Here is a 55,747-nt window from a genome sequence, read left to right as displayed (position 1 = left end):
ACGGCATCAGCCGTTCACTCTCGTCCGCGGCGTGCGGGACCTCGTCGGGCTCTCGCATCTCGCGCTCCTCGTGCACCGCCCCGCTGGCGGGCAGCCTCGGCTGCTCCTCGGGTGTGGGTGGGCGCGACTCCAGGTTCCGGACCCTGATGCCCATCCGGACGGCCCAGACGAGGGCACCCGCGATGATGAGGCCGCCGATGAAGGCGGCGCCCGCGTTCAGCCCTGAGCTTGCTGTGATCAGATCTTGGCTCGCGGTGTACATGGTGTTCGCGTACCCCCAATACCAGGGGAAAAATGCGTACTGGCCCGTCAGCGACGGCCATTCCATTGTATTCCGGATCAATCCGGGCGCTACGCCGTGATTCCGGACCGGTCGCCGGGGGCCGTACTCCGTAGGTCCCGACCGGCCTCCGAGGACGGCGCGCCCCGAGCCGGGGCCCGGTCATGGGGGCCCGGTCACGGGCGGCCGGCCGTGGCCCCGGGCCCCGTCACTCAGGACGGTGCGCCACGGCCCCGAACATCGTCACCGACATGTGCAGGCCGCCCTGGCGCGCGGCTTCCGCGAGGTCCTCGTACAGACGGTCGCGCTTCGGCTCGTCGATGAGTCCCCGGTTCAGCGCCGAGTCGCCGAGCATGCGGATGAGCGGCCAGGCGACCGACTTGTGGTCCTGGAGCAGCGCCTGCGACCCGCGGTCGTCGACGACCAGGCCGGCGGCCGTCAGACGCCCCACCAGCTTGCGGCCGGAGTACGGGTCGGCGGCCGCGGACAGCGCGCCGGTGGTGAGCGCGGCGATCGTCTCCGGGTCACCGGGGTGCAGGATCGTGGTCGCCCAGTCGGTGTCCAGCAGGGCGACGCGTCCGCCGGGGCGCAGCACGCGCGCTATCTCGAAGACTGCCTTCTCCGGCTCCACGAGGTGCTGGAGCACGCGCTCGCACCACACGACGTCGACGGTGGCGTCGGGCAGCGGCAGGGAGAGGGCGTCGGCGTCGGCGAAGCGCGCGGCACTGCGCTCGGCGGTCCCGCGCTGTTCGGCGACGGCACGCAGTCCGGGGTTGGGTTCGATGCCGAGCACCCTGCCGCGGGGACCCACGGCCGCGGCGAGACGACGGGTCTGCGATCCGGTGCCCGCGCCGATGTCGAGCGCCCGCTCCCCGGGCCGCACGGCCAGTGCCGCGTGCGCCCAGGAACGCAGGCGCTGCACGCCGTCGTTGACGTCCTGGGCATCGAGGGCGCCCACCAGACGGGAGGTGCTGTCCGCGCTGACGTTCTGCGCGTGGAAGGCCGACGTAGGCCGCGTGTCCACCATGGCGGTCACTCTAGAACCACCATGGTCGTTTTTCAGATTCAGATTGTGTAACGCCTCAAGGCCGGTGTGACAAAAGCGAGCACAAGCACCGCGACGATCACCAGCAGGCCTCCGCCGGCGACGGCGGCGGGTGCTCCGAAGGCCGAACCGGCCGTTCCGTGCAGGACGTCGGCGACGCGCGGGCCGCCCACGACGACGACGGTGAAGACACCCTGGAGCCGTCCGCGCATCTCGTCGGTGGCGGCGGACAGCAGGATGGCGCCGCGGAAGACCATGGAGACCATGTCGGCGATCCCGGCCAGGGCCAGGAAGGCCACGGCGAACCACAGGCTGCCGCTGAGACCGAACCCGGCGATGGCCGCGCCCCAGGCCGCGACGGAGACGATGACCATGAGGCCGTGCCGGCGGGCGCGGGAGAAGGTGCCCGACAGCAGTCCGCCCACGACGGCGCCGATGGGGATCGCCGCGAACAGCAGGCCGAGCGCGAGTCCTTCGCCGTAGGGGGCGTACGTCTCGGCGGCGAGCTGCGGGAACAGGGCGCGCGGCATGCCGAGGACCATGGCGATGATGTCGGCGAGGAAGGACAGCAGCAGCACCTTGTGCAGGGCGATGTAGCGGAAACCGGCGACCACTTCGCGCAGGCCCGCGCGCCGCGAGGCCGCCTCGGTGAGGGGCGGCAGCGCGGGGAGACGCAGGACGGCCCACACGGTGACGGTCAGGGCGAGGGCGTCGATCAGGTAGAGCTCGGGCAGCCCGATGACGGGGATGAGCGCACCGGCGAGCATCGGTCCGGCGATCGAGCCGGTCTGCATGACCGTCGCGCCGAGCGCGTTGGCGGCGGGGAGTTCGTCCGCCGGGACGAGCCGGGCGATGGACGCGCTGCGCGCCGGGGAGTTGAGTCCGAAGAACGCCTGCTGGAGGGCGAGCAGGACCATCAGGACGGGCACCGAGTCCAGCCTGGTGACGGCCTGGACCCAGAAGAGCAGCGAGGTGACGGCGATGCCGGTGTTGGTGACGAGGAGCAGCTTGCGGCGGTCCATGCTGTCGGCGATCGCCCCGCCCCACAGGGCGAACACGACCAGCGGCACCAGACCGGCGAGGCTCGCGTAGCCGACCCAGGCCGAGGAGCCGGTGATGTCGTAGATCTGCTTGGGCACGGCGACGGCGGTGAGCTGACTGCCGACGGAGGTGACGGCTGTCGAGGTCCACAGCCGGCGGTAGGCGGGGCGGCGCAGCGGCCGCGTGTCCATGGCCCATCGGCGCCATCCGGAACGGTCACGCTGCTCGGTCTCCGCGGTCCCGCCGGTCTCCGCGGTCCCGCCGGTCTTCGCGGTCCCGTCGGCCTCCGCGCTCGCGCCGGTGTCCGCGGTCCCGGCCGTCTCCGCCCTCCCGTCGGGCTCCGCGGCGCCGCTGTCCGTACTGCTCTGGCTCGTGTCCACGCTCATCCTGGTTGCTCGATACATCTTTCGATTCGAGGATCACTATGGCCGAGCGTGGGCGGCTCGTGTCCCCCGGGGCACGGGATGGGCGCGCGAGGCACCCGCGGCGCGCGGTACGGCGGTTCAGGCGCCGGCGATGAGCGTGACCCCCATCGCGATCATGGTCGTGGCGACCAGCCCGTCCAGCACGCGCCAGGCCCCGGGCCGGGCGAGGAGGCGGCCGAGCAGCCGGGAGCCGAACCCGAGCGCCGCGAACCAGCACAGGCTGGCGATCGCCGCACCGAGGCCGAACGTCCAGCGCAGCGATCCGCGCCCGGCCGCCAGCGAGCCGAGCAGGAACACGGTGTCGAGGTACACGTGGGGGTTGAGCCACGTCAGGGCGAGGCAGGTGAGGACGGCCCGGCGCCAGGAGCCCGGGGATCCTCCGGCCGCCCGCAGCGCCGACGGCTTCAGCACCCGCCGGGCGGCGAGAACGCCGTAGACGACGAGGAAGCAGCCGCCGATCAGCCCGACGGCCGTGAGCGCCGCCGGCCACGCCACCACCACCGCGCCGACCCCGCCGACCCCCAGCGCGATGAGCAGCGCGTCGGACAGGGCGCAGATGGCCACCACGGCGAGCACCGCGTCCCTGCGGACGCCCTGGCGCAGGACGAAGGCGTTCTGCGCGCCGATGGCGACGATGAGGGAGAGTCCGGCGCCGAATCCGGCGGCCGCTGCGGCGAGGGCGTCTGTCATGCCGTCGACGCTAGAAAGCGGATCGTCAGGAGTACAGCTAAAGATTCTTACGTATCCTTAGCGATCGTGATGGCGGAGCTCCCCCTGGACCAGGTGCGCACCCTGCTCGCCGTGGTCGACGAGGGCACCTTCGACGCGGCGGCCTCGGTCCTCCACGTGACGCCCTCGGCGGTGAGCCAGCGGGTCAAGTCGCTCGAACAGCGCACCGGCAGGGTCCTGCTCACCCGGACGAAACCGGTGCGCCCGACGGAGTCCGGCGAGATCGTGGTGCGCTTCGCGCGCCGGCTCGCCCTGCTGGAGCGCGACGCCCACGCCGAGCTCGGCATGTCCGGCTCCGGTGAGCCCGCCCGGCTGTCGATCGCGGTGAACGCCGACTCGCTGGCGACCTGGTTCCTGCCGGCCCTCGCCCGCGTAACCGGACTCGGGCTGTCCTTCGAGTTGCGCCGCGAGGACGAGGACCACACGGCCGCCCTGCTGCGCGAGGGCACGGTGATGGCGGCGGTCACCTCGTCGCCCGACCCGGTGGCCGGCTGCTCCGTCCGCGCCCTCGGGATCATGCGCTATCTGCCGGTCGCCAGTCCCGGCTGCGCCGCACGATGGCTCGGCACCGAGGCCGGCACACCCCTGCGCGAGCTGATCGGCTCCGCCCCGGTGGTGGCCTTCGACCGCAACGACGACATCCAGGACGACTTCGTCCGCGCCCTCACCGGCGGTCCCGGAGCGAGCGCGCTGCGCCATTTCGTCCCCACGTCGGAGGGGTTCGTCGACGCGGTGGCGGCCGGAATGGGCTGGGGCATGGTGCCCGAGGTCCAGGCAGGCCCGCTGCTGCGCGCCGGGCGGCTGGTCCCTCTCGCGGCGGGCCCGGGCATCGACGTCCCGCTGTTCTGGCAGCAGTGGAAGCTCGACTTCCCCGCCCTCGGCGCGGTGGCCGAGGCCGTGGCGGCCGTCGCGGCGGAGACGCTGCGGCCCGGACCGGCCTCCTGAATCACTCGCTTCCCGACCGTCTCCGAACCGGGCCCGAGCCGGTATGTTCACGCTGGGCACATTCGGGCGCGGCCGGGAAGAATGGCCTCACCTCCCGGTGCCGCGGAGGACGTCGAGGTGCGGTGAGCGACCCGAGAGGCGCATTCTTGCTGTGTTACCCCCCTGGCGGCGGGCGGACGAGGGCAGATCGATGAGAGGGAGCGCCGAGCGTGAGGGCCGGGCGCTGGACAGCCTGACCTCCCTGCTCAGTGACGCGGTGACGGATGCGATCCGGGCCGCCCGCGGCTTCGCGGGGGGCGTGTATCTGCGCTCCGGCACGCCCGGACTGCTGCGTCTCGCCGTGCTGGCGGGGCTGCCGGGCCCCCTCTTCCGCCCCTGGTCGCGGATGCACGTGGACCGGCCGTTCCCGGTCGCGGACGCGCACCGGCTCGGTGTGGAGGTGCTGCTCGCCGACCCGACGGAGACGATGCGCCGCTATCCCCAGCTCGCGGCGGGACTGCCGTTCCAGTTCGGCTCGCTCTACGTGCCCGTCGTCGGCGACTCCACCTCGTACGGCGTCCTGATCGTGCTGCGCCCGCCGGCGACCGACGCCACCGAGGTCCTGCCGGACCGCGACCGGATGACGGCGGTGGCGGCGGAGCTCGGAACCCGCCTGGCCAAGCTGGACAAGGACGGGGCCTCGGTCCTGTGGGACGGCGAACCGCTCGGAACCCGGCCGCCGGTCGACGGTCCTTCCACCCGCTGCGTCGGGGGCTTCACCTGGGATCCGGACGACGGCACCCTGATCGCGGACGACGCCCTGTGGGCGCTGCTCGGGATCCCCCAGGAGGACTTCGCGGGGACCCCCGAGGCCTTCGCGGACGCCCTCGCCCACGACGAACCCCGGCTTCTGCTGGCCGCCCTGCGGGAGACCGCCGCCGGCCGGCCGCCGCCCCATCCGCTGCCGGTGCGCACCGGCGGCGGCGGACTGCGGCTCCTCGAACTGTGGACCGCGGGAGGCGCGGACGACCCGCCGTACCGGGTCAGCGGAGCCCTCGTCGATCCGGGTCCCGGACCGGCCGCGGACGGGGCGGCCGACCAGCTCCCGGAGGGCGTCTTCGCCATCGACCGGATCGGGCTGATCACGTACGCCAACCCGCGCGCCGCCGAACTGCTCGGCCGTCCGCGCACGGAGCTGCTGGGGCGGCTGCTGTGGGACGTGGTGCCCTGGATGGACCATCCCGCCTACGAGGACCATCTGCGCAGCGCGCTGCTCTCGCCGGACCCGGTGCACTTCCGGGGCCGCAGCCCGCTGGGGAGCGGCGACGCGACGGCTCCGGGCCATCCGGCGGGAACCTGGCTGAGCTTCTCCGTCTATCCGGGCCCGCGCGGGGTGACCTGCAAGATCACGCCCCTGGGGCGGGCCTCGGAGACCCCCGGGAACACCGCGTTCGACGTCGAGGCGACCCAGACCGTACGCGCCGAGGTCGAGGAGCCCGACCCCGGTTTCTCGGGCGCGGCACCGCAGTACCGGCCCATCGTCCTCGCGATCGCGCTGACCGAGGCGGTGACCGCGCGGCAGGTGTCCGAGGTGGTGATGCGCGAGCTGCTGCCCGCGTTCGGCAGCCGCCGCCTGGCCATCTACCTGCTGCAGGACCGCCGGCTCTATCTGGCCTGGGAGACCGGCTTCCCGCAGGGGTTCCTCGCCCCCTTCGACGGAGTGGGCCTGGACGCCAAACTGCCCGGGGTCGAGGCGCTCACCAGCGGCCGGTCGCTCTTCTTCGAGTCGATGGAGCAGGTGGCCGCCGCCTATCCGGGCATCTCCCTGGACGCCACCGTCGGGGCCCGTGCCTTCCTTCCGCTGATCGCCTCCGGACGCCCGGTCGGCTCGTGCATCCTCGGGTTCGACAAGCCCCGCGGCTTCAGCACCGAGGAGCGTACGGTCCTCACCGCGCTCGCCGGGCTGATCGCGCAGTCCCTGGAGCGGGCGAGGCGCTACGACAACGAGGCGGCGCTCGCCCGCGGGCTCCAGGAGGCACTGCTGCCGCACCGGCTGTCCGCGCACCCCCTAGTCCAGACGGCGGGGCGCTATCTGCCCGGCACCGTCGGCATGGACGTGGGCGGCGACTGGTACGACGTCGTCGAAGCCGGCGACGGGCTCGCCCTCGTCATCGGGGACGTACAGGGGCACGGTGTCCAGGCCGCCGCCACCATGGGCCAACTCCGCAGCGCGGTACGGGCGTTCGCCCTCGGGGACCACTCGCCCGACGAGGTGATGAGCGGCACGAACCGGCTGCTCATCGACCTCGACCCGGGCCAGTTCGCGAGCTGCTGCTACGTCCGGGTGGACCCGGTGACCGGTGTCGCGCAGGCGGCACGGGCCGGGCACCCGCAGCCCCTGCTGCGCCACCCCGACGGACGTACCGAGGTCCTGGATCTGCCGGGCGGTGTGGTCCTCGGCGTGGACCCGCACGCCGAGTACCCCGTGACGGACCTGGTGCTGGAGCCCGGGGCCGTCCTGGCCCTGTACACGGACGGACTGGTCGAGCGGCCCGGCAGGGACATCGACGAAGGGGTCGAGGACCTTCGTGCGACCCTGGCCGACGCGGGCCCGCCGAAGCACCGTGCGACGCGCGGCCCGTCCCTGTCCCGCGCCGCCGATCTGCTCACCGCTGAGGCCCGGCAGGCCGACGAGCGCCCCGACGACATCGCCCTGCTGCTCACCACCCGCCGACCGCCCGCGGGGCCGGACGCCCGTGGCGGACGCGTCCGGGACCGCAGGCCGTGACACGGACCAGGCGCCGGTGACACGGGCCCGGCGGTCCTGACACGGGCCCCCGGCGGCCGTTCAGTGGGCCGCGTCCAGCCGGGCCCGCTGCTCCGGGGTGAGTTCCAGGTCCAGCGCGGCCAGGTTCTCCTCCAGCTGGGCCACCGAGGAGGCGCCGGCCAGCGGGATCACCGGCACGTCGCCACCGATCTGCCAAGCGAGCACCACCTGGTTGAGGGTCGCCCCCGTCTCCTCGGCCACCTCACGCAGCACGCCGAGCCGGGCCGCGTTTCCCGGGTGGTCGTAGTCGGACGGCAGCGGCTTGTCCCGCCGTCCGTACGCGCCGCCCAGCAGCGGCGAGTAGGCGACCAGGCTCAGCCCGGGCTCCGCGCCCAGGTAGCTGAGAAGTTCACCCGTCGCGGCGCCCAGGCCGCCCTCGGGGAAGAGCCCGCTCGGTACGTCGGAGCGCGGGCGCAGCAGGCTCGCGTGGTACTGGAGGACCTCGTAGCCGGGCAGTCCGGCCGCGGCGGCGAGCGCGCGGGCCCGCTCCACGCGCCAGACGGCGTGGTTGCTCACGCCGAGGAGTCCGACGCCGCCCTCCTGGACGAGTTCCGCGAACGCCCGGACGGTTTCGCCCGGTTCGACGGTGCGGTCCTCTATGTGCGCGTACAGAAGGTCGATCTTCTCCACGCCGAGGCGTTCGCGGCTGCGTTCGGAGGCCTCGCGGATCACCTTGGCCGACAGGCCCTCGGGATTGTCGACGTAGCCGGTCCCCGGGGCCAGCGGACGGGCGCCGAGCTTGGTCGCGAGGACGATCTCGTCGCCGACGCCGCGGCTGCGGCGCCAGCGTCCGAGCAGTTCCTCGCTCTGGCCGCCCTGGCCGCCGTCGGTCCAGTAGGCGTAGTTGTCGGACGTGTCGATGAAGTTGCCGCCGGCCTCGGCATAACGGTCCAGGATCGCGAACGACGTCTTCTCGTCGGTCAGTGAGCCGAAGAGCATCGCGCCGAGCGCGAGCACACTCACCTCGCGGCGGGTCTTCGGATCCGTGCCGATCGTGCGGTATCGCATGGGGTTTCCTCCCGTTCGTGCCCGAAGTGCCCGGGCCCGAACGGGAGTCTGGTCGTTGGAGTGCTCTTGAGGTCAAGCCTTCGCGAAGGGGCCCTCCAGGGCGGCCCACTGCAACAGCATGATCGTCTTGGCGTCCGCGATCTCCCCGGTGCGGACCATCGACAGGGCCTCGCGGAAGGGCAGTTCGACCGTCTCGATGTCCTCGCCCTCCTCGTCGAGCCCGCCGCCCTCGTGGGTGCGGGTGGACGGGCCGTACGACGCGGCGTAGAAGCTCACCCGTTCGGTGACCGAACCCGGACTCATGTAGACGTCGAAGACGTGCTCGACCGCGCCGACGGTGTGCCCGGTCTCCTCGATGACCTCGCGCCGTACGGCGTCCTCGGGGTGTTCGTCGTCCTCGTCGAGGAGGCCGCCGGGCGTCTCGATCAGCATGCCGTCCGGGTGCCCGTTGACGTAGACGGGGTAGCGGAACTGCCGGGTGAGCAGGACGGTTTCACGTTCGGCGTCGTACAGCAGGAGGGTGGCTCCGTTGCCCCGGTCGTGCGTCTCGCGCTCCTGGGTGCTCCAGGTCCCGTCGGCGAGCAGGAGGTCGAAGGTGGTCGAGCGCTCCACGTACCAGTGGCAGGACAGGAGTCGCACGTCACGGATCCTGACCCGTGGATTGCCGGTCAGGTCACGGCCCGTCCGGTCGAGTCCGGTGCGGCCCCGGCGGTCGGGGGTGTCGATGCCGGCGGTCATCGCGCTCGGGCCCGGCGGACGCGGGAGTTGTCGTTCATGGACCTTGTCTACCATCCCGAGACCAAGATCCCGGTTACAGCGGGGCTTCGCCCGTTTAGGCTCACGGCATGGAACAGACGGAGATCATCCTGCGCGCCATCGGCGTGCTCACCGAGACCAACGCCATGGTGCGCAGGATCGCCCAGGACGAGGAGGACGGGGTCGAGTCGGCCGAGAACAACCTGGGTGCTCTCGTCACCGAGGTGTTCCCGCGCGTCGAGGTCCCCGGTGACGCCGGGCCCGCGGAGGCGGGGCAGGCGGTCGCGGACGCCTATCTGCCCGCCGCCATCTCGCTGGTGGGCGCCTTCGCGTTCCTCTTCTCCGAACTCGCCGACCTCCACGACTCGGGGCGGACCGACGTCAAGACGGCCGATCTGCTCCAGGATCTCGCCCTGCGGATGTCCCGGGCCGACAACACCTGACGCGGCGGCCGGCCCGGGGCCCGTCCTGGCGGTCCCGGGTCAGGAGTGCGGAACGACCGCCACCGGGCAGGGCGCGTGGTGCATCACCGCGTGGGCGACCGAACCGATCCGGACGCCCACGGCGGAGCGGTCGGCCCTGCGGCCGACCACCATCAACTGGGCCCGGCCGGAGAGGGACAGGAGCACCTGGCCCGCGCTGCCCATCTCGATGTGCTGGGTGACGGGCACCTGGGGGAAGCGTTCGCACCACGGCCCCAGCGCCTCGGCCAGCACCTTCCTCTCGTACGGCTCCAGGCCGCCGGCCTCGTCCAGCATCTTCAGCGAACCGGGGCTGTAGGCGAACACGGGCGGCAGACTCCAGGCCCGTACGACCCGGACCGCCGCGCCGCGGGCCGCCGCGGTCTCGAACGCGAACCGGAGACCGGCGTCGTCCTCGGGTCCGCCCTGGTGACCGACGACGATCTCCCGGCCGCCCGCCTCGTCCTCGGGCCGGTCCTCCGAGCGCACCAGCACCACCGGGCACGGCGCTTCGGCGATCACCCGCTGACCGACCGAACCGAGCAGGAAGCCGACGAACGCGCCGTGGCCGCGCGACCCGAGAACCAGGGTTCCCGTATCGGCCGCGACACCCAGAAGCGCCTCCACCACGTCGCCTCCGGCGGAGTCGATCACGTCGACCGTCACCCGCAGACCCTCGTGCCGGTCGGTGACCGTGCGGGCCGCGTCCTCGATCATGCCGTGGGCCCAGCGCGCCTGGTCCTCCCGGTCACCACCGCCGACCATGTCGTGCGGCGGCCAGTGCCAGGCGTACACCACCCGCAGGGCCGCGTCCCGCCGGACGGCCTCGCGGCCCGCCCAGGCCAACGCCGCCCTGCTCTCGGGTGATCCGTCCACGCCCACGGTGATCGGGTGGGTCATGCGCCTGCCTTCCGTCGCCGGCCCCGCCTGCCCGGCCGGGTGCCGATCCATCCTGACCGCTCCAGTGTCCGGCACCGGCGGCCACCACGGACGCCCGGCCGGGCGTGTGCGGGATCCGCGGCGGGACGTGCCGGGCGCAAAGGGACGGCGCTACGCCGACGCGCGGACCACGAGTTCCGGGTCGAAGATCAGCGAGGTGGGTTCGGTGCGGACGCCTCGGATGTGGTCGTCCAGGAGGGCGGCCATCGCCGCGGCCATCTCCTCCACCGGCTGGCGCACCGTGGTCAGCGGCGGGCGGCAGGTCACCGCCACGCTGGAGTCGTCGAAGCCGACGACCGCGACATCGTCCGGCACCCGTCTGCCCCGCTCCCGCAGCAGTTGGCACACGCCCTGGGCCATCAGGTCGTTGGCCGCGAACACCCCGTCCACATCAGGGTGTTCGGACAGCAGCCCGGACATCGCCGCCATGCCGCTGTCCAGGGTGAAGCCGCCTTCGGCGACGGGGACGTACGGGTGTCCGTTGCGGGCCATCGTGTCGCGGAACCCGGCGAGCCGGTCCTGGCTCGCGGCCACGCCGAGCGGTCCGGTGACGGTGACGATGCGCCGGCACCCCCGTTTCAGGAGGTGTTCGGCCGCCATCCGCGCCCCCTCGCGATGGGCGAGATCCACGTAGCTGAGCGGCACGGGCCGGGAGGGCCGGGCGAACAGGACGGCGGGCAGGCCCGCGTCGGCGAGCAGGGCGGGCAGCGGGTCGTCGGCGTGGGTGGAGACGACGAGGGCGCCGTCCGCGCTGCCCTGCCGCAGGTCGGACAGCACCTGGCTCCTGGTCTCCGCCGACTCGGCGAACATCAGCAGCGGATGCATCGAGCGCGGCCGCAGGTACCCCACGACACCGCTGACGACCCGTCCGAAGAACGGGTCCGCGAACACCCGTGCGGCGAAGGCGTTCTGCTCCTCCCCCGGGGTGTCGCCCGCGCCGGAGACGATCAGCGCCACGGTCTGGCTGCGCCGGGTCACCAGTGATCTGGCCGCCCTGTTGGGCGCGTATCCGGTGCGCTCGACGGCCTGGCGCACCGCCTCCTGGATCCCGGGGTCGACGTTGCGGACACCGTTGATGACCCGGGACACGGTCGCGCGGGAGACACCGGCCACCCGCGCGACATCCTCCAGCGTGGGAGCCTGTCTGCTCATGGCGGCACCCTAACCGCACGGCACCGCCGTGGGATAGAGCGCTCTCCCCGTCCGCCCCGGCGCTCAGCCGGCGGCCCGCACCAGTGCGGTGGCCGTCAGCGGCAGGGTGCCCGCGGAGCTGCCGGCGAGCACGCGGTAGGCGCCCGGCCGGGTGCGCCACGCGTGTCCGTCCTCGTCCCAGTGACGCAGCGCCCGGGGCGGAATCAGCACCGGCACCGACACCGACTCGCCCGGACCGGCGCCGACCGCGGCGTACCCGGCGAGCCGGCGGACCGGGCGGTCCGGCGGGCCGGGGGGTCCGGCGAGATAGACCTGGACGACCTCGCGTCCGCGTCGCGGGCCGGTGTTGCGGACGTCCACCCGCACGGTGAACGGCTCGCCGGCCACGATGTCGTCGGGGACGCGCAGCCCCTCGTACGCCCAGGTGGTGAAGCCGAGCCCGTGCCCGAACCAGTAGGCGGGTTCGCGGTCCTGGCGCGCCCACGCGCGGTAGCCGATGTGCAGGCCCTCGGTGTAGTCGAGGCGGCCGTCCTCAGGCCGGGTGCGGGTGACCGGAGCGTCGGCGAGGGTGGCCGGCCACGTCGTGGGCAGCCGCCCGCCGGGTTCGGCCCGGCCGAACAGCACGTCGGCGAGACCGGCTCCGCCCTCCTGGCCGGGGAACCAGGTCAGCAGGACGGCGCCGGCCCGCGCGCGCCAGGGCAGTTCGACCGGTCCGCCGCTGTTGACGACGACGACCGTGTGCGGTGCGGCGGCGGTCACCGCGTGGACCAGGTCGTCCTGGAGTCCGCCGAGGCCGAGGTCCGTCCGGTCGCACCCCTCGGACTCGTCGTCCTCGGTGGTGCCGACGACGACGATCGCCGCGTCCGCGTCTCGGGCCGCCCGCACCGCCTCGGCCACGGCCGGACCGTCGTCGGGACGGGGCGGGGCCGCGGTGACGACGGTGGCCCGGCCGGTCCCCGGTGCGAGTTCACGGCGCGCCACCATGCGCGCCGCGCGTCCCGCCGTGAGGTGGACGGACGCACCGTGGACGGGCGGGTTCACATGGACGACCGCCGGATCGTCGGTCGTCCTGCCGAACTCCCCTTCCAGGAGGACGCGTTGGTCCACCGTGATACTCAGACGGCCGAACCCTCCGACTCCCAGTGTCCATCGCCCCGAGGCCGCCGGGAGCAGGAGGGTCTCGATCTCGACGGTGTGCGCCCCGGGCGGCAGCGGCGGCTCCAACTGGCGCCCTCCGGCGCGGTGTCCGGAGAACAGTTCGCGGCTCGCCGCGTCGAGCACCCGGAGTCGGACACCTGGATCGCCGGTGACGGGATCGGTGCACAGGTCCGGGGTCAGGGGCGGGGCCGGCGCGCCGGTCGCGGGGCCCGGCACGTGGACTACGCGTACGCCGTCGCCGAGCGCGGCCCTGATCCCGTCCAGCGGTGTGACGACCCGCTCGGGGAAGACCCCCGCGCTGCCACCCCCCTGGGTGCGCGGCAGGGCCGCGTGCGCCCCGATCACCGCGACGGTGCGCAACCGGGAGGGATCGAGCGGGAGGACACCGCGATTGCGCAGCAGGACGGCACTCGCGGCCACCGTCTCGCGCAGCAACGCACGGGCTTCGTCGCCGCCGAGGCCGGACGGGGTGCCCATGGACACCCCTGGCACGCACGCCGCCTCCGCCTCCGACTCCGGAGCCGCGCACGCCGCCTCCGGCTCCGAAAGCCCACCCGGCAACTCCGACTGCCCGTCCGACGCCGCAACCGACACCGAAGGCGCACCTGACAACCCCGACCGCACGTCCGGCACATGCACCGGCATCGGCATCGGCGGGGCGCCTGGTGGCTCCGACGCTGACGCCGACGCGCGAACCGATCCCGAAGACGCGCCCAGCAACTCCGACTGCCCGCCCCGCGCGGACACCGGCGCCGGAGACGCACACGACCGCTCCGACGCCGAGATCGGAGACGCGCACGGCGACTCCTCCTGCTGCTTCGGCGCCGTTGCCGGTACCCGCTCCCGTGCTGGTGGCGACCCCGGCTCCCCCAGCGCGCCGCACGCGGCGGCGAGTCCGAGCAGGCGCCGTACCTTGTCGTCGACGGCTTCCCGCGGGACGCGTCCCTCCTCCACGGCCCGCACCAGCGCCTCGCCCCAGACACCCTCCGGGCCCGGCATCACGAGGTCGAGGGCGGCGCGGGCGGCCGGTTCCGCGCACCGCACCGCGCCCCAGTCGGAGACCACCACGCCAGTGAAGCCCCACTCGCTCTTGAGGGGGTCGTCCAGCAGCGGACTGGCGGTCATCGTGGCGCCGTTGACGCCGTTGTACCCGGCCATGACGACTCGGACGCCGGCCTCGACCGCCGCCTCGAACGGTGCCAGATACACCTCCCGCAGGACCCGCTCGGACACCCGCACGTCGACCGTCAGCCGGTCGGTCTCGCAGTCGTTGGCCACGTAGTGCTTGGCGGTGGCGGCCACTCCGTGCACCTGGATCCCCCGGACGAGCGCGGCCCCGGTGCGGCCCGTCAGTTCGGGGTCCTCGGAGAAGCACTCGAAGTGCCGCCCGCCGAGCGGCGTCCGGTGGAGGTTGAGGGTGGGCGCGAGGACGACGTCGACGCCCTTGCGGCGCGCCTCGGCGGCGAGCAGCCCGCCGAGACGCTCCACCCGTTCCTCGTCCCACAGGGCCCCGAGCGCGGACGCCGAGGGCAGCAGCAGCGCCCGATCGCGCTCGTCCCAGGACTGCCCGCGCACTCCGGCGGGACCGTCCGACAGGACCATCTCCCGGAGCCCCAGGACAGGTTCGGCCCGGGTGCGCCAGGTGGTCGCGCCGGTCAGCAGCCTCACCTTCTCGCGCAGAGTGAGTTTGCCGAGGAGCGCCTCACGCTCCGCCGCGTCGTCCGTCCCGCTCACGCTTGCCGCCTCATTTCCGGGAGAGCGCTCTCCATCGATGACGTGACTCAGTTGTAGACCCCGAACTCGTAGAGCGAGTAGCCCCATCCGGTGCCCCGGGCCGTGCCGTTGACGCGGACGTAGCGTCCGGCGCCGGACACGTCGAGGTCGTCGACCCCGCCGTTGCCGTCGGTGACCGTGCGGACGGTGGTCCAGTTCTGCCCGTCGTCCGAGGTCTGCACGGTGTAGGCCTTGGCGTACGAGGTCTCCCAGACCAGTTGCACATGCCGGAACGAACTCCGGGTGCCGAGGTCGACCCGCAGCCACTGGGGGTCGCTCCAGTCGCTGGCCCAGCGGGTGCTGAGGTTGCCGTCGACGGCACCGGCCGCGGTGCAGGGGCAGTCGCCGCCGCCCGTCTGGTACGAGGAGGCGGTGGCCGGCCTGCCGAGCGCGAGGTTCGTCCCGCTCGGCGTGGGCGGCACGACCCGTACGGACCGGGCCTCGACACCGACGTTGCCCCGGCCGTCCTTCACCTTGACGTAGAACTTCCACACGCCGGGCCGGTCCGGCGCGGTCACCCGGAGCCGGCCGCCGCCGAGGTCGGTGAACGGCAGCGGGTTGAGCTGCTTGCTCTGGTCGATGTAGTTGCTGTTGTCCAGCACTTCGTAGGTGACCGGATCACCGTCGGGGTCGGTGACCTTGACCGACAGCGTCAGGTCGCGCCCGGCGGGCACCTTGCCCGCGTCGCCCTCGACGGCGAGGTCGGTGATGACCGGCGGGGTGTCGTCCCGGGAGGTGTCCGCGCCGTACGCCTTCTTCACGGCGTAGTAGGACAGCCTCTTCTCGCCCGCGGGCAGCAGGTTGAACCAGATGCCTCCGAAGTCGTACTCGGTGCCGTAGTGGAACATCGTGGCGCCGAGCGCGACGCCCGGGTGTCCGGTCACGCAGTTCCACGCCCGGGTGTAGCCGTCCGCCTTCGCCCGGTCGGTGGGTTCGGCGGGGACGCCGTTGGCGTCGTCCGGCACTTCCCACTCCCCCGCCGGGCCGGTTTCGGTGACGATGTACGGCTTGGTGTAACCACCCTGCTGCCAGGCCGACTTGATGTCGCAGACCGCGTTGTAGGCGTTGACCGCGTACAGGTCCAGGTCGGACGCGTTCCGCTTGTAGTAGGGCCAGGCGCCGGTCCACGCGTCGGTCGAGGTGACGGGGTGGTTGGGGTCGACGGCGTGGATCTTCCTGGCGATGTCGTTCACGAGCGTGGTGTAGGCGTCGCGCTGCCGTTCCAGCTCGGCGCCGCTGTAGCAGTTCTGGAGGCCGAGCACGGACTCGTTCCCCACATTCCACATCAGGACACCGGGGTTGTCCTTGTAGGTGGCGGCCCATTGGGGGAACTCGGTGAGCACCTGGTTCTTGTAGGCGGTGTCCGTCAGGTAGTTGACGCAGCCGCCACTGCCGGGACCGCCGCCGGGCTGCAGCCAGAAGCCGCCGATCACCCGGATGCCCTGGGCCGCGGCCGCGTCGAACAGCGGCTTGCTGGACGCGTCGGTGCCCCAGGTGCGGACGGTGTTGACGCCCATCGACTTCAGGTCGGGCATGTAGCGCCCGGCGTCGGCGACGGCGGGCCCCCAGGTGAGGCCCTTGATCTGGTACGGACTTCCGTCGACGGTCAGTCGCCAGTTGCCCTGCGAGCCGGTGACCTTGACGACGCCACCGGCCGCCTGGGCCTGTTGTGCGGGCAGGACGAGTGCTGCCGCGGTGAGCAGGCCCGCGGTGAGGGGCGCGGCGATGCGGCGCCGGGTGGTACGGGATCCGGTCATGAGTGTCCGTCCGGTGTACGGGTGAGGGGATGTGAGGAAGGAGGCGCGGCGGTGCGGGGAAGCGGGGTGTGAGGGAAGAGTGCCGCCGAGGGACGTGCGGGTGCGGAGGGTGACGGGGGCGGACGGTGCCGCCGGCCGGTGTGTGCGGCGGACCGGCGGCACGCGTCCCCGCCTCCTCAGGGCAGCCGGTAGTTCGCGTCGAGTGCCGCGCCCGCCTCGGGGTGCGTCTGGTCGTAGCCGCGGGCGTCGCACTGGAGGCCGCCGACGACGCAGTGGTCGACGAGCGCCTTCTGTGTCGCCGGGTCCCACGCGTTGAAGAAGTCGTAGTGGAAGGAGTAGCCGGCGCCGCTCGAAAGCCTCACCTGCGTCATGTCACCGTTGACCGGGAAGGCCATCTTGAACTCGATCATCGGCAGGGCGACCGGGTGGTCGTCCGGGCAGATGTTGTTGTTGGTGCCGGGGTTGACCACCGGATACGCCATGTGACTCTGGTGGCCGGGCGTGTCGAGGTTCTTCCCGTCCCAGCAACTGGGCGCCTGGAAACGGATGTTGAGCTGGACGTCGGGACTGGTCGGGCACTGCTGCGGGAAGTCCGTGTTGAAGTAGCTGTTGCCGCACTCCCACCCCTCGACGAAGCCGCGGTGATTGCGGAAGTCGGCCGCGGACTGCAGGGGGCTGCCGACCACGAAGCGCAGGCCCTTGGGGAAGGGCCGCACGCTGGTGTAGTCGGTGACACCGGCCTTGTAGTAGATGACCTGCGGCCCCACGGGCAGGACCGGAGTGCCGCCCTTGAGCAGGGTCGGCATCCAGTACGCCGACTTGTCGCCGGGAGCCCTGCAGGAGGTCGAGCCGGCGCCGAGCGAGGCGGTGGTGCTGGCCGCGTCGGTCGTGGTGTTGCCCATGAAGGTGTGGTCGTGGGACTTGCCCGGCTGCCCGGGGTAGACGATCGGGTCGTCCGCCCTGGTGCGCGTCACCGAACAGTTCGCCTGGAACTCGTGGAAGTAGCGGTGCGGCGGCTCCGCCTTGGACGGGACGACCCCGGTGACCTGCGGGTTCGCGGGGATGTAGCCGTCGCCGTCCGGGTCCTCGGGCGAGGCGAGGGTGGAGGCGGCCATCACGTGCGCCGCGTGGACGGTGCTCGCGCCGGCCACGGACGCCGCCGGTCCCGGCGCGGGGTCGGCGCTCATCGCCACTCCGGCCAGGCCGAGCGAGGTCAGCACCAGTGCGCTGGACATCAGGATGCCTGAGAGGATCTTCGATCTCCGTGCCATGGAGACCTCCTGCCATGTCGATGGGGACGGTGGGGGCCGGACGGCCGGACAGCGCGTGCCACGCCGCCGCCGGGCCGTCCGCGTGACGGTCCATCACATGTGCCATGGGAACGGGAGAGCGCTCTCCCGCCGAGGAGTGTTGTGGCGGCCACGCGCGAGTGTCAAGAGAGTTGACGAAGGATCATCCGGCATCGATGTGCGCACCTCTTGAACACAATCCCGTGTCCAGCATGGATCTTCGAACCGGTGCATTGTCGTGCCAAGTACCGCAAATATGGGCCGCGTTACTCCTCCGGAGTGCAACAACATCGGGGACTCCGGTCACAACTCTTGACGTGTCGTTCACCTGGTTGAAGCATGCATCGGCGAGAGAGCGCTCCCCCGTACCTCCCATCGTTCACTTCCTGAACCAGGAGAGTCGCCCCCCATGCCTCGAACCCCCACAGACGCCCCGGACCCCGGTCGTTCCACCGTCGCGCGGCGCACCGTCCTCGGAGCCGTGGCGGCCGGCGCGGCCGCGCCCGGACTGCTCGCGTCGGCCTCGTCCGCGTCCGCGTCCCCCGCCCGGTCCGCCCGGCAGCCGTCGGCCCTTCCCGGCGGCGGTGATCTGGGCCCGAACGTCATCGTCTTCGACCCGTCGACGCCCGGCATCCAGGCGAGGCTCGACCAGGTCTTCCGGCAGCAGGAGTCGGCGCAGTTCGGCACGGGCCGCTACGCGTTCCTGTTCAAACCGGGCACGTACAACGGTCTCAACGCCCAGCTCGGCTTCTACACCTCGATCGCCGGTCTCGGCCTGTCACCGGACGACACGACGATCAACGGCGACGTGACGGTCGACGCCGGCTGGTTCAACGGCAACGCCACCCAGAACTTCTGGCGCTCGGCGGAGAACCTCGCCCTCAGCCCGGTGAGCGGCACCAACCGGTGGGCGGTGGCCCAGGCCGCCCCGTTCCGTCGTATGCACGTCAAGGGCGGACTCAACCTCGCGCCCGCCGGCTACGGCTGGGCCAGCGGCGGCTACATCGCCGACAGCCGCATCGACGGCTCGGTCGGGCCCTACTCCCAGCAGCAGTGGTACACCCGCGACAGCTCGGTGGGCGGCTGGGTCAACGCCGTCTGGAACATGGTGTTCTCGGGTGTCCAGGGCGCGCCCGCGCAGTCGTTCCCGAACCCGCCGTACACCACGCTCGACACGACACCGGTGTCCCGCGAGAAGCCGTTCCTGTATCTCAGCGGCGGCGAGTACCGGGTGTTCCTGCCGGAGAAGCGCACCAACGCGCGCGGCACCACGTGGGGGAACGGCACGCCCCGCGGTTCGTCGCTGCCGCTGTCCCAGTTCTACGTGGCCAAGCCCGGCGTCACCGCCGCCACCTTGAACGCCGCGCTCGCGCAGGGCCTCCACCTGCTGCTGACGCCGGGGATCTACCACCTGAACCAGCCGATCCAGGTGAACCGGGCGGGCACCGTGGTCCTCGGCCTCGGCTACGCCACGCTGATCCCGGACAACGGCGTCACCGTGCTCAGGACGGCCGACGTGGACGGCATCCGGCTGGCCGGTTTCCTGGTCGACGCCGGACCCGTCAACTCCGCGACGCTCCTGGAGATCGGCCCGGCCGGGGCGTCGGCGGACCACTCGGCCAATCCGACGACCGTGCAGGACGTCTTCGTCCGCATCGGCGGTGCGGGCGTGGGCAAGGCGACGACCAGCCTGGTCGTCAACAGCCGGCACACGATCGTCGACCACACCTGGGTCTGGCGGGCCGACCACGGCACCGGCGTCGGCTGGGAGACCAACCGGGCCGACTACGGCATCCGCGTCAACGGCGACGACGTCCTGGCCACGGGCCTGTTCGTCGAGCACTTCAACAAGTACGACGTGCAGTGGTACGGCCAGCGGGGCCGCACCATCTTCTTCCAGAACGAGAAGGCGTACGACGCGCCGAACCAGGCCGCGATCCAGAACGGGAGCGTCAAGGGGTACGCGGCCTACAAGGTCGCCGACTCCGTGACCACCCACGAGGGCTGGGGCCTGGGCAGCTACTGCTACTACAACGTCGATCCCACGATCGTCCAGCACCACGGGTTCGCGGCGCCGAACAGGACGGGCGTGAAGTTCCACGACCTGCTGGTCGTCTCGCTCGGCGGCAACGGACAGTACGAGCGCGTCATCAACGACACGGGCAGCCCCACCTCGGGGACCTCCACTGTGCCGTCCACCGTGGTCTCGTATCCCTGACCGTTCGCCGTCCGCGCGGCTTCCGCCGGGACGGCATCGAAGGGCCCGCCCCCTGCGGGAGGACGGGCCCTTCGGGGCGACGACTCGACGACCGGCGCCGGGACGCGTCCGCGAACCCCGGCGCCGGAACCCCGCGTCAGTAGCGCTGGGCCTTGGCCAGCACGGCGGTGAGCTGGGGCTCCGCGGGCTGCCTGCTGATCACGATCGGCGTCGCCTTCTTCCCCGGCTCCAGGTTCTCCTTGCCGACGAACTTCGTCTCCACGACCTTGCCGTCGGGGTTCTTGAAGTCGATCTGCACGGCGTACGAGGCCTTCGTGTCCGTGTTGTTGGTGATGGTGACGAGTACGGCCCGCAGCCCGCCGGTCTCCGCGGTGGGCACGCCCTTCATGCTGACGTCGGACGTCGCGTTGCCGCCGCCCTGGACGTCCTTCAGCTCCTTCTCGGCGGTGGCCGAGGCGCGGACGGTGTCGGCGGAGACCGAGGCCGCGAACTCCGAGGCCCTGGCCTCCACCGAGGCGGCGGCCGACGACGCCCGTTCGCTGGCCGAGGCGATGATCGAGGAGGCCGCCGACGCGATCGCGGAGGGCGCCGACCCCGTGAAGTTCGACGGGTTCGGCGGGGTGACGGAGGCCGTGCTGCTGTTGCCGCCGTCGTCGTCCGAGCTGCACGACACGAGCAAGGAGCCGCACGCGATCGCGGACAACAGGACAGCGATACGCCGTGATCCGCTCCGGCCGTGGGGAACACGTCTGCTCATGGGGGCTCGCCTCTTCCTGCCGTACGGGGCACGGGGGCTCGTCCTCTTCCTGCCGTACGGACTCCCTCATGCTCCGTGCCGCGCCCGGCCACGGCGAACCACGGGGGCCCATTGGGGTGGCGCACGGCGGATCAGGTCCCGGGCCCCGCCCCGCCGAGCCACGCGTCCGAGACCGCCAGGGCCGCCGCCATGATGCTGAGCTGCGGGTTGACCTCCGGGCAGCCCGGCAGGACGGAACCGTCCGCGACGAGGACTCCGCGGACACCGCGGAGTCTGCCCTCGGCGTCCGCGGGTGCCCGCCGGGGATCGTTCCCGGCGGCCACCGTGCCGGTCGGGTGGAACGCCGACACGTGCAGATCACGAGGGCCGGCCGAGGCGAGGAGTTCGTCGAGCGCGTCGAGCGAGCGGGCGCGGGGTGCGCCGGGGATTCCGGTGAGGACCTCCGTCGCCCCCGCCGCGAAGAGGAGGCGGCCCATCGCCCGTACGGCGGTCATCAGGCGGTCGCCGTCGCGGGGGTCGAGGTCGTAGCGGACGAGCGTCCGGTCCCGGCCCGTCACCTGTCCCGAGGGGCGGTCGGCGATCATCGCGCCGAGCGTGGCCAGACGGTCCGACGCCTCCAGTTCGCGCCGCAGTTCCCTGCCGAGGCCGGGCAGGACGAAGCTGCTCATGCCGGGCGGGCTCGCGGTCGCCTCGACGAGGATCCCGTGAGCGTGAAGTTCCTCAACCCCGACGCTCTGCAGGACGCCGCGCCAGGCCGTCACCGGCTCGGCGAAGCGTCCCGCGACGCTGGTGGCCGGATGCACGCTGAGGTTGCGGCCCAGGCGGGGATGTCCGCCGAGCCCGGAACGGCGCAGCAGGGGTGGTGTCTGGAGCGCCCCCGCCGCCGTCACGACCAGGGGGCTGAGGATCTCCATGACGCCGCCGTCGGGGCGGCGTGCCCTGACTCCCGCGGCACGGGGCGGGCCGGGAACGTCGTGGTCCACCAGGATGCGCAGGACCCGCGCGCCGGTGACGATCCGGGCGCCGGCGGCACAGGCGTCGGGCAGGACGGAGAGTTGCACGCTCTGTTTGGCTCCGGTGGGGCAGCCCACGACGCACTGGCACGAGCCCTTGCAGCCGGGGGCGTTGCGGCGCAGCGGGGCGGCCCGCCAGCCGAGCCGTCCGGCGCCGGCGAGGGCGAGCAGTCCGTTGTTGCCGAGGACGTCGAGGGGCTGGGGTGCCACGCGCAGGGTTCGTTCGGCCTCGTCGAGGAGGGGTCCGAAGCGGTCGGCGAGCCCGAACCCGAAGACGTCGCGCCAGCGTTCCAGGACGTGGTCCGGCGTGCGGTAGCAGGTGCCGGAGTTGACGACGGTGGTGCCGCCGACGGCCCGCCCGACCGGCAGCAGGACCGGCGGCCTGCCGAGGGCGACGGTGGCGCCGCCGTCCCGGTACAGCTCGGTGAACCGGTCGAGGGGTGCGCGGCGGCCGAAGGACGCGGTCGGGTGGTGCCGGCCCTCCTCCAGGACGATCACGCTCAGTCCGGCACGCGCGAAGGTCCGGGCGGCCATGGCGCCGCCCGCGCCTGAGCCGACGACGACCACGTCGGCGGTGGTGCGGGCCGGCCACTCCTCGGCCGGGGTGCAGTCGAGGGGCGGATCGGCGGGGGCGGGCGCGGGGAGGGGCGTGGCCGGGATCCGTTCGGTGCCCGCGGCCAGCAGCACGGGAACCTTGAGGAGGTCGAGCAGGGGGGCGAGCCGGGGCCGCCCGGCCAGCGAGCGGACCACGTCCTCGCGTTCGCCCGGGCCGAGGGCCGCCAGTCGTCTGCCGGTGCGCAGCACGGCGTACGTCTCCACGGCGGCGACGGCGGTGCGCACCCCGGTGCGGGCCGGTCCGGGCAGTGCGGCGAGCACGGAGTCGAGGCGGTGCGGGACACGGGCGGCCCAGGTGGTCCCGCCCTCGTCGGCGAGGAGCGCGGCGACGAGTCCGTCGGCGGTCATCGGGTGCCCGCCTCGGCGTGCGCGGTGCCGTCCAGGGTCCACGTGGCCTCCGGGCGCCAGCGGCCCCACCAGCGCTCCAGGACGACACGGGCGTCGGCGGACTCGCTGTTGCGGCACACCGCGCGGGCGCCGTCCGGGTCGCGGTACTCGAGGGTGAGGGTCCGTTCCGGCGGCTGGCGGACCTCGACGCGGATGCGGCGCAGGGCCGTGCGGCCGGTGACGGTCCACTCGGGCAGGTCCATGGCGGCGCGGAAGCGCCCGAGTCCGAGCCGGCCGATCGCCGAGCGTTCGGAGCGCCGTGGCCAGGTGCGGCCGTCGCGGCGCAGGCGCAGGAAGACGAGCGGAGGCAGGCGGCGCAGCGCGGGCCGGGTGGACACGGCCGCGACGATCTCCAGGACGTCTCCGCCGCCGAGGTCGGCGTGCAGCCAGGTCCAGCGGTGCGCGTTGCCGTGCCCGTAGATCCGGGCCGAGGCCCCGGGCGCGGCGCTCAGGTTCAAGGTGTTCTCCCCGTAGGAGAGTTCGCCGTCGTACGTGGCCCGGGCGGCCGGCAGCATCTGGGCGGCGGGCAGCACGGGGCGGCGCCAGGACCAGCGGGGGAAGGTGAACAGGGGCGGACCCTGCGGGCGTTCGAGGAGTTTCCAGCGGAAGTCGGCCGCACTGCCGGTGAGTTGTCCGGCCAGGCAGGACACCTCCTCGGTCGTGAAGCCGTCGGCCGGTCCGGTCCAGGGGACGGGTCCGAAGCGGGCGTGGCGCACCTCGCCCTCGCGGGGGAACACGGCGGCCCAGCCGTGGGCGAACGGCTCGGATCCGTCGGCGGGTGCGATGAGTTCGTGGTGCAGCCAGACGCCGGTGCCGGTGGCCGGGTCGGTCAGGGTCGTGTACCAGACCTCGGTGCGGCCGGGGGCGCCGTTCCAGCGCGGGGCCATGTGCTCGGCGGGGTCCTCGTGGCGCGGGAAACGGAAGCTGAGCAGGAAGGGGGCGAGGCCCGTGGCGGCCGGGAAGCGCAGGATGCCCTCGCCGGCCCGCGCGTCGCCCTCGTACAGGGTGAAGGGCAGGGTGGTCATGGACGCGAGGGGGTGGCGCGGGGTGACCGACTTCCAGCCGTCCAGGGTGAGGCGGCGTCCGTCGGCGGTGAACGTGAGGCGGTAGCGGATGCGTCGCCTGGCGATCGGGGACACCTCCAACTCGCCTTCGGCGCGCGGGTCGTCGGTGTGTCCGGCGATGCGTACCCGGCCGGTGAGGCGGGCCGGGGTCGTCCGGTGCGGGAGCAGGACCCGGTCGGCGGCGGCCCGCAGATCGAGCCGGATGCGCCGCTCCCCCGGTTCGCCGTCGAGGCGGACGGTGCCGAGCATCGTCTCGGCGAAGCGCGTGCCCCTCATGCGAGGCCGTCCAGCATGATGCGCTCGGTGTCGCGCAGATACGTGTCGGCCGCCTCGCGCGCCCGCCTCGCGTCTCCCGCGCCGACGGCCTCCACGACGGGCGCCAGACGCGCGTGGGCGGCCTCCGGGTCGGTGAAGGGGCCCTTGAGCAGGGAACGGACCGGCAGATAGGCGTTGAAGAGCGTGTTCGTGAGGAGGACGTACACGCGGTTGCCGGTGGCGCGGGCGAGCGCGCGGTGCACCTCGACGTCGGCGAGCTGGACGGCGTCCGCGTCGTCGGCGCGCAGCACGGCGCCGAGGAGCGCGGCCAGTTCGGCCCGCTGCGGGCGGGTACGGCGCTCGGCGGCCCGTTCGGCGATCAGCGCGCCGACTCCGCGCCGCACTTCGAACACTTCGCGCACCCAGCCGGCGTCGTGCCGCACGAGCATGGGCAGGAGGTCCGCTCCGCCGAGCCGGGCGTAGTCCCGCACCCGGGTGCCCACTCCGTGCCGGGTCTCCAGCAGTCCGGCCTGCACGAGCCGTCCGAAGGCGTGCTTGAGCGTGGTGCGCGTGACGCCGTACCCGTCGGCCAGCCGCCGTTCGGGAGGAAGGTAACTCCCCGCCGGATGGCGGCCGTCGAGTATGTCCGTCCGCAGCCGGTCCTCCAGGACGTCCACGATGGTCTCGCGGGGCAGAGCCTCCACGTTTCCCCCTCCGGGCAAGTGGCTGAGTGGATGAGCCACTGAACCAGTCACCGCCGCCCGAGGTCAACCCTCAGGGCGCACAACTCGTTTCGGTCCGCCGCAAGTTGGACCGGACCAACCGTGCGCAAGTCGTTGACATGTACGCCACCTCGCAGGACTCTGAGAGCGCTCTCAAGCAGAAGCGGACGAGCCGCGTCCGCGTGCATCCACCTCACTGAACCCCCACATCAAGGAGGCAGAGAGTGCGCTTACACATCAAGTGGCCGGCCTGGGCGCTGGCCTGCGCCACACTCGCCGCGGCACTGCTCACCTTCGGCGCGCCCTCCCGCGCCGAAGCCGCGGTCCCGGCGACCATCCCCCTCACCTTCACCAACAACTCCGGCCGGGGCGAACAGGTCTTCATCTACGACCTCGGCACCCAGCTCTCGACCGGACGGCAGGGCTGGGCCGACGCGAACGGCACCTTCCACGCGTGGCCCGCGGGCGGCAACCCCCCGACGCCCGCGCCCGACGCGTCGATCACGGGACCGGCCAACGGCCAGTCGAAGACGATCCGGCTCCCCAAGTTCTCCGGACGGCTCTACTTCTCCTTCGGGCAGAAGCTCGACTTCCGGCTGACGACCGGCGGTCTCGTGCAGCCGGCCGTCCAGAATCCGAGCGACCCGAACCGCAACATCCTCTTCAACTGGTCCGAGTACACCCTCAACGACTCCGGTCTGTGGATCAACAGCACCCAGGTCGACATGTTCTCCGCTCCGTACGCCGTCGGAGTCAAGCTCGCCAACGGGACCACGAAGAGCACCGGGCACCTCAAGTCCGGCGGCTACAACGGCTTCTTCAGCGCGCTGCGCAGTCGGCCGGGCGGCTGGGCAAACCTCGTCCAGACCCGGTCCGACGGCACGGTGCTGAGGGCGCTCGCCCCGGGCCACGGCATCGAGGCGGGCGCGCTTCCGGCCACCGTCATGGACGACTACATCAACCGCGTCTGGCAGAAGTACGGTTCGTCGACGCTGACGGTGACCCCCTTCGGCGACCAGCCGAACACCAAGTACTTCGGCCGGGTCTCCGGTGGCGTCATGAACTTCACCAACAGCTCCGGAGCGGTCGTCACCAGCTTCCAGAAGCCCGACTCGGACAGCGTCTTCGGCTGCTACAAGCGGCTCGACGCGCCCAACGACCTGGTGCGCGGGCCCATTTCACGCACCCTGTGCGCGGGGTTCAACCGCACCACCCTGCTGACCAACCCGCAACAGCCGGACACCTCGTCGGCGGGCTTCTACACGGACGCGGTGACCAACCAGTACGCCCGCGCCATCCACGCGCAGATGGCCGACGGCAAGGCCTACGCGTTCGCGTTCGACGACGTCGGCAACCACGAGTCGCTCGTCAACGACGGCAATCCGCAGCAGGCGTACGTCACGCTGGACCCGTTCAGCTGACCGAGGCCGCGTCGCGTGAGCGGGGGCGGTTCCCGGGCCGGAACCGCCCCCGTGTCTGTCCCCGCGCCCGTGCCCGTCCCTGCGCCGTTGCCTGTACATGTGCCCGTTGTACGTCCCCAGGCCCGCGCCTCGTCGTCGAGGTCGCCGTGGGTGTGGTCCGGCGTCGGCGGTCTCATCCCTCGCCGTCGGGATCCAGGCAGTGCACGGGAACCCGTTGGACGAGGTTGTTCACGAAGCCGCCGCGGTTCCACGGCTGGTCGAGCGGCTGGGTGTGGCCTTCGGCGTCGGTGGCCCGGGCGCTGAGGACGTGGGGACCGGGCGTCGCCGTCCAGGTGAACCGCCACCCGCGCCAGGCCCATCGGTGACCGTCCGGCGGGTCGAGCCGGGCCGGGTGCCAGGAGCGCTCCTCGTCCGTGCTGACCTCGACACCGGTCACGGGTGCGCGGCCCGACCAGGCCCGTCCGGTCAGGGTGACGGTGCCCGGCGGCACCACCCGCGCCCGCGACATGAAGTCGGGGAAACCCGGCGGGGCCAGCAGGGCGCGCGGGGCGATGCGGGTGACCGGCTCACCCTCGTCGGCGGCCTCCTGCCGCAGCCGGTACGCCACGGCCTGCTGGAATCCCCGGAACGGCGCGCTGGTCACCGTGATGTCCCGGAGCCACTTCACATGTGCCATGCCGTACCAGCCCGGCACCACGAGCCGCACGGGGTGTCCGTGCTGCGGTGGCAGCGGGGCACCGTTCATCGCGTAGGCCACCAGGACCTCGGGCTCCTCGCCCGATGCCACGTCCAGGGGCAGGGCGCGCTGGTAGTCCTGCTCGACCCCGCGTTCCACACCGTGATCGGCTCCGGTGAACACCACGTCCACCGCGTCCGGTTCGACGCCGGCCTCGGCGAGCAGCAGCCGCAGCGGCACACCGGTCCACTCGGCCGTCCCGACCGCCTCCACCAGCCAGGGCTGGCTCACCGGCCGGGGCGTCAGCAGCGCCCGGCCGTTGCCCGCGCACTCCATGGTCACCCGCTGTCTGACCGCGGGATACGCCTTCAGCTCGTCGACCCCGAGCAGCAGCGGACGCCGTACCCGCCCGCCGAGGACGAGCCGCCAGGACTCCTCCTCCGCGTACGGGATGTCGTAGTGGGTCAGCACGTAGTGCAGTCCCGGAGGTGTGACCTCGTACCGCAGGGCCTCCAGCGGCAGGCCGTGGTTCCGGGCGGCGAGTGCCAGCTCCTGTGCGCTGATGCCCTCGTCCGGACCGGCCAGCCGGGCGGGTGCGCTCAAATCCTCGAGGCGTTGCCCCATGGGGTCCATTGTCCGCCCGCCCGGGGCGGGAGCGCCAGACCGGCCCCGAGGGCCCTATGCCGGACGCGGGCCGGCGCTGCGGTCCACCAGGTGGCGCCAGCCGGCCTCCAGGCGCTCCTGCGGCATGCCGCGCTGGCGGGTCAGATGGCCGATCAGCGCGGGGTCGAGGTAACCCATCAGCGTCTGGGCGACCAGCTCGATGTCCGTGTCCGGTCCCGGGTCGGCCTGCCGCAGGAGCATGCACACGTGCATGAAGCGGACCCGGTACGGCGCGGCGGTGAAGCGGCGGGTGACCTCGGGCTCGGCGGCGAGGTACAGGTCGAGCTGTTCGGAGGTCTGGCGCAGGGCGTGGCATCCGAAGGCGTGCAGGCGCTCCACCGGCGACGCGCCGGGGCCGAGCGGGGCCGGTCCGCTGATGAAGGCGGTCTGGAAGCGCTGCTCCGTGTGGTCGAGCAGGGCCATGAGCAGGCCGGTGCGGTCGCCGAAGCGCCGGAAGACGGTCCCCTTGCCCACGGCCGCGGCGCAGGCGACGCCCTCCATCGTGAGCCTGGCCACACCCTGCTCCTCGACCAGCCGCGCCGCGGCCTCGAGCAGGCGGGCGCGATTACGGGCGGCGTCGGCGCGCAGCGGGGCGGCCTCGGGCGCGCTGAGCTGCATGAGGACGGGCTCGTCGGGCGTTTCCGGTCGCTTCGGGAACGGCGGAAGTGGCTGGGACATGAAGCCAGCGTAACGGCATCCGGGGACAACTGGACTGCGGTCCGCTTCAGTGGTAGACCTTAAGCGGACTTCGGTCCGTTTTGTTGCGGCAATGTTTCAGCGTTTCCAGCCCCCCAGGAGATTTCCATGTCCGTACGCATCCTCGCGCTCGTCGGCAGCCTGCGCGCCGGTTCCCACAACCGTCAGCTCGCCGAGGCGGCCGTCAAGCTCGCTCCGCAGGGCGCCGAGGTCGAGCTCTTCGAGGGCCTGGCCGAGATCCCCTTCTACAACGAGGACATCGACGTCGAGGGCGACGTGCCCGAGGCCGCCGCACGGCTGCGCGCCGCGGCCGGCGAGGCCGACGCGTTCCTGCTGTTCTCGCCCGAGTACAACGGCACCATCCCCGCGGTGCTGAAGAACGCCATCGACTGGCTGTCCCGTCCGTACGGCGCGGGCGCCTTCACCGGCAAGCCGGTCGTCGTGGTCGGCACCGCCTACGGCCAGTTCGGCGGCGTCTGGGCGCAGGACGAGGCCCGCAAGGCGGTGGGCATCGCCGGCGGCACCGTGCTGGAGGACGTCAAGCTCTCCGTCCCCGGCTCCGTCGTCCGCTTCGCCGAGACGCACCCGGCCGACGACGCCGAGGTCGCGGCGCAGCTCTCCGAGGTCCTGGACCGTCTTCACGGCCACGTCTCGGCGCCCACCGCTGCCTGACAACTCCCTTGTGGGCCGGTCCGGTTGACCCGGACCGGCCTTCGTCATGTCGTGACTCGGTCACCGTTCGTCCCAAGATCGCCACGCCCCTGGCGGAGCGTCACCCTCCGCGACAGGATGCCCGCATGAAGAGCGATCTCTTTTCCAGTGACCACATGGTGCAGCCGGCCGTCGCGGCGGGCATGAGCGTGCAGAACGCCAAGTCCATCAAGTACGCCGTCCAGGGCGAGATGTTCGCGCGTCAGGGCGCGATGGTCGCCTACCGGGGCAGCCTCCAGTTCGAGCGCAAGGGCCAGGGCGTGGGCGGCATGCTCAAGCGGGCGGTCACCGGTGAGGGACTTCCGCTGATGACCGTCCGCGGGCAGGGCGAGGCCTGGTTCGCGCACGAGGCGCAGAACTGTTTCATCGTGGGCATCGAGCCCGGCGACGTGTTCACGGTCAACGGCCGCAACGTGCTGTGTTTCGACGCCTCCCTGTCGTACGAGATCAAGACCGTCAAGGGCGCGGGCATCACCGGCGGCGGTCTGTTCAACAGCGTCTTCACCGGGCACGGCAGCCTGGGACTGATATGCGAGGGCAACCCGCTCGTCATTCCCGTCTCCGAGCAGCAGCCGGTGTTCGTCGACACCGACGCGGTCGTCGGCTGGACCGCGCACCTGCGCACCTCGCTGCACCGATCGCAGTCGATCGGCTCGATGATCCGGGGCGGTTCGGGCGAGGCGGTGCAGCTCAGGCTGGAGGGCGAGGGCTACGTCGTCGTGCGTCCCAGTGAGGCGACACCGCAGAAGACCCAGCAGCACTGATCCGGGTGCGACGGTACGAGGGGCCCCGCCGGTCGGCGGGGCCCCTCGTACCGTCTGCCGTACCGTCCGTTCGTCCGGCGGAGCCGTCCGTCAGCGGCGGGCGGCCGGGGTGTTGGCGGCCGTGACGTTGACCGCGGCCCAGGCCGCGCCCACCGTCTTGTACTCGCGGCTGTTCGCCCCGTACATGTCGGCGGCGGCCTTCAGCGTGGCCTTCCGCGCGTCGTGGAAGTCGGTCGTGGAGACCATGTACCGGGTGAGCGCCCGGTAGAAGACGGCGGTGGCCTTGGTGCGGCCGATCCCGGTCACCCGGGAACCGTCGTACGTCGGCGAGTCGTACGCCACGCCGTTGATCGTCTTGCGGCCGCTGCCCTCGGCGAGCAGGTAGAACGCGTGCGAGGAGACACCGGAGCCGGCGTGCACCTCGGCGTCGTACACGGCGGGCGACCAGTAGTCGATCGACTCCTCGAGCACGTCGAGCGACGGGTGGTCGAGGCGGCGCAGGAACTTCTGGGCGAGGCCCAGCTTCTCCCCCATCAGGTAGTTCGGCGGGTTCTTCGGGTTGTTCGCCGCGAACTCGACGTTGATGCCGAAGATGTCCGCGAGCGACTCGTTGAGGGAACCCGCCTCGCCGTACTGGTTGCCGTCGTCGTCGACCCGGGTGGGTTCGAGGGCGGCGGTCGCGTCGACGACCCCGTGGGTCAGCTCGTGTCCGGTGACGTCGAGGACGACGAGGGGCTTCTTGAACACCCGGCCGTCGCCGTCGCCGTACGCCATGCAGTTGCAGTACGAGTCCCAGAAGGCGTTGCCGACCTTGTTGCCGAAGTGGACCATCCCGCGGGCGCCGGTGCTGTTGTTCTTGATGCCCTTGCGGCCGAAGGTCTTCTTGTAGAAGTCCAGGGTCTGGGTGATGCCGTACTGGGCGTCGACGGCGGCGGTGGTCCGGGCCGAGGTGGTGCCGTTGCCCCACTTGTTGTCGCCGTCGGTGAACGCCTTGCCCCGCGCGAAGGACTCCAGCTCCTGGCCCCTGGCGTCCCGGGTCTCGGTGTTCCACCGGGTCGGGTCCTTGAGCACGTAGCTGGTCCGCGCGGTGCGGGTGGTGGTCAGGGACACCTTGCCGGCGAACAGGGAGGCTCCGCTGCCCTTGGCCGTGGCCGGGTAGCGGCCCGCCGCGGCGATGCCCGTGAGACCGGACAGCCCAGCACCGGCGGCGATACCGGTCTGCGGGGTCGCGCTCTCGCCGCGCTCGCGGAGCGTGGCCGCGAGAGACGGCGATATGAACTCGTCGGTGTTCGGGGTGTTGCTGCGGATCCGGCCGGTACGGGCGTCCACGACGACCGTGCTCGAACCGCCGGCCTCCGTGGTGTCGCTGTCCGTGACGAGCACCTGGTAGGCGAGGGCGGTGGCGCCGTCGCGGGCGTCCACCACGAGACGGGCGGTGTCCGCGTCGCCCTTCGCGACGGCCTCCGCCTTGCGCAGCGCCTGCTCGGGTGTCAGCTCCGCCTCGACGCTGGACGGCTTCACCACGTGGTCGGCGGCCCGGGTCACGCCCAGGTACGCGCCCCGCCCGTCGAGGTGGACGACCAGGTCGCCGCCGAGGACCGGGAGGCCCTGGTGGGTACGGACGAAACGGACGTGCCGCTTTCCGTCCGGGTCCGTCATCACGTCCTTGGCCTGGAGGGTGTCGCCGCGGGTGACACCGGTGGCCGAGGCGTGCGCGAACGCGGCCGCCCTGGCCGCGGCCACGGGCGACGAGGCCGAGGCCGCCGCGTGGGCGGGCCCGTCCGGCGCGGAGGCGAAGGCGGGGCCGGGGAGCGTGGCGGCCGTCGTCACGGCGACGGCGATCGCCACGCGGCGTATGTGGGGTCTACGCACTGAGTTCCTTCGTACGGGGGCGGCCGTGACAGCAACCGCCCCACGGCGCGGCGCCGTTGCGCACCGCGGGAGCTGTCGGCTCCCGACCGGACAGATGTGCGGGGGAATGCGGCGGTTGCCTGGCCGGGACGATCAACGTCCGCGTGTGACCGATGTCGCACCCACCCGGCCCCGGAGCGGACGGGACGGGCGTGCGAAGCGGTCACACCGTGCGGTCGGCGAGCGAGGACAGCAGGGTGCGGAGTTCCGCCGCGGGTTCCTGGGCGAGCGGCAGTCCGGCGAGGAGCGCGTCCGCCGCGGCCAGCCGGCGGCGGGCCGCGCGCACGGCCGCCGCGCGGCCCCCGGCCCGCTCGACGAGCGCCGCCGCCCGGCGGACTCCGGATTCGTCCATGGAATTGGCGGCCATGAGGAGTTCGTGGAGTTCGCCGTACCCGGCGCCGCCGAGCGCCGCGAGCACGGGGAGGGTCTTCTTCCCCTGCCGCAGGTCGCTGTGGACCGGCTTGCCGGTGAGCGAGGGATCGCCCCAGATGCCGAGGACGTCGTCGGCGATCTGGAAGGCGACACCGAGGTGCCGTCCGGCGCGGTCGAGCGCGGTCACGGTCCGGTCCGGGGCTCCGGCCAGGCGGGCGCCGAGCGCCGGCGCGCAGCCGAGCAGGGCACCGGTCTTGCGTTCGGCCATCACCTCGTACTCCCCTGCCGTGACCGCGTCCGGTCCCGTCCAGGGCCGGTCGGCGAACAGCAGGTCGTCGGCCTGGCCGCGGACGAGATCGCCGAGGGCCGCGGTCAACTGCCGTACGGCGGAACCGGCTTGAGGAGTGAAGGCCGTCGTCTCGACGGCCAGGGCGAACAGCGCGTCACCCGCGAGGACGGCGGGACCGGTGCCGTACGCCTTCCATACGGCCGGGCGGCCGCGGCGCAGCGCGTCACCGTCCATGATGTCGTCGTGGAGCAGCGAGAAGACGTGCACGAGCTCCACCGCGACTGCGGCGGGCACGCCCGCCTCGGCGGGGCCGAGGGCGACTTCCGCCCCGAGGACGGCCAGCGCCTGCCGCACCCCCTTGCCCTGACCGTGATCGGCGGGGGCGCCGCCGACCTCGCAGCGGCCGAGCGCGTACCGGGCCATCTCGGCCACCCAGGGGTGCAGCGTGCCGATCGCCTCCGACAGCGCGGGAGCGACGAGTTCGCGGCAACGGCGCAACACCTGCGCGGCGTCGGCCGGCGCCGGGAAGGCCGGGGCCGGCGAGGCCGAACCCGCACCGGCCTCGGGAGCGGACGCACGGCCGATGGCCGGGGAGAGCGCGCCGCCGAGGGCCGGGGACGGCGCACGGTCGAGAGCCGAGGGAGGCCCGCTGTCGAGAGCCGGGGACGGTACGTGGTCGAGGGCCGGGGAGGTCATCACGCGGCCTCCGTCTCGTCGGTCCCGGTCGTCAACCCGAGTTCCGTGCGGGCCCGTTCGACCATCCGGTGGGCGTGCCGCAGCCCGATGCCCTCCAGCACCGAGGCCAGCTCGTCCAGTTCGGCGGCGGTTTCGGCGCGGTCGCGGCCGAGACGGGCGAGCGACTTGACCAGCCCGAGCCGGGACAGGGCCGTACCGCGCGGCTCGCTCATCGCCTCGAACTCCGCCAGGGCGCCCGCGTACACGTCACGCGCCTGCTCGTAACGCCGGGCGCGGTAGAGGACGTTGCCGCGCATCTTGTGGTTGTAGGCGAGCGCGCCGGACAGCTTCATCGCGCGGCAGGAGACCTCGGCCTCGCTCAGCAGCTCCAGCGCGCGGTCCGTGTCCCCGTCCCGCACCGAGACGATGTCCGCGAGTCCGCGCAGCGCCCATGCGTGGCCGCGCCGGTCCTCGGCACCGGCGGCTATCCCGGCCGCCTCCTCGAACATCGCGTAAGCACGGTCGTACGCGCCGGTGTTGCGGTGGATCTGGGCGATGCCCTCCAGCGCCCACACGGTGTGCCGGGCCTCGCCGCGCTTGCGGGCCTCGGCCAGCAGCTGCTCGTGCAGCTCCGTGACGGCCGCGTAGTCGCCCTGGATGCGGCCGGTCTCCGCCATTCCGGCCAGCGAGTAGCCGCGCACCACGACGTCCCCCGCCTGTCCGCCGAGTTCGGCGGCCAGCCGCAGCAGCCGCCACGCCAGCGGGAACGCTCCGCGCTGGCGGGCCAGGGTGCCGCCGCTCCACAGGGCCCACGCCATCGCGGCGCCGTCCCCGGCCTCGCGGGCGGTGCGGTAACTCGCCTTCCACGCCCGGTCGGCGTCCGCCACCTGTCCGAGCCGGCGGTGCGCCTCGGCGACCGCGAGGCCCGACCGGGCCGCCTCGGCGCGGGCACCGTCGCGCTCGGCGGCGCGCAGTTGCTCGGTGCCCGCCGCGAGGACGTCGGTCAGCGAGGAGTTCACCGACAGGGTGGTCAAGGCGCCCTGGTATTCCGGGGCGAAGGCTTTGCCGTACATGAGTGCCTTTCCGTCCGCCACCGTCCGTCCGCGTACGAGATCGGTCCGGTGGTGATGCTGTTGTCGACTCCATCAGGGCGGTGACGTGCGGGGACTCGGCTATGCACGCCACGTATACACGGCATGTATACGCAAGGGGTATAGTGCGCCCGGTTTCCGCCCGTGAAGTGATGTCTCTGGGAGGACCGCGTGCCACGCGCCCGTTGCGGATCAAGACGTCGATCGCGTACGGCAGGTTGCCTGGCCGCCCCAAAACACGTTGCACGCGGCCTGAACGGCCCACAGGATGGCGGCAAACAGAGCCTCCCACGCGGAAAGCAGGCCACCTTGCCCCCAGCCCCGATGCACGCGAACGAGACGCGGATCGGTGGTTCGCTCGTACGGCGCCTGCTCGCCGAGCAGTTCCCTCGGTGGGCCCGGCTGCCGCTGAGGCGCGTGCGGTCGGCCGGTACCGTCAACGCCCTCTACCGACTCGGCGACGACATGGCCGTGCGCCTCCCGCGGGTCGCGGACGGCGCCGACGACGCCGTCAAGGAACACACCTGGCTGCCACGGCTCGCCCCCCTGCTCCCGTTCCCGGTCCCCGAGATCCTCGGCCTCGGCACGCCGGCCGCCGACTACCCGTGGCACTGGTCCGTGCTGCGCTGGCTCGACGGCGACACTCCGCAGCCCGGCGCCCTGACCGGCGCACCGGAACTGGCCGCCGACCTGGGCGCGTTCATCACCGCCCTGCGCGGGATCGACCTGCCCGGCGGGCCGGGCGCCTATCGCGGCATCCCGCTGGCCTCGGTGGACGCCGAGACCCGCTCGGCGATCGGCGAACTGAGCGGCCACATCGACACCGGGGCCGCGACGGCGGCCTGGGAGGAAGCGCTGGCGGCACCCGCCTGGACGGGCCCTGCGCGCTGGCTCCACGCGGATCTGATGCCGATGAACCTCCTGGTCCGCGGGGGGCGCCTCACGGCCGTCATCGACTTCGGCACCTTCGGCACCGGCGATCCGGCCTGCGACTTCATCCCGGCATGGAACCTGCTGCCCGCCGAGGTGCGGCCCGCCTTCCGGGACGCGGCCGGCGCCGACGACTCCGGCTGGGCGCGCGCACGCGGCTGGGCCCTGTCCATGGCCCTCACCCAACTCCCGTACTACCGCGTCACGAACCCGGTGATCGCGGGCAACGCCGAGCACGTGATCCGCGAAGTACTGGCCGAGGGGCGGACGGTGTAGCCGCGCGTCCGCGCGGGATCACTCCACGAGGGCCTGCGTTCCGAGAACGCCGAGGAGGGCGACGCGTTCGGCGTCCTCCGTACCGGGCTCGGCCGTGTACACCATGATCCGCAGGTCGCTGCCCGCGACGCTGAGCACATCGCAGTCCAGCGTCACGGCCCCGACCTGGGGGTGGTCGACGGTCTTGCGGGACGCGTCGTGGCGGGCCACGGCCCCGGACTCCCACAGCTCCGCGAAGCGCACGCTGTTCGCGCACAGCTCCTCGATCAATTGCCCGAGACGCCGGTCCGTCGGGTAGCGGCTCGCGGTCGCGCGCAGGTCGGCGACGAGCGTCGCCTCGAAGGCGCGCCGCTCCCGCGGAGTGTGCCGCACCCGGCTGCCGGGGCCGACGAAGTTGCGCCACACGCCGTTGCGTTCGTTGCCGCTCCACCCGGAGGGGTCACCGAGCAGGGCGGCGTACAGCGGATTGGCCAGCAGCAGGGTCCAGGCCGCGTCGTACACCGCCACGGGCGTCCCGCTCAGCCGGTCGAGCAGCCGGTGGACGCCCGGGGTGATGTGGGCCGGCACCATGCCCCGGCCCGGCGGAACCAGACCGGCGACCTGGAAGAGGTGCTCGCGTTCGGCCCCGGACAGCCGCAGCGCCCGGCCCAGCGCCTCGACGACCTGCTCCGAGGGATGGGCCGCCCGCCCCTGTTCGAGGCGGGTGACGTAGTCGACCGAGATGCCGGCGAGCAGGGCCAGCTCCTCGCGGCGCAGTCCGGCCGCGCGCCGGTTGCCGCCGCCGGGCAGCCCGACGGCCTCCGGCGTGACCCTGTCACGCCAGCGTCGCACCGTTCGCCCGAACTCCGTGTTCGCCATGCCACCCACTGTGCACCCGCACGGACGAACGCGCCTGGTACCGCCAGTCCCAGGAAGACGGGACTCCTGGCTGCGGGCGGCGATCCGCCGGAGTGTGGACGCATGACCACAACACTCATCACCGGAGCGAACAAGGGCCTCGGCTTCGAGACGGCCCGCCGGCTCGTCGCGGAGGGCCACACCGTCTACCTGGGCAGCCGGGACCCCGAGCGCGGACGGCTCGCGGCCGCGCGGCTCGGGGCGCGCCCGGTCGTCATCGACGTCACCGACGACGCGTCCGTCCATGCCGCCGTCAGGACCATCGAGGCCGAGGGTGACCTCGACGTGCTGGTCAACAACGCCGGCGTCGAGGGGCGCGGCGAGGGGAACAGCGTGATCGGCGCGGCCGAGGTGACCGCCGGCATGATGCGGGAGCTGTTCGAGACGAACGTCTTCGGTGTCGTCCGGGTCCTGCACGCCTTCCTGCCCCTGCTCCGGCGTTCGGCCTCCCCGGTCGTGGTGAACGTGAGCAGCGGCCTGGCCTCGCTGACCGGGATCACCGCTCCCGCCTCCCCCGCCTACGGCTACCCCGGGGTGGCCTACCCGGCGTCCAAGACCGCCGTCAACATGATCACCGTGCAGTACGCGAAGGCGTTCCCCGGGATCCGTGTCAACGCCGTCGAGCCGGGCTTCACCGCCACGGACCTGAACGGCAACACCGGGATCCAGACCGTGGAGGAGGGCGCCGAGATCATCGTGCGCATGGCGCGGATCGGCCGGGACGGACCGACCGGCGGCTTCTTCGACGCGTCGGGCCCCGTGCCCTGGTGATCACGGGCGCCCGGCACGCTTAAGGGAACACTTATTCGATTACGGGGGTACGCTGGCCTCATGGCCACGCACCTCCAGGGCTCGCTCTTCGACCAGACCGACGAACTCCGCCTCGGCCCGCTGGACCGGCTGCGGCGCACCACGCTGGGCGACGGGGCCTGGATCGACCTGCTGCCCGGATGGCTGAGCGGGGCCGACGAGCTCTTCGGCAGCCTGGCCGCCGGGGTTCCCTGGCGGGCGGAACGGCGCCAGATGTACGAGCACGTGGTGGACGTGCCCCGGCTGCTCGCGTACTTCCGCGCGGACGATCCGCTGCCGCACCCGATCCTGGACCGGGCCCGGGACGCGCTGTCGGCGCACTACACCGTTGAGCTGGGCGAGGCGTTCACCACGGCGGGGCTCTGCTACTACCGGGACGGCCGCGACAGCGTGGCCTGGCACGGGGACAGGATCGGCCGGGGCGCCCGCGAGGACACGATGGTCGCCATCGTGTCGGTGGGCGCCCCGCGGGATCTCCTGCTGCGGCCGCGCGGCGGCGGGGAAACGGTCCGGCGCCCGCTGGGCCACGGCGACCTCATCGTCATGGGCGGCACCTGCCAGCGCACCTGGGAGCACGCGATCCCCAAGACGGCGCGGGCCACGGGGCCCCGGATCAGCGTGCAGTTCCGCCCGGACGGGGTGAACTGAGCGGCGCGGCCGCCACCGCGTCACGGGGGAAACCGGCCTGCGCGGCCGCCACGCAGGGAGTGAAGGGGAAACCGGCCCTGCGCGGCCGCCACGCAGGGAGTGAAGGGGAAACCGGCCCTGCGCGGCCGCCACCGCAGGGAGTGAACCGGCCGAGCGCAGTCGCTACCGCACGCACGGGGTGAACCGGTACGGCGATCGCTCGCGCACCCCCACCGCGCCCGCCGGCTCACGGCGCGAGCTGCGCCTGCACGGCGGGCGCGTACCGGTCGACGATCGCGTCGACCGAGGTGGCGCGCAGGTGCGAGCCCCGCGCGATCCCGTACATCACGCCGAGGCCGAGCAGGGTGCTCACGGCGAGTTCGGCGCGCAGGCCCGCGTCCGGCCCGCTCAGCCGCCCGGCGAGGCGTTCACTGACCTGGGCGCGGAAGTTGGCCCGGAGCGTCTCGCCCTGCTCACCCTGGAGCGGGGCGAAGACGATCCGCAGGACGGGGTCGGCACCGCGCAGGGTCTGGCCTTCCAGGACATGACGGACCATGTGCCGGCCGAGTTCCTCCAGCGGTGCGTCCAGCAGGGCGTCGGCGTCGGACTCGAAGGACATGACGCGGGCGAACAGCGCGTCCTTGTTGCCGAAGTACTTGAGGATCAGCGGGGCGCTCACCCCGGCCCGGTCGGCGACCGCCTTGAGCGTGATGTCCGCGTGCGCGTGCCGGGCCAGCAGATGACGGGCCGCGCGCAGGATCGCCGCCTTGCTCGCCTCGGCGTCGCGGCGGGGGGCGGGCGCGTCCGGCTGTTCACCGGATCCGGGGGCGGCCGGGGACGCCGTAAGACCGGAGTGCGGGGTGGTCACGGTGCTCAGGCTCCTTCGAGGGCCTCGTCGCGAGGTGCCCCGGTGGGGCGGCCGGTTCGCGGCGTCTCGCGGGAGGCGGGGTCGGCGGGTATCGACAGCGCGGCGGCACAGGCCACCAGTGCGACGGTACCCGCCATCGCGAAGGCGAGCAGATAGCCGTGAAGCGTGGGCACCGGGGCGCCCGCGACGAGGCTGGTGTGGTGGACGAGCACGGCGGCCACGGCGGCACTGCACACAGCCTGCCCGATGGTGCGCATCAGGACGTTGACGCCGTTGGCGGAGGCGGTCTGCCCGGCGGGCACGGCGCGCAGGATCAGGGTGGGCAGGGCGGAGTAGGCGAAGGTCGTACCGATCGAGCAGACCGTGGCACCCAGGATGATCGCCCACAGGTCACGGCTGTCGGCGATGCGCAGGACGTAGCCGGAGGCGATGACCGCCGTGCCGAGGGCCAGGGTGATCCGGGGACCGCGGGCCGCGGATATGCGCGCCGAGACGGGCGACAGCAGCAGCATCGTCACACCGCCGGGCAGCAGGCACAGGCCGGTCGCCACGATGGACAGGCCGAGTCCGTAGCCGGTGGCCTTGGGCGCCTGCACGAGCTGCGCCGTGACCAGCGAGTTGCCGTAGAAGGAGAAGCCGGTCAGGAGCGCGGCGATGTGCGGCAGGGCGACGCGCGGACGGGCGGCCAGCCTCAGGTCGACGAGGGGGCGTTCGGCTCGGAGCTGCTGGCGCCACCAGAGCGTGAGCACGGCCGCGCAGGCGGCGAACAGGCCGAGGATCGTGGGACTGCTCCAGCCCCAGGTGCCGCCCTGGGACACGGCGAGCAGCAGGCACACCAGTCCGGCGGCCAGGCCCAGGGCGCCCAGGCTGTCGAAGCGGCCCGGCTCGCGTACGGGGGACTCGCGCACCGCCCACCAGGCCAGTGCGGTCCCGAAGACGCCGAGGGCGGTCGTCGCCCAGAACATGACGTGCCAGTTGGCGTACTGCACCAGGAGGGCGGCGAGCGGCAGGCCGAGGGCGGCGCCGATGCCCACCGTGGAGCTCATCAGCGCGACGGCGGAACCCGTGCGCTCCGGCGGCAGTTCGTCGCGCAGGATGCTGATCGACAGCGGGACCACGGCGGCGGCCGCGCCCTGCAGCGCCCGCGCCACGATCAGGACGCCGATGTGCGAGGTGAGCGCGCACATCAGCGAGCCGACCGTCATCATCCCGAGGGCCATGAGCAGCACACGGCGCTTGCCGTACATGTCGCCCGCGCGGCCGAGGACCGGGGTCAGCACGGCTCCGGCGAGGAGGGTCGCCGTCACCATCCAGGAGACCGCGCCGGCCGAGGCGCCGGTCAGCCGGGGCAGGTCCGGCAGCAGGGGCACGACCACCGTCTGCATGACGGCCATGAGGATCCCGCCGAACGCCAGGACAGGGATCGCGAGCCGTTCGCGCAGGGCCGCCATCGGCACTCCAGAAGTAGGCACGAAAAAGAGGTGAATGACAATTCACCTTACCGGTGAATTGTCATTCACCCCAAGTGGCCCGCCTCCGGACGGCTCTCCCCGGGCACCGGGCGCGTGCGGCCACCGCGGGGCGCGTGCCTGTACGACCACCGCCGGGCGCGCGCCCGGTGCGGCTACCGCAGGCCGCCCGCCCGGTGCGGCTACCGCTGGGCGCGCGCCTGCACCCCGCGGGCGACCCTGGGGCCGAGCCAGCGCTTGAAGCGGCGCAGCGCCTCCAGGCGTCCGGCCGCGCGGTCGATCCGGTAGTAGAGCTGGGGCGGGACGTACGGCAGCAGCGGCGAGTGGCGCTGCCCGAGCAGCGCGAACATCTGGGCCGGCGGAAGTCCGATGTAGCGGGGCAGGTTCTCGTACCACTGGGCGCTGTGGCGGGCCGCGCTCTGCACCGACAGCAGCTCGGCCCTGCGCTCCCGTCCGTACCGGGTGAGGGCGGTCTCCAGGTCCGCGTGGTCCCGCAGCGCCCGGGCCAGGGAGATGGCGTCCTCCAGGGCGAGGGTGGTGCCGGCGCCGATCGAGTAGTGCGTGGTGTGGGCGGCGTCGCCGAGCAGGACGAGGTTGCCCCGGTGCCAGGTCCGGTTGGTCAGGGTGCGGAAGGTGAGCCACCGGGCGGCGCCGGCGGAGCGCTCCCTGCCGATCAGCCCGTGCCCGTCGAGCAGGTCCGCGAACAGCTTCTCCAGCAGAGCCAGACCGTCGGCCTCGCTCGCGCCGTCGAGTCCGAGGCCGGTCCAGGTCCGCGGCGAGCACTCGATGACCAGGGTGCTCCGGTCGTCGCCGAACCGGTACGCGTAACACCAGATCCAGCCGTGGTCCGTCTCCACGAAGGAGAACGTGAACGCGTCGAAGACCTTCGTCGTGCCGAGCCAGATGTAGTGGTTGCGCCCGTGGCTGATCTCGCTGCCGAAGTGGTCGGCGTGACGCTCGCGCAAAGCACTGTTGATGCCGTCCCCGGCGACGACGAGGTCGGCCTCGGGCAGCGCGTCGGCCGCGATCTCGCTCTCGTACTCGACACGGACCCCCAGGGAGCGGGCCCGCTCCGCGAGCAGGTCGAGCATCCGGCGGCGGCCGATGCCGAATCCCTCGTCCCCCGGTGCCACGGTCGTCCGGGCGCCGACATGGGCGACGCCGTCGCTCCAGCTCACCGAGTTCTCGCTCACGGCGAGCGCCGACGCCGGGTCGCCCTCCCGCAGTTTGTCGAGCAGGCCCGCCCAGTAGGTCACACCCCAGCCGTACGTCGATCCGGCCGGGTTCCTCTCGTGGACGGTGATGTCATGGGACGGGTCCTGGAGCTTCATCAGGATCGAGAAGTACAGGCTTGCGGGTCCGCCGCCGACGCACGCGATCTTCACGCGCACTCCCCTATGTTGCACAATGCGGTCAATTGTTCACGAAGCGTAGCAGGGGTGCCCGCACCGGCAGTTCACGCCAGATCACGGGCGTGAGCCGCGCCACGGGCCGACGGCCTCGACCGCAAGATCATCTACGCGAGGGCGCCCCGCCGGAAGATTTTCGGCCGCGGGCACACCGGAGCGCCCCGGACGACAAGATCATCTTCGTTCAACTCTGTACGACATATGCATGATTGTCCGGATCGCAGCCAACCGACATTCGGCGATTTCTCCCGTTGTTTGGCGACCCGATAGGCATATCGGGTCATCAACACCGCTGATCACAGGAGGTCTCCGCATGCCGGAGCTCACTCGCCGCCGCGCCCTCGGGGCCGCCGCCGCGCTCGCCGTCGGCGCGGGCGCCCAGGCCCTCGCCGCACCCGCCGCCTCCGCCGCCTCCGCGTCGCCGAACGGGCCGGCGCCCTCGCAGGGGTCCATGGCCGGGCACCACCACGGCGGCCCGGAAGCCTTCGACGAGGTCTTCCGGGGGCGCCGCATAGAAGGCCGCCCGGTCACCGGGGGCGGTCACCATCACGGCGCCGGCTACGCCGTGTTCATCGACGGGGCGGAGCTGCACGTGATGAGCAACGCCGACGGGAGCTGGATCAGCGTCGTCAGCCACTACGACCCCGTACCCACCCCGCGCGACGCGGCCCGCGCCGCCGTCGTGGAGCTGCAGGGGGCGCCGCTGGTGCCCTTCGCCGCCAACTGAACCACCCCGCAAGCAGATCGTGGAGTCCCGCACATGACCGTACGCAAGAACCAGGCGAGCCTGACCGCCGACGAGAAGCGGCGATTCGTCGACGCGCTGCTGCAGCTCAAGCGCAGCGGCACGTACGACACCTTCGTCACCACGCACAACGCCTTCATCCTCGGCGACACCGACAACGGCGAGCGGACGGGCCACCGTTCACCGTCGTTCCTGCCTTGGCACCGCAGATTCCTTCTGGAGTTCGAGCGGGCCCTGCAGGCCGTCGACCCCTCGGTGGCACTGCCCTACTGGGACTGGAGCGCCGACCGCACCGCACGGGCCTCCCTGTGGGCGCCGGACTTCCTGGGCGGCACCGGGCGCAGCCTGGACGGCCGGGTGATGGACGGCCCGTTCGCCGCCTCCACCGGCAACTGGACCATCAACGTCCGCGTCGACAGCCGTACTTACCTGCGCAGGGCGCTGGGCGCCGGGGTGCGGGAGCTGCCGACCCGCGCCGAGGTGGACTCCGTGCTCGCCATGACGACGTACGACATGGCCCCCTGGAACAGCGCCTCGGACGGCTTCCGCAATCACCTCGAGGGCTGGCGGGGCGTCAACCTCCACAACCGGGTGCACGTATGGGTGGGCGGCCAGATGTCCACGGGCGTCTCCCCGAACGATCCGGTGTTCTGGCTCCACCACGCCTTCATAGACCGGCTGTGGGCCCAGTGGCAGCGCCGGCACCCGGGCTCCGGCTATCTCCCGCTCAAGGACACCCCGAACGTCGTCGACCTCGGCGAGACGATGAAGCCGTGGAACGACACCCGGCCGGCCGATCTGCTCGACCACGCCGCGTTCTACACGTTCGACACCGTCTGATCCCGGCCGCGGACGCGGGCGTGAAGGGGCGCCCGCGTCACGGGGAACGGCGCCGGGTCAGGCTCCGCCCTGCGCCTCTGTGCGGCACTCCGGGTGACCCCAGCCCTGGGCGTTCTTCGCGATGGGCTCGCCCGCCGCGTAGGAACGGCCGCACACGCAACGGCCGTTGAACTTCGCTTTGATGGTGCGGCTCGACGTGCCCGGCCGGGACGCCCTGGCCGCGGGACGGCGGCGGGCGGCACCGGAAGCGGCCGGGGTGTCGGGGGAGGCGGGCGGCTCCGGGGACCCGAGGTCACTGCCCGCGGGCTGCTGCACCACCGCGGCCTGACTGGCGGCTCGGTCGGCGAAGTCGTTCAGGCGGTCGCCGTCGACCTGGTGGGCGGGGACGTAGCGGAACTCGACGGAGCGTCCGGTGAGGAGTTCGTCGATCCGGGCGACCAGTTCCTGGTTGGCGACGGGCTTGCCCGCGGCCGTCTTCCAGCCCTTGCGCTTCCAGCCCGGCAGCCAGGTCGTGACGGCCTTCATCGCGTACTGGGAGTCCATCCGGACCTCCAGCGGCACATCGGCGGCCACCGCCGTCAACAGGCGTTCCAGCGCGGTCAGTTCGGCGACGTTGTTCGTCGCCGTGCCCAGCGGTCCCGCCTCCCAGCGGGCCGGGGTCTCGTCCCCGTCGGCGACGACCCAGGCCCATCCGGCGGGTCCCGGGTTTCCCTTCGAAGCCCCGTCACAGGCGGCAACAACGCGTTCAGGCATGACCCCGATCATGCCACGCCCCGACGAGGGCCCCGCGCACCGCGTCGCGCCGGGCGGAGCCGCCCCCGCCGGTCACCGGCGGGGGCGGCGGCCACGGACGTTCGTCAGGACACGTCCGTCAGCTCGGGCATATCGCCCTGGGTCGTCTTCATGTCGATGACGGAGAACGACGCGCCCTGCGGGTCGCTCAGCGCGGCGAACCGGCCGAAGGGGCTGTCCATCGGCCCGAAACGCAGGATCGCGCCGCGCGCGGTCGCCTTCGCCACCGCCTCGTCGCAGTTCTCGACGGCGAAGTACACGTTGACGTACGACGGCACCTCGGGCGGGAAATCGTCCGTCATCTTCATCCGGCCCAGAACCGGGTTCCCGCCGATGTTGAAGATCCGGAAGTCGACGGCGTCGTCGCGGATCTGCTGGGCGGTGAAGGGGAAGACGGCCGGGAAGAACGCGTCCGACTTGTCCGGCTCCCGGGTGAAGACCTCGGCCCAGGCGTACGCGCCCGGCTCGCCGATCGCGTCGAAGCCCTCGTGGACGCCCGCCTGCCAGACGCCGAAGACGGCCCCGCCGGGGTCCCGGGCCAGCGCCATGGTGCCGAATTCGCCGACCTGCATCGGCTCCATCAGCACCTCGCCGCCCTTGTCCTTGATCTTCTCGGCGGTCGCGGCGGCGTCGGGCGAGGCGAGGTACAGACACCAGGCGGACTGGCCCTCCTGTCCCGGCATCGGCGGCACGACGGCTGCCACGGCCTTGCCGCCGGAGTAGGCCTGCGTGTAGTTCCCGTACTCCGAGGACGCCTCGCCGAACGTCCAGCCGAGCACGTCCCCGTAGAAGCTCTTGGCCCCTTCGACATCGCTGAACATCGCGTCCGCCCAGCAGGGCGTTCCTTCAGGCTGTACGGCCATGACCCGACCTTCTCCTGTCCGGTGAACGATTGCGCTGTTCACGCTAGCCAGCCTTCACCCGGGCCGCGCGCCGAACCGCGGGCCCTGCACGACACTGGAGTGGGGCCGGTCCGGACTGGAGCGGGGCCGGTCCGGTCGTCGACGGGACGGGACGCGGGATGATGCGAGCCTGGGAAGTGGTCCGGCCGGGGCCGGTCGAGGGCGAACCGCTGCACCTCGCCGAACGCCCGGTGCCCTCGCCCGGCCCGGACGAACTCCTGGTCCACGTCAGCGCCTGCGGGGTGTGCCGCACCGACCTCCACGTCACCGAGGGTGACCTGCCCGTCCACTGCCCCGGCGTGACGCCGGGGCACGAGGCGGTCGGCACCGTGGCGGCGACCGGCCGGGCCGTGAGCGGCTTCGCCCGGGGCGACCGGGTGGGGGTCGCCTGGCTGCGCCGTACGGACGGCACCTGCGGGTACTGCCTGCGGGGGTCCGAGAACCTGTGCCCGGCGTCCGAGTACACCGGCTGGGACGCCGACGGCGGTTACGCGGAGTACACCACCGTGCCGGCCGCGTTCGCCTACCGGCTGCCCGACGACGTGGACGACATCGCCCTGGCCCCCCTGCTGTGCGCGGGCATCATCGGCTACCGGGCGCTGCGCCGGGCCGCGCTGCCGCCCGGCGGACGGCTCGGCCTGTACGGCTTCGGCGGCAGCGCCCACCTCTGCGCGCAGCTGGCGCTCGCCGAGGGCGCCACCGTGCACGTCCTGACCCGAGATCCGGCCGCGCGACGGCTGGCGCTCGCCCTCGGGGCCGCGTCCGCCGGAGGGGCGTACGACGAACCGCCCGAGCCGCTGGACAGCGCGATCCTCTTCGCCCCGGTCGGTGACCTGGTCCCGGTGGCCCTGCGGGCACTCGACCGGGGCGGCGTCCTGTCCGTCGCCGGCATCCATCTGAGCGACATCCCGTCGCTGCGCTACGAGAGCGACCTGTTCTACGAGAAGGAACTGCGCAGCGTCACCGCCAACACGCGGGAGGACGGCAGGGACTTCCTGGCCCTCGCGGCCCGGCACGGCATCCGTGCCACGACGCACGCCTATCCGCTGGAGGAAGCGCCCCGTGCGCTGCGGGACCTCAAGGCGGGCCGTTTCGGCGGCGCGGCGGTCCTGGTGAACGACCGCCCGCCACGGGACTGAGCGTGCGGGCGGGCCGCCTGCGTGCGTGGATGGTGACAGGGGGTGTGCTGTGGTGGAGGTGCGATGGCGGGCGGCCGGGCCGGTGACGGGACGGGGGGTGCGGGGTCGCCGTCCGACGCCTCGCGGGACGCCGTCGAGTCGATCGGCACGACGCTCGACGAACGCACGACCTGCGGGGAACTCGTCGCGTTCATGTGCCGGCGCTTCTGCGAGACCGCCGCCGTCGACCTGCTGTCCACGGACGTGGCGGCCGGCCGTCACACCCCGGACCCGGAGTTCACCCGCACCGCCACCGCCGGTCGCACCCGGCTGCTCACCCCGGCGCGGGGCCCGCGCCCGCTGTCCGTCCGGGCGCTCGACGAGGGCCGCCCGGTCGCCGCCTCGATCGACCTGTCCGGCCGGACGCCCCGGCAGGTCATGGCCGCACCGCTGCTCGCGCACGGACGCCTGTACGGGGTGCTGCTCGCCGTCCGGCAGGGCGCGCCGTTCACCGAGGGCGACGTGGCGGGGACCCACCACGCGGCCGGCCTCGCGGCCGCGCACCTCGGCCACTCCCGCGAGCACGCGTCCCTCCGCGGCACGGTCCTGGACCTCCAGCGGGCGCTGCTCGCCGCACCGGGCCGGCCGCATCCGAACCTCGACCTCGCCACCCGCTATCTGCCCGCGGGCGGCGGTTCCCTGGTGGGCGGGGACTGGTTCGAGACCGTACGGCTGCACTTCGGGCGCACCCTGCTGGTCGTCGGGGACGTGATGGGCCACGGTCTGGACGCGGCCGTGGACATGAACGCGTACCGCTCGATGCTGCGCTACGTCGCGTCCACGGATCTTCCGCCCCACCGGGTGCTGCGCCGGCTGGACACCGCCGTCGCCGAGGACGGCACCCGGCGCCCGGCCACCTGTCTGCTCGTACGGGTCGATCCCGCCCGCGGTATCGCGGTGATCGCGGGTGCCGGGCATCTGCCGCCGGTGGTGTTCGCCGGTGACGGCTCGGGCGAGCTGCTGCCGCTGCCGGTGGGGCCGCCGCTGGGCACCGGGGTGGGCGGCTACCAGCAGGTGGTCCGCAGGCTCTCCCCGGACGACACCCTGGTGATGTTCACCGACGGTCTCGTCGAGCGCCGTGGCGAGGACATCGACGCTTCGCTGGAGCGGCTGGCCACGCTGCGTCTCCCGCCGGGGGCCGGGGTCGACGCCCTGCTCGATCAGGTGCTGACCGCGCTGGACGCCCGGCACGCGGAGGACGACGTGGCGGTCCTGGCGGCGCGGATCCACCCGCGCCACCACCCGGCCTGAGTCACCTCCCCGGCCGGGACAGACCCCGGTCTCGGCCGGAGGGTGCGGTCACTCCCCCGCGTGGGCGCGTTCCAGGGCCGCCATGTCCAGCTTGGTCATCTTGTACATCGCCTGGGCCGTCCGGGCGGCCTTCTCCGTGTCCGCGTCGCCCAGCAGCTCGATCAGCCCGTCCGGGACGATCTGCCAGGACAGCCCGTACTTGTCCTTCAGCCAGCCGCAGGGACCCGCCTCGCCCCCGTCCTCGACGAACTTGTTCCAGTAGTGGTCCACCTCTTCCTGGCCGTAGCAGTGGACCTGGAAGGAGATCGCCTCGTCGAACGTGAACTGCGGGCCTCCGTTGACCGCGACGAACTTCTGGCCGTTGGCCACGAACTCCACCGCCAGCACCGAACCGGGGGTCCCGGGCCCGGCCTCGGTGTAGCGGCCGACCCGGCCGAGCCGGGAGTGCTTGAACATCGAGACGTAGTAGTGCGCGGCCTCCTCGGCCTTGCCGTCGAACCACAGACAGGTGGTGAAACCGTCGGCGGGCATGGGTACCTCCTCGGGCGGAAATCGTCGTCACCTCTGTCGACCGATCCTCGTCCGAAAACTCATCGGCCGCGCGCGCACGGCTTCACCTGTGCCGCCCCGGCCCGCCCCGGAACGCACCCCGCGCCCATGCCCCCGCCCGCCCCCGTGCCCACGCCCACGCCCACGCCCGCGGAAAACCGATGCCGGGCGCACCCGGCACGGAGTTAGCATCCGCGGACATGAATCCCACCGACTCCCCCGGCGTCCGTCCGTTCCGTGTCGACTTCCCGCAGCGCGATCTGGACGACCTGCACCGCCGCCTCGACTCCACCCGCTGGCCCGACGAACTGCCCGGAGTGGGCTGGGCCTACGGGGTCCCGAAGGACTATCTCCAGGACCTCGTCCACCACTGGCGGCACGCCTACGACTGGCGCGCCGCCGAGAAGCGCCTCAACACCTGGCCGCAGTTCACCACCGAGATCGACGGCGCACACGTCCACTTCGCGCACATCCGCTCGCCGGAGCCCGGGGCGACCCCGCTGATCATGACGCACGGCTGGCCCGGGTCCATCGTCGAATTCACCGACGCCGTGGGGCCGTTGACCGATCCGCGGGCGCACGGCGGCGATCCGGCGGACGCCTTCCACCTCGTCGTGCCGAGCATCCCGGGGTTCGGGCTCTCGGGTCCGACACGGGACACCGGCTGGGAGTTCACCCGCGTGGCCGCCGCGTTCGCCGTGCTGATGGACCGCCTCGGGTACCGGCACTTCGGCGCCCAGGGCGGCGACTGGGGCGGTGCCGTCTCGCGCGAGCTCGGGCGGGCACACCCCGACCGGGTGACCGGGGTCCATCTCAACCTGCTGCCCGGGTCGTCCGCCGTCACCGAGCCGACCGCCGGGGAACTGGCCGCGCTGAGCCCGTACGAGCGCGAGCGCACGCTCCTCTCCTGGCGGCGCGGGCAGGCGTGGAACCGCGAGGAGGCGGGGTACGCCGCGATCCAGTCCACCCGGCCGCAGACGCTCGCGTACGCCCTCACCGACTCCCCGGTCGGTCAACTCGCTTGGATCGCCGAGAAGTTCATGCAGTGGACGGACTCGCGGGATCGCCCGGAGGACGCCGTCGACCGGGATCTGCTGCTGACCAACGTGATGCTGTACTGGCTGACCGGCACGGCCGGTTCGTCCGCGCGGATCTACTACGAGCGGGCCCACGCCGACTACTGGGGCACGCCCCCTGGGCCGTCGACCGCCCCGACGGCGCTCGCCGTCTTCCCCGAGGAGAACTTCGTCGCGCTGCGCCATGTCGCGGAACGCGCCGACACCGTCGTGCGCTGGACCGAGTTCGACCGGGGCGGTCACTTCGCCGCGATGGAGGAGCCGGACCTGCTGGTCGCGGACATCAGGGCGTTCTTCCGCCAACTCCGCTCGGGCGGCTGAGGAACGGCACGGGGAAGAGCGCGCGGAAGAACACGCGGAGCGGCACCGGGCCTCCGCCGGTCCGCCCCGCCGTCGCCCGCTCTGCCGACGGCGAATCTGCCACGGGCCGAGAAATCCGCTCCGGCGGGGGCGGCGGACCGAGAGTGGAGTCAGAGGCGACGCCCGTCGCGTCACGACCAGGAGGAACGAGAACCATGACTCCCCTCATCACCGGCCGGCACCCGGCCCGCACGCAGCGGGCCGAGGAGGGCGACACCCCGGCGACCCGCTACGACGACCACCTGGCCGCGCAGCTGCTCGCCCAGCGCATCATCGTCCTGGGCACCCAGGTCGACGAGGTCTCCGCGAACCGGGTGTGCGCCCAACTGCTCCTGCTGTCCGCCGAGGACGCGCGCACCGACATCAGCCTCTACATCAACAGCCCCGGCGGTTCGGTGACCGCCGGGCTCGCCATCTACGACACCATGCGGCTGATCCCCAACGACGTCTCCACGCTCGCGATGGGATTCGCCGCGAGCATGGGGCAGTTCCTGCTCAGTGTGGGCACGCGCGGCAAGCGCTTCGCGCTGCCGAACGCGCGGATCATGATGCACCAGCCGTCCGCGGGCATCGGCGGCACCACCGCCGACATCGAGATCCAGGCGCAGAACCACGAGTTCACCAAACGGGCCATCGAGAGGATCATCGCCGAGCACACCGGCCAGAGCGAGGAGACGATCTCCAGGGACGGTGACCGGGACCGCTGGTTCACGGCGGAACAGGCCAGGGAGTACGGCATGGTGGACCGGGTCGTGGAGTCGCTCGACGACGTCCGCCCGGCCGCGGCACGGCGACGGACGGGGCTCTGACATGGGGACGTACACGATTCCGAACGTCGTCGAGCGGACCCCGCAGGGCGAGCGGTCGTACGACGTCTTCAGCCGGCTGCTCGCCGAGCGGATCATCTTCCTCGGCACGGAGATCGACGACGGCGTCGCCAACGTCGTCATCGCGCAACTCCTCCATCTGGAGTCGTCGAGCCCGGAGAGCGAGATCGCGATCTACATCAACTCGCCCGGGGGATCGTTCACTTCGCTGATGGCCATCTACGACACGATGACCTTCGTGCAGGCACCGATCTCGACGTTCTGCGTCGGGCAGGCCGCCTCCACCGCGGCAGTGCTGCTCGCCGGGGGCGATCCCGGGCGGCGGTTCGTGCTGGAACACGCCCGCGTGCTGCTCGGCCAGCCGGCCAGCGGCGGGAGTCAGGGCACGGTGTCGGACCTGAGCCTCCAGGCCAAGGAGATGCTGCGGATCCGCTCGCAGGTCGAGGAGGTGCTGTCCCGGCACACCCACCACGACGTCACAACACTGCGCGCGGACATGGACCGCGACAAGATCTTCACCGCGCGGGAAGCGGTGGAGTACGGGCTCGCGGACGAGATCCTGAGCCGCCGGCTCGCGGTGCTCTGACCTCCTGCCGCCCGGAGCGGGTCCCGGTCCGGAACCCGCCCGGAACGGCCCTCGCCAGGTGGCGAGGTCCCGGTGCGCGGGTCCGCCTCAGGCGGCGAGACACATGCCGTCGTACCGCGCGGCCGAGGACGGAGCCGACGCGGAGCGGCCGCGGACGGACTGGGCCCGGGTGTGCCGGGTCAGCTCCCGCTGGGCCAGCGAGAGCAGTTCGGTCAGGCCGAGACCGAGGGCGCGCGCGGCAGCCGCCAGGACCTCGGAGGATGCCTCCTTGCGACCGCGCTCCACCTCGGAGAGGTAGGGCATGGAGATCCTGGCGGCCTCGGCCACGTCCTTGAGCGTGCGGTCCTGGGCCAGTCGCTCGCGCCGCAGGACATCGCCGACCAGGTCGCGCCACAAGGGCTCCTTGCTCGTGGGAGCCGGGCCGGCGGGGGCCGCAGGTCCCCGCCGGGGCACGAGGACCGGTGGCCGCGCTGCCCGGGCCGGGGCATCGGTCGTCGGCGCCGTCCCGGAGGGCTCCGGCGCCGCCGGACGCAGAGGGATGACACGGGCTCGGTTCGTCACGTGGTCGCTCACCCCTTCAGCCTAGAAGCGCGGGGCCGTTCGGGAAGGGAGCGGCGTTCCGCTCTCGGTGAAGTCAGGGGGACGCAGGGGCGGAGCCCGCCGACTGCGACGTCAGGTCCGCGGAGGCCGAACCGGACGCCGGGGACGCCGGCGACTCGGACGCCGGAGGCTCGCTGGACGGCGGCGGTTCCTGCGAGGACGGAGCCGAGGATGACGGTTCGCTGGAGGACGACGACGGGGACGAACTCTCGGACGACGGCGAGGTCGAGGCCGACGTCGACGGGGACGCGGAGCGCGAGTCACTGGCCGACGGAGAGGGGCTCGTCGGGGGATGCGTCTTCTTGTCCTTCTTCACGTCGTCGCCCCGGTGCCGCTCGATCCATTCGTTGGTCTCGGGGTCGTAGAGGACGAACACGTCGACGACCGTCTTCGAGGGCACGACGGCCACGCTGTTCTGCGGACGGTACGACGGCCACGGGTCGCCCGTCGTCTTGATCGTGCCCTTCTGCGGGACCGGTTCGAGCAGCGGGTTGCCGCAGGCGCAGCGCACCCTGGGCACACCCCGGGAGTCCACGAGGACGGCGGTCCCGGCCTGGAGGACCGCCTGGTAGCTGGTGGGGGCGCCGTTGCGGTAACCGTGGTTGGTGACCCGGGTGTCCAGGCGCAGTTGTACGGGTGTCAGGGAGCGCAGATAGGCGGGGACCGCGTTCGGCTGGATGCCCTCGACCGAGGCGAAGGCCTTGTTCTTGGCGGGGTCCGCCTTCAGCGCGCTGATCTGCTTCTCGACGTCGCAGCTCGAAACGTTGCGGGTGCCGCCGTAGAGGCCGGGCGCGCTGCCGCTGTAGACGCCGGCCTTCGTGGCGGGCGCCGACGAGGCCGGTGCCGACGGCGTCTCCGACTCGATGGAACTGTCGTTGGCGGTCGACTCGGTGAACGGGTCGGGCCCCGACTTGTCGGCGGACTGCGCGAAGACCTCGCTGCTGGCGTTCTTGGCCCCGCCGCCGCTGTTCGTGAAGACGAGTCCGAGGATCACCGCCGCCGCCACGACACCGGTGATCAGCGCGACCCGGGGCGCCGACCGCCACCAGGGCCGTTCCGGTCCCCCGCCCGGTCCGGCCGGTCCGCCTGCTCCACCTCCGGGCCCTTCGGGACCCGAGCCGCCGCCGCCCCCGCCCGTGCCGCCGCCTCCCGGTCCTCCGGGGCCGCCTCCCGCCCCGGACGCGCCGTCGGGCGGCCCGGTGGGCGGGAAGTTGACGGGCTGGGTCGGGCTCGGCTGGGTGGGGCCCGACAGCGGACCGGAAGGCGGGCCGGTGGGACGGCCGGAGGACGGCTGTTCGACGCTCACGAGCTCTTCTCCCGTTGGGGGATGCGGGGACGTCCGAGTGGCTTTTTGCGCCGCTTTCTTCCACAACGAACCCATTGTGTGCCCCGGTCCGCCGGTGCCCGCAAGCCGACGCGGTCGGCCCTTCCCGAGGGGCGGACGCTGTCGGCGCTGCTTAGCGTGGCACCGTGAGTCACCCGACACCGTCCGCCCAGCCGGCCCCCAGCAGCGGTGCGCGTCCGGCCGCCCGTCACGGCTGGCTCCAGGCCCTCGTGGCCGTTCTGGCCGGTCTGGTCCTCATGCTGGTCGTGGCCGCTCTCGGCCTGTGGGCCTCCGGGGCCACCGACCTCCCCGACAACGCCTTTCCGCGCGTGGTCGCGGCCACCCTGGTCACGGCGGTCGGCGGGAGCGTCGAATTCACCGGCGACGCGGGCGCCATCGCCGAGACGAAGGCGGGTCTCACGGTGATCCCGCTGTCGGTGACCCTGACCGGCGCGCTGGTGCTCGGGGCGGGCTTCCTCCGCCCGCTGCGGCATCGCGCCGTCGCCGGAGCGGCTGAGCTCGCGGGCTGGGCCGGACGGCTCGCCCTCCTGTGGCTGCTCGTCCTGATCGGGCTGGCGCTCGCCGCCCGCCAGAACTTCACCATCGACCTCGGGGACGGCACGATCGGCGCCATCGGCGACCTGTTCGGCGCAACGCCCGAGGTCGGTTTCCGGGCCTCCATGGCACCGACCCTGTTCTTCGGGGTGCTCTGGCTCGCGGGCGTGTTCGTGATCGCGCTGCTGGTCTCGCGCGGCGCGCCCCTCCCGGCCCGGCTGCTGCGCTTCCAGGAATCGGTACGGCCGGCCGCGTACGCCATGGTGGTCCTGCTGCTCACCTGCGTCGGCCTCGGCGTGATCATCGGACTGGTGGTCGCGGCGACCCGCGGGCACCCGTCCGAGACCTTCGCCGTGATGCTCCTCGGGCTTCCCAATGTCGTCTGGCTCGCGTTCACCATCGGTCTCGGCGCCACCTGGAACGGGCGTGTGGACGGGCCGTTCGGGCTGCCGATGCCGCATGTGCTCGACGAGGTACTGCGTACTCCCGACGTGTCCGAGCTCAACCTCGGCTCCCTCGCGGACTACGACGGCAGGATCTGGTGGCTGGTGGTCGTCGACGCCGTCCTCCTGCTCGGGGCCGCGTTCCTGATGGCGGCCCGCTCACCGGCCCGGACGCGGGCCTGGCAGCACGCCGTCCGCATGGCGGTCGCGCTGGCGCTGACGGTGCTCATGATCTGCCTGCTGGGCCGGATCTCGGCGAACTACGGCCTGTCGATCCTCGGTCTCGGTGACATCGGTGGCGGCCTGAAGGGGGAACTCTTCCTCAAGCCGGAGATCTGGGGCGCCTTCGGTCTGGCCCTGCTGTGGGGACTGGTCACCGGCTTCCTGGGCGCCCTGGCGGCCAAGGGCGTCCGGCGGCGGGGCGAGATCGACTCCGCCGGCTGACCGCCTGATCGCCACGGCCGCCATGCGGCGGTGGAACCTCAGCGGCGGAACACCGGACGGGCCCAGACCGGCGGCAGCGGCACGGGCCCCGGGCCGCCCGGCACGGACTCCGTCTCCGTGCCCGAGCCGGCGCCGCTCCCGGTCGCCGGGCCGCGTGCGGCGATCCGCAGCGCGCTGACGAAGGCCAGGCACGAGTCGTACCGGTCGTCGGGGGTCTTGGAGAGCGCCTTCGCGAGGACCGCGTCGACGGCCTCCGGGATGTCGGGGCGGACGCTGGTCAGGGGCGGCGGCTGGTCGTACTGGTGGGCCCACAGCAGCGCCATGTCGTCGTCGCGCTGGAAGGGCGGATGGCCGGCCATCGTCTCGTAGACGACACAGCCGAGGCTGTACACGTCGCAGCGGCCGTCGACGGGCTTGCCGGAGATCTGCTCCGGCGCCACGTAGTCGAGGGTGCCCACGAACTGTCCGACGCTCGTGAACCCGGTGAGCGACAGGGACTTCTTGGTCAGTCCGAAGTCGGTGAGGTAGACGTGTTCGGGGTGGTCGCTGTCGGTGCCCTGGGCCACCAGGATGTTCCCCGGCTTCACGTCCCGGTGGACCAGGCCGTGGTCGTGCGCCGCGTCGAGCGCGGAGGCGACCTGGATGCCGATCCGGCCGGCCACGGTGACCGTCAGCGGACCCTCGCGGTCGAGGAGATGACGCAGGTCGCGTCCGGCGACGTACCGCATGGCGATGTAGAGGACGCCGTCCGTCTCCCCCGCCTCGAACACGGGCACGATGTGCGGGTGGTCGATGGCGGCGGCCACCCGTGACTCGTGGGTGAAGCGGCCGCGGAAGGTGTCGTTGCGGGCGAGTTCCGGCGCGAGCAGTTTGAGGGCGACCGTGCGGTCCAGACGCAGGTCCTTGGCCTGGTAGACGACGGCCATCCCGCCGCGGCCGATCTCCCGCTCGATCCGGTAGCCGGCGATCTGCCGTCCGATCAGCTCGGAGGGCCGCCCCGAGAACGGGCTGGTGTCCGGCCCGGACCCGTCGTCCATCAGCCGTCACCCCGCTCGTGTCCCGCGCCGCGCATCAGTCCTCGCCCTTGTCGTCGCTGTCGAAGGTGACCAGGCGGGTGGGCTCGTGCCCGTCGGGGGGTCCGGCGGGCGGCCCGTCGGGAGGTCCGCCGGAAGGTCCGCCGGGAGGTCCGCCGGGGGCGGATTCCCGCACGATCCGCGTCGGCTCCGCCTGACGGTCCTTCGCCCGGTCCGGGTCCCGCGACCGGTCCGGGTCCCTCGGCCGGCCCGGCTCCGTCGAACCGCCCGGCCCGCCCGGCCCTCCCGGCTCGTTCGGCCGGTCCGGCCGGTCCGGTCCTCGTGACCCGTCCGGCACCTTCGACCGGTCCGGAACCGGCGACTCGTCCCGCTCCGGGCCGCCCCGGTCCGGGTCCTCCGACCGGTCCCGCTCCCGCTCCCGGTGTCCGGGCGACGGGTCCTGCTCCCGGACCTCGTGACGTGTCCCGGGTCGTGCGGTCGACGGAGTGCGCTCGGCGGCGAAGGTGCTCAGCCGTGTTCCGTCGCAGTACACCCACCGCTCGTGCTCGCCGTCGTACAGCCACATGGACTCGCCGTCGACGACCACGCCGATCCGGCTGCCCTGCGTCCGGACCCGGAAGGTCTCGGCCTCCAGCCGCCCGGACGCCAGTTCCTCCGCCGCCCGGCGGTACTCGGTGAGCGCCTGGTCGAGGCGGGCCAGCAGCGGGCGCGGATCGGCCGTGCGGGCGAGGGGACGGGTCGCCGCCGGCGGTACCTGCGGTACGGCGATCAGCAGGCGGCCGTCGACCCACGCCGACCAGCCGTTCGCGCACACGACCCGCCCCCAGTCGCCGAGCCGGTCGACGAGTTCGACCGGCAGGAGCGCGTCCAGGGGAACGGTGGGCCGCGACGGATCGGGCGACTCCCAGGCGGGCAGCCCGTCCTGCGGAACGACGTGCGTCGGGCGGAAGCCGGGGCTCGTCATCGGCGGCTACTTCCGCATGACCGCGGGCTCGTGCCGCCGCAGCAGCCGGGCCACCAGCCAGCCGAAGACGACGGAGAGCACCACGAGCATGCCCATGTTGATCAGCCACGCACCGGTCGTGTGCCGG

Annotated in this window: 50 protein-coding genes (2 of these 50 running past the window's edge); 18 read left to right on the top strand and 32 right to left on the bottom strand. The window is 72.8% G+C overall.

All coding sequences use genetic code 11. From position 1 onward, the window contains the following. The 4 genes from ACFYYF_RS12490 to ACFYYF_RS12475 all read right to left on the bottom strand — a co-directional run. Positions 1-262 carry the 5' portion of a DUF6479 family protein gene (locus ACFYYF_RS12490; protein WP_388774310.1) on the bottom strand. It extends 107 nt beyond the left edge of the window, so only the first 262 of its 369 coding nucleotides appear in the window; the start codon lies at positions 260-262; its stop codon lies off the left edge, out of view. Positions 263-488: 226 nt separating this feature from the next. Next, positions 489-1,307, bottom strand: a complete 819-nt coding sequence (locus ACFYYF_RS12485; RefSeq protein WP_361682331.1) for a methyltransferase domain-containing protein — start codon at positions 1,305-1,307, stop codon at positions 489-491. A gap of 38 nt (positions 1,308-1,345) precedes the next feature. Next, positions 1,346-2,770, bottom strand: coding sequence for an MFS transporter (locus ACFYYF_RS12480; protein WP_388774307.1), 1,425 nt, complete (start codon positions 2,768-2,770; stop codon positions 1,346-1,348). Between the two features lie 99 nt (positions 2,771-2,869). After that, on the bottom strand, positions 2,870-3,481 hold the full coding sequence (locus ACFYYF_RS12475; RefSeq protein ID WP_388774304.1) for a LysE/ArgO family amino acid transporter: 612 nt from the start codon (positions 3,479-3,481) through the stop codon (positions 2,870-2,872). A 66-nt stretch (positions 3,482-3,547) separates the two neighbouring features. Here ACFYYF_RS12475 and ACFYYF_RS12470 point away from each other — a divergent pair, with 66 nt between their 5' ends. Next, positions 3,548-4,465 (top strand): LysR family transcriptional regulator ArgP, encoded by a 918-nt coding sequence (locus ACFYYF_RS12470; protein ID WP_388774302.1) that lies wholly within the window; start codon positions 3,548-3,550, stop codon positions 4,463-4,465. Positions 4,466-4,655: 190 nt separating this feature from the next. Next, positions 4,656-7,232, top strand: coding sequence for a SpoIIE family protein phosphatase (locus tag ACFYYF_RS12465; protein ID WP_388774300.1), 2,577 nt, complete (start codon positions 4,656-4,658; stop codon positions 7,230-7,232). Between the two features lie 60 nt (positions 7,233-7,292). On the opposite strand, the gene ACFYYF_RS12460 is transcribed toward ACFYYF_RS12465, so the two are convergent. Then, the gene (locus tag ACFYYF_RS12460) at positions 7,293-8,279 is read right to left on the bottom strand and encodes an aldo/keto reductase (protein ID WP_388774298.1); all 987 of its coding nucleotides are present in this window, start codon (positions 8,277-8,279) and stop codon (positions 7,293-7,295) included. Positions 8,280-8,351: 72 nt separating this feature from the next. After that, the gene (locus ACFYYF_RS12455; protein WP_388774398.1) at positions 8,352-9,017 is read right to left on the bottom strand and encodes an NUDIX domain-containing protein; all 666 of its coding nucleotides are present in this window, start codon (positions 9,015-9,017) and stop codon (positions 8,352-8,354) included. A 107-nt stretch (positions 9,018-9,124) separates the two neighbouring features. On the opposite strand from ACFYYF_RS12455, the gene ACFYYF_RS12450 reads away from it, so the two are divergent. Next, positions 9,125-9,478, top strand: a complete 354-nt coding sequence (locus ACFYYF_RS12450) for a hypothetical protein (protein WP_361682348.1) — start codon at positions 9,125-9,127, stop codon at positions 9,476-9,478. A gap of 39 nt (positions 9,479-9,517) precedes the next feature. On the opposite strand, the gene ACFYYF_RS12445 is transcribed toward ACFYYF_RS12450, so the two are convergent. From ACFYYF_RS12445 to ACFYYF_RS12425, 5 genes are all read right to left on the bottom strand, one after another. Further along, positions 9,518-10,396 carry a universal stress protein gene (locus tag ACFYYF_RS12445; RefSeq protein WP_388774296.1) on the bottom strand — a complete coding sequence of 293 codons (879 nt, stop codon included), beginning with the start codon at positions 10,394-10,396 and terminating at the stop codon, positions 9,518-9,520. Positions 10,397-10,546: 150 nt separating this feature from the next. Further along, a complete protein-coding gene (locus ACFYYF_RS12440) occupies positions 10,547-11,587 on the bottom strand; it encodes a LacI family DNA-binding transcriptional regulator (RefSeq protein ID WP_361682352.1) in 1,041 nt (346 codons plus the stop codon). A 63-nt stretch (positions 11,588-11,650) separates the two neighbouring features. Continuing rightward, the gene (locus ACFYYF_RS12435) at positions 11,651-14,479 is read right to left on the bottom strand and encodes a glycoside hydrolase family 3 C-terminal domain-containing protein (RefSeq protein ID WP_388774293.1); all 2,829 of its coding nucleotides are present in this window, start codon (positions 14,477-14,479) and stop codon (positions 11,651-11,653) included. Between the two features lie 47 nt (positions 14,480-14,526). Next, entirely contained in the window at positions 14,527-16,275 is a 1,749-nt protein-coding gene (locus ACFYYF_RS12430) for a discoidin domain-containing protein (protein ID WP_388774291.1), read from the bottom strand. A gap of 176 nt (positions 16,276-16,451) precedes the next feature. Next, positions 16,452-17,546 carry a DUF1996 domain-containing protein gene (locus ACFYYF_RS12425; protein WP_388774288.1) on the bottom strand — a complete coding sequence of 365 codons (1,095 nt, stop codon included), beginning with the start codon at positions 17,544-17,546 and terminating at the stop codon, positions 16,452-16,454. Positions 17,547-17,973: 427 nt separating this feature from the next. Between ACFYYF_RS12425 and ACFYYF_RS12420 the strand changes: the two genes are divergently transcribed. Further along, positions 17,974-19,782 (top strand): coagulation factor 5/8 type domain-containing protein, encoded by a 1,809-nt coding sequence (locus ACFYYF_RS12420; RefSeq protein WP_388774286.1) that lies wholly within the window; start codon positions 17,974-17,976, stop codon positions 19,780-19,782. Positions 19,783-19,918: 136 nt separating this feature from the next. On the opposite strand, the gene ACFYYF_RS12415 is transcribed toward ACFYYF_RS12420, so the two are convergent. The 4 genes from ACFYYF_RS12415 to ACFYYF_RS12400 all read right to left on the bottom strand — a co-directional run bounded on the left by ACFYYF_RS12415 (position 19,919) and on the right by ACFYYF_RS12400 (position 24,577). Beyond that, positions 19,919-20,485 (bottom strand): hypothetical protein, encoded by a 567-nt coding sequence (locus ACFYYF_RS12415; protein WP_388774284.1) that lies wholly within the window; start codon positions 20,483-20,485, stop codon positions 19,919-19,921. Between the two features lie 185 nt (positions 20,486-20,670). After that, on the bottom strand, positions 20,671-22,515 hold the full coding sequence (locus tag ACFYYF_RS12410) for a GMC family oxidoreductase N-terminal domain-containing protein (protein WP_388774282.1): 1,845 nt from the start codon (positions 22,513-22,515) through the stop codon (positions 20,671-20,673). Next, positions 22,512-23,894, bottom strand: a complete 1,383-nt coding sequence (locus tag ACFYYF_RS12405; RefSeq protein WP_388774280.1) for a hypothetical protein — start codon at positions 23,892-23,894, stop codon at positions 22,512-22,514. The genes ACFYYF_RS12410 and ACFYYF_RS12405 overlap by 4 nt, the downstream gene beginning before the upstream one ends. Next, complete coding sequence (locus ACFYYF_RS12400; RefSeq protein WP_388774278.1) at positions 23,891-24,577, bottom strand: FadR/GntR family transcriptional regulator; 687 nt, start codon at positions 24,575-24,577, stop codon at positions 23,891-23,893. Before ACFYYF_RS12400 ends, ACFYYF_RS12405 begins: the two co-directional genes overlap by 4 nt. 242 nt (positions 24,578-24,819) lie before the next feature. Between ACFYYF_RS12400 and ACFYYF_RS12395 the strand changes: the two genes are divergently transcribed. Then, entirely contained in the window at positions 24,820-26,016 is a 1,197-nt protein-coding gene (locus ACFYYF_RS12395; protein WP_388774276.1) for a glycoside hydrolase family 64 protein, read from the top strand. A gap of 172 nt (positions 26,017-26,188) precedes the next feature. On the opposite strand, the gene ACFYYF_RS12390 is transcribed toward ACFYYF_RS12395, so the two are convergent. Continuing rightward, positions 26,189-27,316, bottom strand: a complete 1,128-nt coding sequence (locus ACFYYF_RS12390) for a sulfite oxidase (RefSeq protein WP_388774273.1) — start codon at positions 27,314-27,316, stop codon at positions 26,189-26,191. Positions 27,317-27,370: 54 nt separating this feature from the next. Next, complete coding sequence (locus ACFYYF_RS12385; protein ID WP_388774271.1) at positions 27,371-28,033, bottom strand: TetR/AcrR family transcriptional regulator; 663 nt, start codon at positions 28,031-28,033, stop codon at positions 27,371-27,373. 126 nt (positions 28,034-28,159) lie between these two features. Between ACFYYF_RS12385 and ACFYYF_RS12380 the strand changes: the two genes are divergently transcribed. Together ACFYYF_RS12380 and ACFYYF_RS12375 are read left to right on the top strand one after the other, a co-directional pair. Then, positions 28,160-28,723, top strand: a complete 564-nt coding sequence (locus tag ACFYYF_RS12380; protein WP_388774269.1) for an NAD(P)H-dependent oxidoreductase — start codon at positions 28,160-28,162, stop codon at positions 28,721-28,723. Positions 28,724-28,848: 125 nt separating this feature from the next. Next, positions 28,849-29,526: an AIM24 family protein gene (locus ACFYYF_RS12375; protein WP_361682376.1), complete on the top strand. Its 678-nt coding sequence runs from the start codon at positions 28,849-28,851 to the stop codon at positions 29,524-29,526. A gap of 90 nt (positions 29,527-29,616) precedes the next feature. On the opposite strand, the gene ACFYYF_RS12370 is transcribed toward ACFYYF_RS12375, so the two are convergent. The 3 genes from ACFYYF_RS12370 to ACFYYF_RS12360 all read right to left on the bottom strand — a co-directional run bounded on the left by ACFYYF_RS12370 (position 29,617) and on the right by ACFYYF_RS12360 (position 33,846). Then, the gene (locus tag ACFYYF_RS12370; RefSeq protein WP_388774266.1) at positions 29,617-31,398 is read right to left on the bottom strand and encodes a M4 family metallopeptidase; all 1,782 of its coding nucleotides are present in this window, start codon (positions 31,396-31,398) and stop codon (positions 29,617-29,619) included. A gap of 202 nt (positions 31,399-31,600) precedes the next feature. After that, positions 31,601-32,794, bottom strand: coding sequence for a polyprenyl synthetase family protein (locus ACFYYF_RS12365; RefSeq protein WP_388774263.1), 1,194 nt, complete (start codon positions 32,792-32,794; stop codon positions 31,601-31,603). Next, entirely contained in the window at positions 32,794-33,846 is a 1,053-nt protein-coding gene (locus ACFYYF_RS12360) for a tetratricopeptide repeat protein (protein WP_388774260.1), read from the bottom strand. The genes ACFYYF_RS12365 and ACFYYF_RS12360 overlap by 1 nt, the downstream gene beginning before the upstream one ends. 342 nt (positions 33,847-34,188) lie before the next feature. Between ACFYYF_RS12360 and ACFYYF_RS12355 the strand changes: the two genes are divergently transcribed. Continuing rightward, complete coding sequence (locus ACFYYF_RS12355) at positions 34,189-35,070, top strand: aminoglycoside phosphotransferase family protein (protein WP_388774258.1); 882 nt, start codon at positions 34,189-34,191, stop codon at positions 35,068-35,070. Between the two features lie 18 nt (positions 35,071-35,088). On the opposite strand, the gene ACFYYF_RS12350 is transcribed toward ACFYYF_RS12355, so the two are convergent. Next, the gene (locus tag ACFYYF_RS12350; RefSeq protein ID WP_361682386.1) at positions 35,089-35,928 is read right to left on the bottom strand and encodes a helix-turn-helix transcriptional regulator; all 840 of its coding nucleotides are present in this window, start codon (positions 35,926-35,928) and stop codon (positions 35,089-35,091) included. A gap of 102 nt (positions 35,929-36,030) precedes the next feature. On the opposite strand from ACFYYF_RS12350, the gene ACFYYF_RS12345 reads away from it, so the two are divergent. Then, positions 36,031-36,738: an SDR family NAD(P)-dependent oxidoreductase gene (locus tag ACFYYF_RS12345; RefSeq protein WP_388774255.1), complete on the top strand. Its 708-nt coding sequence runs from the start codon at positions 36,031-36,033 to the stop codon at positions 36,736-36,738. Positions 36,739-36,798: 60 nt separating this feature from the next. Beyond that, entirely contained in the window at positions 36,799-37,425 is a 627-nt protein-coding gene (locus ACFYYF_RS12340; RefSeq protein ID WP_388774253.1) for an alpha-ketoglutarate-dependent dioxygenase AlkB, read from the top strand. A 226-nt stretch (positions 37,426-37,651) separates the two neighbouring features. On the opposite strand, the gene ACFYYF_RS12335 is transcribed toward ACFYYF_RS12340, so the two are convergent. The 3 genes from ACFYYF_RS12335 to ACFYYF_RS12325 all read right to left on the bottom strand — a co-directional run bounded on the left by ACFYYF_RS12335 (position 37,652) and on the right by ACFYYF_RS12325 (position 41,126). Then, positions 37,652-38,281 carry a TetR family transcriptional regulator gene (locus tag ACFYYF_RS12335; RefSeq protein ID WP_388774395.1) on the bottom strand — a complete coding sequence of 210 codons (630 nt, stop codon included), beginning with the start codon at positions 38,279-38,281 and terminating at the stop codon, positions 37,652-37,654. Then, positions 38,278-39,723, bottom strand: coding sequence for an MFS transporter (locus tag ACFYYF_RS12330; RefSeq protein ID WP_388774392.1), 1,446 nt, complete (start codon positions 39,721-39,723; stop codon positions 38,278-38,280). The genes ACFYYF_RS12335 and ACFYYF_RS12330 overlap by 4 nt, the downstream gene beginning before the upstream one ends. Before the next feature lie 200 nt (positions 39,724-39,923). Further along, the gene (locus ACFYYF_RS12325; protein ID WP_388774251.1) at positions 39,924-41,126 is read right to left on the bottom strand and encodes an FAD-dependent monooxygenase; all 1,203 of its coding nucleotides are present in this window, start codon (positions 41,124-41,126) and stop codon (positions 39,924-39,926) included. A gap of 337 nt (positions 41,127-41,463) precedes the next feature. Here ACFYYF_RS12325 and ACFYYF_RS12320 point away from each other — a divergent pair, with 337 nt between their 5' ends. Together ACFYYF_RS12320 and ACFYYF_RS12315 are read left to right on the top strand one after the other, a co-directional pair. Further along, positions 41,464-41,877, top strand: coding sequence for a tyrosinase cofactor (locus tag ACFYYF_RS12320; protein WP_388774249.1), 414 nt, complete (start codon positions 41,464-41,466; stop codon positions 41,875-41,877). Between the two features lie 33 nt (positions 41,878-41,910). Beyond that, positions 41,911-42,735: a tyrosinase family protein gene (locus tag ACFYYF_RS12315; RefSeq protein WP_361682394.1), complete on the top strand. Its 825-nt coding sequence runs from the start codon at positions 41,911-41,913 to the stop codon at positions 42,733-42,735. A 57-nt stretch (positions 42,736-42,792) separates the two neighbouring features. On the opposite strand, the gene ACFYYF_RS12310 is transcribed toward ACFYYF_RS12315, so the two are convergent. Continuing rightward, a complete protein-coding gene (locus ACFYYF_RS12310) occupies positions 42,793-43,500 on the bottom strand; it encodes a ribonuclease H (protein ID WP_388774247.1) in 708 nt (235 codons plus the stop codon). 92 nt (positions 43,501-43,592) lie between these two features. Then, a complete protein-coding gene (locus ACFYYF_RS12305) occupies positions 43,593-44,390 on the bottom strand; it encodes a VOC family protein (protein WP_361682398.1) in 798 nt (265 codons plus the stop codon). Positions 44,391-44,551: 161 nt separating this feature from the next. On the opposite strand from ACFYYF_RS12305, the gene ACFYYF_RS12300 reads away from it, so the two are divergent. Next, entirely contained in the window at positions 44,552-45,568 is a 1,017-nt protein-coding gene (locus tag ACFYYF_RS12300; RefSeq protein WP_388774389.1) for a zinc-binding alcohol dehydrogenase family protein, read from the top strand. Positions 45,569-45,631: 63 nt separating this feature from the next. Continuing rightward, a complete protein-coding gene (locus ACFYYF_RS12295; RefSeq protein ID WP_388774244.1) occupies positions 45,632-46,858 on the top strand; it encodes a PP2C family protein-serine/threonine phosphatase in 1,227 nt (408 codons plus the stop codon). A gap of 48 nt (positions 46,859-46,906) precedes the next feature. Here the strand turns inward: ACFYYF_RS12295 and ACFYYF_RS12290 are convergent, their stop codons facing one another. Next, positions 46,907-47,389, bottom strand: coding sequence for a VOC family protein (locus ACFYYF_RS12290; RefSeq protein ID WP_388774242.1), 483 nt, complete (start codon positions 47,387-47,389; stop codon positions 46,907-46,909). 218 nt (positions 47,390-47,607) lie between these two features. On the opposite strand from ACFYYF_RS12290, the gene ACFYYF_RS12285 reads away from it, so the two are divergent. From ACFYYF_RS12285 to ACFYYF_RS12275, 3 genes are all read left to right on the top strand, one after another. After that, a complete protein-coding gene (locus tag ACFYYF_RS12285) occupies positions 47,608-48,804 on the top strand; it encodes an epoxide hydrolase family protein (protein ID WP_388774239.1) in 1,197 nt (398 codons plus the stop codon). A 194-nt stretch (positions 48,805-48,998) separates the two neighbouring features. Further along, positions 48,999-49,652 carry an ATP-dependent Clp protease proteolytic subunit gene (locus ACFYYF_RS12280; protein WP_388774236.1) on the top strand — a complete coding sequence of 218 codons (654 nt, stop codon included), beginning with the start codon at positions 48,999-49,001 and terminating at the stop codon, positions 49,650-49,652. Between the two features lies 1 nt (position 49,653). Further along, on the top strand, positions 49,654-50,256 hold the full coding sequence (locus ACFYYF_RS12275) for an ATP-dependent Clp protease proteolytic subunit (protein WP_361682408.1): 603 nt from the start codon (positions 49,654-49,656) through the stop codon (positions 50,254-50,256). Between the two features lie 87 nt (positions 50,257-50,343). Here ACFYYF_RS12275 and ACFYYF_RS12270 read toward each other — a convergent pair whose 3' ends face one another. Together ACFYYF_RS12270 and ACFYYF_RS12265 are read right to left on the bottom strand one after the other, a co-directional pair. Next, positions 50,344-50,829, bottom strand: coding sequence for a helix-turn-helix domain-containing protein (locus ACFYYF_RS12270; protein WP_388774232.1), 486 nt, complete (start codon positions 50,827-50,829; stop codon positions 50,344-50,346). A gap of 61 nt (positions 50,830-50,890) precedes the next feature. Further along, entirely contained in the window at positions 50,891-52,162 is a 1,272-nt protein-coding gene (locus tag ACFYYF_RS12265) for a DUF6777 domain-containing protein (protein ID WP_361682412.1), read from the bottom strand. 164 nt (positions 52,163-52,326) lie between these two features. On the opposite strand from ACFYYF_RS12265, the gene ACFYYF_RS12260 reads away from it, so the two are divergent. After that, positions 52,327-53,622: a streptophobe family protein gene (locus ACFYYF_RS12260; protein WP_388774230.1), complete on the top strand. Its 1,296-nt coding sequence runs from the start codon at positions 52,327-52,329 to the stop codon at positions 53,620-53,622. 38 nt (positions 53,623-53,660) lie between these two features. On the opposite strand, the gene ACFYYF_RS12255 is transcribed toward ACFYYF_RS12260, so the two are convergent. The 3 genes in view from ACFYYF_RS12255 to ACFYYF_RS12245 are tightly spaced (at most 34 nt apart) and all read right to left on the bottom strand, a layout consistent with a single transcriptional unit that may run on beyond the window. Beyond that, entirely contained in the window at positions 53,661-54,659 is a 999-nt protein-coding gene (locus tag ACFYYF_RS12255) for a serine/threonine-protein kinase (RefSeq protein ID WP_388774228.1), read from the bottom strand. 34 nt (positions 54,660-54,693) lie between these two features. Beyond that, positions 54,694-55,620 carry a hypothetical protein gene (locus tag ACFYYF_RS12250; RefSeq protein WP_388774225.1) on the bottom strand — a complete coding sequence of 309 codons (927 nt, stop codon included), beginning with the start codon at positions 55,618-55,620 and terminating at the stop codon, positions 54,694-54,696. Positions 55,621-55,626: 6 nt separating this feature from the next. After that, positions 55,627-55,747, bottom strand: the final stretch of a protein-coding gene (locus ACFYYF_RS12245) for an FHA domain-containing protein (RefSeq protein ID WP_388774222.1). It continues 2,222 nt past the right edge of the window; only the last 121 of its 2,343 coding nucleotides appear in the window; its start codon lies off the right edge, out of view — the gene reads right to left on this strand; its stop codon occupies positions 55,627-55,629.

It is taken from the genome of Streptomyces sp. NPDC001914, from assembly GCF_042891215.1.
In the GTDB taxonomy this organism is placed as follows: domain Bacteria; phylum Actinomycetota; class Actinomycetes; order Streptomycetales; family Streptomycetaceae; genus Streptomyces.
Note: the sequence above shows the minus strand (reverse complement) of the source record. Positions and strands in the feature narration are given on the sequence as shown.

Coding starts and splice junctions, on each gene's coding strand:
- ACFYYF_RS12485 (WP_361682331.1), bottom strand. CDS start 1,307: ATGGTGGACACGCGGCCTACGTCGGCCTTCCACGCGCAGAACGTCAGC.
- ACFYYF_RS12480 (WP_388774307.1), bottom strand. CDS start 2,770: ATGTATCGAGCAACCAGGATGAGCGTGGACACGAGCCAGAGCAGTACG.
- ACFYYF_RS12475 (WP_388774304.1), bottom strand. CDS start 3,481: ATGACAGACGCCCTCGCCGCAGCGGCCGCCGGATTCGGCGCCGGACTC.
- ACFYYF_RS12465 (WP_388774300.1), top strand. CDS start 4,656: ATGAGAGGGAGCGCCGAGCGTGAGGGCCGGGCGCTGGACAGCCTGACC.
- ACFYYF_RS12460 (WP_388774298.1), bottom strand. CDS start 8,279: ATGCGATACCGCACGATCGGCACGGATCCGAAGACCCGCCGCGAGGTG.
- ACFYYF_RS12455 (WP_388774398.1), bottom strand. CDS start 9,017: ATGACCGCCGGCATCGACACCCCCGACCGCCGGGGCCGCACCGGACTC.
- ACFYYF_RS12450 (WP_361682348.1), top strand. CDS start 9,125: ATGGAACAGACGGAGATCATCCTGCGCGCCATCGGCGTGCTCACCGAG.
- ACFYYF_RS12445 (WP_388774296.1), bottom strand. CDS start 10,396: ATGACCCACCCGATCACCGTGGGCGTGGACGGATCACCCGAGAGCAGG.
- ACFYYF_RS12440 (WP_361682352.1), bottom strand. CDS start 11,587: ATGAGCAGACAGGCTCCCACGCTGGAGGATGTCGCGCGGGTGGCCGGT.
- ACFYYF_RS12430 (WP_388774291.1), bottom strand. CDS start 16,275: ATGACCGGATCCCGTACCACCCGGCGCCGCATCGCCGCGCCCCTCACC.
- ACFYYF_RS12425 (WP_388774288.1), bottom strand. CDS start 17,546: ATGGCACGGAGATCGAAGATCCTCTCAGGCATCCTGATGTCCAGCGCA.
- ACFYYF_RS12420 (WP_388774286.1), top strand. CDS start 17,974: ATGCCTCGAACCCCCACAGACGCCCCGGACCCCGGTCGTTCCACCGTC.
- ACFYYF_RS12410 (WP_388774282.1), bottom strand. CDS start 22,515: ATGACCGCCGACGGACTCGTCGCCGCGCTCCTCGCCGACGAGGGCGGG.
- ACFYYF_RS12405 (WP_388774280.1), bottom strand. CDS start 23,894: ATGAGGGGCACGCGCTTCGCCGAGACGATGCTCGGCACCGTCCGCCTC.
- ACFYYF_RS12390 (WP_388774273.1), bottom strand. CDS start 27,316: ATGGGGCAACGCCTCGAGGATTTGAGCGCACCCGCCCGGCTGGCCGGT.
- ACFYYF_RS12385 (WP_388774271.1), bottom strand. CDS start 28,033: ATGTCCCAGCCACTTCCGCCGTTCCCGAAGCGACCGGAAACGCCCGAC.
- ACFYYF_RS12380 (WP_388774269.1), top strand. CDS start 28,160: ATGTCCGTACGCATCCTCGCGCTCGTCGGCAGCCTGCGCGCCGGTTCC.
- ACFYYF_RS12375 (WP_361682376.1), top strand. CDS start 28,849: ATGAAGAGCGATCTCTTTTCCAGTGACCACATGGTGCAGCCGGCCGTC.
- ACFYYF_RS12365 (WP_388774263.1), bottom strand. CDS start 32,794: ATGACCTCCCCGGCCCTCGACCACGTACCGTCCCCGGCTCTCGACAGC.
- ACFYYF_RS12360 (WP_388774260.1), bottom strand. CDS start 33,846: ATGTACGGCAAAGCCTTCGCCCCGGAATACCAGGGCGCCTTGACCACC.
- ACFYYF_RS12355 (WP_388774258.1), top strand. CDS start 34,189: ATGCACGCGAACGAGACGCGGATCGGTGGTTCGCTCGTACGGCGCCTG.
- ACFYYF_RS12350 (WP_361682386.1), bottom strand. CDS start 35,928: ATGGCGAACACGGAGTTCGGGCGAACGGTGCGACGCTGGCGTGACAGG.
- ACFYYF_RS12345 (WP_388774255.1), top strand. CDS start 36,031: ATGACCACAACACTCATCACCGGAGCGAACAAGGGCCTCGGCTTCGAG.
- ACFYYF_RS12340 (WP_388774253.1), top strand. CDS start 36,799: ATGGCCACGCACCTCCAGGGCTCGCTCTTCGACCAGACCGACGAACTC.
- ACFYYF_RS12330 (WP_388774392.1), bottom strand. CDS start 39,723: ATGGCGGCCCTGCGCGAACGGCTCGCGATCCCTGTCCTGGCGTTCGGC.
- ACFYYF_RS12320 (WP_388774249.1), top strand. CDS start 41,464: ATGCCGGAGCTCACTCGCCGCCGCGCCCTCGGGGCCGCCGCCGCGCTC.
- ACFYYF_RS12315 (WP_361682394.1), top strand. CDS start 41,911: ATGACCGTACGCAAGAACCAGGCGAGCCTGACCGCCGACGAGAAGCGG.
- ACFYYF_RS12310 (WP_388774247.1), bottom strand. CDS start 43,500: ATGATCGGGGTCATGCCTGAACGCGTTGTTGCCGCCTGTGACGGGGCT.
- ACFYYF_RS12305 (WP_361682398.1), bottom strand. CDS start 44,390: ATGGCCGTACAGCCTGAAGGAACGCCCTGCTGGGCGGACGCGATGTTC.
- ACFYYF_RS12300 (WP_388774389.1), top strand. CDS start 44,552: ATGCGAGCCTGGGAAGTGGTCCGGCCGGGGCCGGTCGAGGGCGAACCG.
- ACFYYF_RS12295 (WP_388774244.1), top strand. CDS start 45,632: ATGGCGGGCGGCCGGGCCGGTGACGGGACGGGGGGTGCGGGGTCGCCG.
- ACFYYF_RS12290 (WP_388774242.1), bottom strand. CDS start 47,389: ATGCCCGCCGACGGTTTCACCACCTGTCTGTGGTTCGACGGCAAGGCC.
- ACFYYF_RS12285 (WP_388774239.1), top strand. CDS start 47,608: ATGAATCCCACCGACTCCCCCGGCGTCCGTCCGTTCCGTGTCGACTTC.
- ACFYYF_RS12280 (WP_388774236.1), top strand. CDS start 48,999: ATGACTCCCCTCATCACCGGCCGGCACCCGGCCCGCACGCAGCGGGCC.
- ACFYYF_RS12275 (WP_361682408.1), top strand. CDS start 49,654: ATGGGGACGTACACGATTCCGAACGTCGTCGAGCGGACCCCGCAGGGC.
- ACFYYF_RS12255 (WP_388774228.1), bottom strand. CDS start 54,659: ATGGACGACGGGTCCGGGCCGGACACCAGCCCGTTCTCGGGGCGGCCC.
- ACFYYF_RS12250 (WP_388774225.1), bottom strand. CDS start 55,620: ATGACGAGCCCCGGCTTCCGCCCGACGCACGTCGTTCCGCAGGACGGG.